The 57,671-nt window shown below is 64.9% G+C and carries 46 protein-coding genes, 1 tRNA gene and 1 riboswitch (1 of these 48 running past the window's edge); of the genes, 22 read left to right on the forward strand and 25 right to left on the reverse strand.

The window, feature by feature from the left end; translation table 11 throughout:
- Positions 1 to 113: 113 nt before the first annotated feature.
- A complete protein-coding gene (locus ACI1US_RS04660) occupies positions 114 to 2,708 on the forward strand; it encodes a bifunctional glycosyltransferase/CDP-glycerol:glycerophosphate glycerophosphotransferase (protein ID WP_461638543.1) in 2,595 nt (864 codons plus the stop codon).
- On the opposite strand, the gene ACI1US_RS04665 is transcribed toward ACI1US_RS04660, so the two are convergent.
- From ACI1US_RS04665 to ACI1US_RS04680, 4 genes are all read right to left on the reverse strand, one after another.
- Positions 2,705 to 3,703, reverse strand: coding sequence for a glycosyltransferase family 2 protein (locus ACI1US_RS04665; RefSeq protein ID WP_461638545.1), 999 nt, complete (start codon positions 3,701 to 3,703; stop codon positions 2,705 to 2,707). The genes ACI1US_RS04660 and ACI1US_RS04665 overlap by 4 nt on opposite strands.
- 119 nt (positions 3,704 to 3,822) lie before the next feature.
- Positions 3,823 to 4,563 (reverse strand): ABC transporter ATP-binding protein, encoded by a 741-nt coding sequence (locus ACI1US_RS04670; RefSeq protein ID WP_461638547.1) that lies wholly within the window; start codon positions 4,561 to 4,563, stop codon positions 3,823 to 3,825.
- Positions 4,547 to 5,422, reverse strand: coding sequence for an ABC transporter permease (locus ACI1US_RS04675; protein ID WP_461638549.1), 876 nt, complete (start codon positions 5,420 to 5,422; stop codon positions 4,547 to 4,549). Before ACI1US_RS04675 ends, ACI1US_RS04670 begins: the two co-directional genes overlap by 17 nt.
- A gap of 17 nt (positions 5,423 to 5,439) precedes the next feature.
- On the reverse strand, positions 5,440 to 7,227 hold the full coding sequence (locus ACI1US_RS04680; protein WP_461638551.1) for a methyltransferase domain-containing protein: 1,788 nt from the start codon (positions 7,225 to 7,227) through the stop codon (positions 5,440 to 5,442).
- Positions 7,228 to 7,398: 171 nt separating this feature from the next.
- Between ACI1US_RS04680 and ACI1US_RS04685 the strand changes: the two genes are divergently transcribed.
- On the forward strand, positions 7,399 to 9,306 hold the full coding sequence (locus ACI1US_RS04685) for a glycosyltransferase (protein WP_461638553.1): 1,908 nt from the start codon (positions 7,399 to 7,401) through the stop codon (positions 9,304 to 9,306).
- 114 nt (positions 9,307 to 9,420) lie between these two features.
- On the opposite strand, the gene ACI1US_RS04690 is transcribed toward ACI1US_RS04685, so the two are convergent.
- On the reverse strand, positions 9,421 to 10,311 hold the full coding sequence (locus ACI1US_RS04690; protein ID WP_461638555.1) for a glycosyltransferase: 891 nt from the start codon (positions 10,309 to 10,311) through the stop codon (positions 9,421 to 9,423).
- Between the two features lie 246 nt (positions 10,312 to 10,557).
- Between ACI1US_RS04690 and ACI1US_RS04695 the strand changes: the two genes are divergently transcribed.
- Positions 10,558 to 12,594 (forward strand): DUF6541 family protein, encoded by a 2,037-nt coding sequence (locus ACI1US_RS04695; RefSeq protein WP_461638557.1) that lies wholly within the window; start codon positions 10,558 to 10,560, stop codon positions 12,592 to 12,594.
- 14 nt (positions 12,595 to 12,608) lie between these two features.
- Here the strand turns inward: ACI1US_RS04695 and ACI1US_RS04700 are convergent, their stop codons facing one another.
- From ACI1US_RS04700 to ACI1US_RS04715, 4 genes are read right to left on the reverse strand one after another with little or no spacing between them, the layout of a single operon-like run.
- Positions 12,609 to 12,983, reverse strand: a complete 375-nt coding sequence (locus ACI1US_RS04700) for a DUF2304 domain-containing protein (protein WP_461638559.1) — start codon at positions 12,981 to 12,983, stop codon at positions 12,609 to 12,611.
- Positions 12,980 to 13,723, reverse strand: coding sequence for a glycosyltransferase family 2 protein (locus ACI1US_RS04705; protein WP_461638561.1), 744 nt, complete (start codon positions 13,721 to 13,723; stop codon positions 12,980 to 12,982). Before ACI1US_RS04705 ends, ACI1US_RS04700 begins: the two co-directional genes overlap by 4 nt.
- A gap of 56 nt (positions 13,724 to 13,779) precedes the next feature.
- Positions 13,780 to 15,924 (reverse strand): acyltransferase family protein, encoded by a 2,145-nt coding sequence (locus ACI1US_RS04710; RefSeq protein WP_461638563.1) that lies wholly within the window; start codon positions 15,922 to 15,924, stop codon positions 13,780 to 13,782.
- On the reverse strand, positions 15,921 to 16,946 hold the full coding sequence (locus ACI1US_RS04715; RefSeq protein ID WP_461638565.1) for an ABC transporter substrate-binding protein: 1,026 nt from the start codon (positions 16,944 to 16,946) through the stop codon (positions 15,921 to 15,923). The genes ACI1US_RS04710 and ACI1US_RS04715 overlap by 4 nt, the downstream gene beginning before the upstream one ends.
- A gap of 167 nt (positions 16,947 to 17,113) precedes the next feature.
- Between ACI1US_RS04715 and ACI1US_RS04720 the strand changes: the two genes are divergently transcribed.
- Positions 17,114 to 18,532, forward strand: a complete 1,419-nt coding sequence (locus tag ACI1US_RS04720; protein ID WP_461638566.1) for a lipopolysaccharide biosynthesis protein — start codon at positions 17,114 to 17,116, stop codon at positions 18,530 to 18,532.
- Between the two features lie 80 nt (positions 18,533 to 18,612).
- Positions 18,613 to 19,752, forward strand: a complete 1,140-nt coding sequence (glf, locus tag ACI1US_RS04725) for a UDP-galactopyranose mutase (protein ID WP_416549905.1) — start codon at positions 18,613 to 18,615, stop codon at positions 19,750 to 19,752.
- A gap of 910 nt (positions 19,753 to 20,662) precedes the next feature.
- Here the strand turns inward: glf and ACI1US_RS04730 are convergent.
- The 4 genes from ACI1US_RS04730 to ACI1US_RS04745 all read right to left on the reverse strand — a co-directional run bounded on the left by ACI1US_RS04730 (position 20,663) and on the right by ACI1US_RS04745 (position 27,051).
- Complete coding sequence (locus ACI1US_RS04730) at positions 20,663 to 22,195, reverse strand: alanine/glycine:cation symporter family protein (RefSeq protein ID WP_461638569.1); 1,533 nt, start codon at positions 22,193 to 22,195, stop codon at positions 20,663 to 20,665.
- A gap of 375 nt (positions 22,196 to 22,570) precedes the next feature.
- Complete coding sequence (locus ACI1US_RS04735) at positions 22,571 to 24,670, reverse strand: acyltransferase family protein (protein ID WP_461638571.1); 2,100 nt, start codon at positions 24,668 to 24,670, stop codon at positions 22,571 to 22,573.
- A gap of 577 nt (positions 24,671 to 25,247) precedes the next feature.
- A complete protein-coding gene (locus ACI1US_RS04740) occupies positions 25,248 to 25,604 on the reverse strand; it encodes a hypothetical protein (RefSeq protein ID WP_461638573.1) in 357 nt (118 codons plus the stop codon).
- A gap of 37 nt (positions 25,605 to 25,641) precedes the next feature.
- The gene (locus ACI1US_RS04745; RefSeq protein ID WP_461638575.1) at positions 25,642 to 27,051 is read right to left on the reverse strand and encodes an O-antigen ligase family protein; all 1,410 of its coding nucleotides are present in this window, start codon (positions 27,049 to 27,051) and stop codon (positions 25,642 to 25,644) included.
- A gap of 37 nt (positions 27,052 to 27,088) precedes the next feature.
- Here ACI1US_RS04745 and manA point away from each other — a divergent pair, with 37 nt between their 5' ends.
- The gene (manA, locus tag ACI1US_RS04750) at positions 27,089 to 28,372 is read left to right on the forward strand and encodes a mannose-6-phosphate isomerase, class I (RefSeq protein ID WP_461638577.1); all 1,284 of its coding nucleotides are present in this window, start codon (positions 27,089 to 27,091) and stop codon (positions 28,370 to 28,372) included.
- 280 nt (positions 28,373 to 28,652) lie between these two features.
- Here the strand turns inward: manA and ACI1US_RS04755 are convergent, their stop codons facing one another.
- A complete protein-coding gene (locus ACI1US_RS04755; protein ID WP_416549904.1) occupies positions 28,653 to 29,855 on the reverse strand; it encodes a pyridoxal phosphate-dependent aminotransferase in 1,203 nt (400 codons plus the stop codon).
- Positions 29,856 to 30,054: 199 nt separating this feature from the next.
- Between ACI1US_RS04755 and ACI1US_RS04760 the strand changes: the two genes are divergently transcribed.
- The 5 genes from ACI1US_RS04760 (at position 30,055) to ACI1US_RS04780 (ending at position 32,725) form a co-directional block, all read left to right on the forward strand.
- A tRNA-Trp gene (locus tag ACI1US_RS04760) sits at positions 30,055 to 30,130 on the forward strand.
- A gap of 38 nt (positions 30,131 to 30,168) precedes the next feature.
- Complete coding sequence (gene secE, locus ACI1US_RS04765) at positions 30,169 to 30,438, forward strand: preprotein translocase subunit SecE (protein WP_416549903.1); 270 nt, start codon at positions 30,169 to 30,171, stop codon at positions 30,436 to 30,438.
- A gap of 64 nt (positions 30,439 to 30,502) precedes the next feature.
- A complete protein-coding gene (gene nusG, locus ACI1US_RS04770) occupies positions 30,503 to 31,330 on the forward strand; it encodes a transcription termination/antitermination protein NusG (RefSeq protein ID WP_416549902.1) in 828 nt (275 codons plus the stop codon).
- A gap of 5 nt (positions 31,331 to 31,335) precedes the next feature.
- A complete protein-coding gene (locus ACI1US_RS04775) occupies positions 31,336 to 32,457 on the forward strand; it encodes an acyltransferase family protein (protein ID WP_461638632.1) in 1,122 nt (373 codons plus the stop codon).
- Between the two features lie 43 nt (positions 32,458 to 32,500).
- Entirely contained in the window at positions 32,501 to 32,725 is a 225-nt protein-coding gene (locus ACI1US_RS04780) for a hypothetical protein (protein ID WP_461638580.1), read from the forward strand.
- Between the two features lie 65 nt (positions 32,726 to 32,790).
- On the opposite strand, the gene ACI1US_RS04785 is transcribed toward ACI1US_RS04780, so the two are convergent.
- The 6 genes from ACI1US_RS04785 to ACI1US_RS04810 all read right to left on the reverse strand — a co-directional run bounded on the left by ACI1US_RS04785 (position 32,791) and on the right by ACI1US_RS04810 (position 38,470).
- On the reverse strand, positions 32,791 to 34,770 hold the full coding sequence (locus ACI1US_RS04785) for an ABC transporter ATP-binding protein (protein ID WP_461638582.1): 1,980 nt from the start codon (positions 34,768 to 34,770) through the stop codon (positions 32,791 to 32,793).
- 123 nt (positions 34,771 to 34,893) lie between these two features.
- Complete coding sequence (gene ribH, locus ACI1US_RS04790) at positions 34,894 to 35,388, reverse strand: 6,7-dimethyl-8-ribityllumazine synthase (protein ID WP_416549900.1); 495 nt, start codon at positions 35,386 to 35,388, stop codon at positions 34,894 to 34,896.
- A gap of 52 nt (positions 35,389 to 35,440) precedes the next feature.
- The gene (gene ribB / locus ACI1US_RS04795; protein ID WP_416549899.1) at positions 35,441 to 36,709 is read right to left on the reverse strand and encodes a 3,4-dihydroxy-2-butanone-4-phosphate synthase; all 1,269 of its coding nucleotides are present in this window, start codon (positions 36,707 to 36,709) and stop codon (positions 35,441 to 35,443) included.
- Positions 36,710 to 36,751: 42 nt separating this feature from the next.
- Entirely contained in the window at positions 36,752 to 37,381 is a 630-nt protein-coding gene (locus ACI1US_RS04800; protein WP_416549898.1) for a riboflavin synthase, read from the reverse strand.
- Complete coding sequence (locus ACI1US_RS04805) at positions 37,381 to 38,001, reverse strand: RibD family protein (protein ID WP_461638585.1); 621 nt, start codon at positions 37,999 to 38,001, stop codon at positions 37,381 to 37,383. Before ACI1US_RS04805 ends, ACI1US_RS04800 begins: the two co-directional genes overlap by 1 nt.
- Positions 37,994 to 38,470 (reverse strand): bifunctional diaminohydroxyphosphoribosylaminopyrimidine deaminase/5-amino-6-(5-phosphoribosylamino)uracil reductase RibD, encoded by a 477-nt coding sequence (locus ACI1US_RS04810; RefSeq protein WP_461638587.1) that lies wholly within the window; start codon positions 38,468 to 38,470, stop codon positions 37,994 to 37,996. Before ACI1US_RS04810 ends, ACI1US_RS04805 begins: the two co-directional genes overlap by 8 nt.
- A gap of 53 nt (positions 38,471 to 38,523) precedes the next feature.
- Positions 38,524 to 38,670: riboswitch (FMN riboswitch) on the reverse strand.
- Between the two features lie 197 nt (positions 38,671 to 38,867).
- Here ACI1US_RS04810 and ACI1US_RS04815 point away from each other — a divergent pair.
- Positions 38,868 to 39,434 carry a cysteine hydrolase family protein gene (locus tag ACI1US_RS04815; protein WP_461638589.1) on the forward strand — a complete coding sequence of 189 codons (567 nt, stop codon included), beginning with the start codon at positions 38,868 to 38,870 and terminating at the stop codon, positions 39,432 to 39,434.
- Positions 39,435 to 39,536: 102 nt separating this feature from the next.
- Here the strand turns inward: ACI1US_RS04815 and trpS are convergent, their stop codons facing one another.
- Complete coding sequence (trpS, locus tag ACI1US_RS04820; RefSeq protein WP_416549896.1) at positions 39,537 to 40,541, reverse strand: tryptophan--tRNA ligase; 1,005 nt, start codon at positions 40,539 to 40,541, stop codon at positions 39,537 to 39,539.
- Positions 40,542 to 40,593: 52 nt separating this feature from the next.
- On the reverse strand, positions 40,594 to 41,454 hold the full coding sequence (locus ACI1US_RS04825; protein ID WP_416549895.1) for an exodeoxyribonuclease III: 861 nt from the start codon (positions 41,452 to 41,454) through the stop codon (positions 40,594 to 40,596).
- 168 nt (positions 41,455 to 41,622) lie between these two features.
- Between ACI1US_RS04825 and ACI1US_RS04830 the strand changes: the two genes are divergently transcribed.
- The 9 genes from ACI1US_RS04830 (at position 41,623) to hpf (ending at position 53,312) form a co-directional block, all read left to right on the forward strand.
- Entirely contained in the window at positions 41,623 to 41,937 is a 315-nt protein-coding gene (locus ACI1US_RS04830; protein ID WP_416549894.1) for a WhiB family transcriptional regulator, read from the forward strand.
- Positions 41,938 to 42,000: 63 nt separating this feature from the next.
- A complete protein-coding gene (locus tag ACI1US_RS04835; protein WP_461638593.1) occupies positions 42,001 to 45,345 on the forward strand; it encodes a glycosyltransferase in 3,345 nt (1,114 codons plus the stop codon).
- The gene (locus tag ACI1US_RS04840) at positions 45,342 to 46,742 is read left to right on the forward strand and encodes a DUF5719 family protein (RefSeq protein WP_461638595.1); all 1,401 of its coding nucleotides are present in this window, start codon (positions 45,342 to 45,344) and stop codon (positions 46,740 to 46,742) included. The genes ACI1US_RS04835 and ACI1US_RS04840 overlap by 4 nt, the downstream gene beginning before the upstream one ends.
- Before the next feature lie 62 nt (positions 46,743 to 46,804).
- Positions 46,805 to 47,233: a metallopeptidase family protein gene (locus ACI1US_RS04845; protein WP_461638597.1), complete on the forward strand. Its 429-nt coding sequence runs from the start codon at positions 46,805 to 46,807 to the stop codon at positions 47,231 to 47,233.
- 65 nt (positions 47,234 to 47,298) lie between these two features.
- The gene (gene mtrA, locus ACI1US_RS04850) at positions 47,299 to 47,982 is read left to right on the forward strand and encodes an MtrAB system response regulator MtrA (protein WP_461638599.1); all 684 of its coding nucleotides are present in this window, start codon (positions 47,299 to 47,301) and stop codon (positions 47,980 to 47,982) included.
- A gap of 10 nt (positions 47,983 to 47,992) precedes the next feature.
- The gene (mtrB, locus tag ACI1US_RS04855; RefSeq protein ID WP_461638601.1) at positions 47,993 to 49,705 is read left to right on the forward strand and encodes an MtrAB system histidine kinase MtrB; all 1,713 of its coding nucleotides are present in this window, start codon (positions 47,993 to 47,995) and stop codon (positions 49,703 to 49,705) included.
- Positions 49,706 to 49,707: 2 nt separating this feature from the next.
- The gene (locus ACI1US_RS04860; RefSeq protein ID WP_461638603.1) at positions 49,708 to 51,384 is read left to right on the forward strand and encodes an LpqB family beta-propeller domain-containing protein; all 1,677 of its coding nucleotides are present in this window, start codon (positions 49,708 to 49,710) and stop codon (positions 51,382 to 51,384) included.
- 936 nt (positions 51,385 to 52,320) lie between these two features.
- Positions 52,321 to 52,620, forward strand: a complete 300-nt coding sequence (locus tag ACI1US_RS04865; protein WP_461638634.1) for a ComF family protein — start codon at positions 52,321 to 52,323, stop codon at positions 52,618 to 52,620.
- Between the two features lie 65 nt (positions 52,621 to 52,685).
- Entirely contained in the window at positions 52,686 to 53,312 is a 627-nt protein-coding gene (gene hpf / locus ACI1US_RS04870; protein WP_461638636.1) for a ribosome hibernation-promoting factor, HPF/YfiA family, read from the forward strand.
- A 391-nt stretch (positions 53,313 to 53,703) separates the two neighbouring features.
- Here hpf and ACI1US_RS04875 read toward each other — a convergent pair whose 3' ends face one another.
- From ACI1US_RS04875 to ACI1US_RS04885, 3 genes are all read right to left on the reverse strand, one after another.
- Positions 53,704 to 54,495 carry a polyprenol monophosphomannose synthase gene (locus tag ACI1US_RS04875; RefSeq protein ID WP_461638605.1) on the reverse strand — a complete coding sequence of 264 codons (792 nt, stop codon included), beginning with the start codon at positions 54,493 to 54,495 and terminating at the stop codon, positions 53,704 to 53,706.
- Between the two features lie 84 nt (positions 54,496 to 54,579).
- The gene (locus tag ACI1US_RS04880; protein ID WP_416549892.1) at positions 54,580 to 56,040 is read right to left on the reverse strand and encodes a catalase; all 1,461 of its coding nucleotides are present in this window, start codon (positions 56,038 to 56,040) and stop codon (positions 54,580 to 54,582) included.
- Positions 56,041 to 56,076: 36 nt separating this feature from the next.
- Positions 56,077 to 56,535 carry a Fur family transcriptional regulator gene (locus ACI1US_RS04885; protein WP_461638608.1) on the reverse strand — a complete coding sequence of 153 codons (459 nt, stop codon included), beginning with the start codon at positions 56,533 to 56,535 and terminating at the stop codon, positions 56,077 to 56,079.
- A gap of 158 nt (positions 56,536 to 56,693) precedes the next feature.
- Between ACI1US_RS04885 and secA the strand changes: the two genes are divergently transcribed.
- Positions 56,694 to 57,671, forward strand: partial view of a preprotein translocase subunit SecA gene (gene secA, locus ACI1US_RS04890; protein WP_416549890.1) — the beginning only. It continues 1,779 nt past the right edge of the window; the window shows 978 of its 2,757 coding nt (coding positions 1–978); the start codon lies at positions 56,694 to 56,696; its stop codon lies off the right edge, out of view.

The raw sequence follows: 57,671 nt of genomic DNA on the forward strand, positions 1-57,671 counted from the left end.
ACATGGGCAACTCTAGCCCTGCATTACTATGGATGTGAGAAGCACGAGTGGTTACCAATTTGGAAATGGTGCACACTTCGGACTGCTCAACGTAGCTAAAGGAGCGCATTAACTTGGCCGACCTGCCCCTGGTATCTCTCGTTGTGCCTTGTTTCAAAGTCGAGCGCTTTCTCAGAGGATTTCTTGAGTCGATCGACCTGCAGGGAGTTGACCCGGAGCTGTTCGAAGTCATTCTTGTGGTCGACGGCAGCCCGGACAACTCGGAAGCAGTGATCAGGGAGTGGGCGGCTGACACTCCTTACAGCGTCCAGATCAACGTGACCGAGAACCGTGGCGTCAGCTCAGCGCGTAACACCGGCTTGGATGCAGCGACTGGGCGGTGGATCACTTTCCCCGACCCCGACGACCTTCTCGGCGCGGGATACCTGCAGCACGTAGTCGATGCCATCAAAGCCGACCCAGTCGAGAGCCTGCTGGCGACGCGCCTCGTACGAATTGACGAAGGAACGAAGCAGGCCCTCGGGCACGCGCTGGACTATCGATACAGTCAAGGTACGCGAACTCTTGACCTTGCAGACGAACCCACGTTTCTGCAGCTCGCAGTGCACACTGCTCTCTTCCGTGCACATATCCTCGCCGAACAGCGTGTTCGCTTCGATCCCAGACTCCGAGTGTTCGAAGACGGAAAGTTTGTCGCGCAATATTTGCTCGCTGCGCAGAACACGCACATTCGGGTGTTGAGCGAGGCGCACTATCTGTATCAGGTCCGCGTTGATGGAACCGGGGCGCTGAGCGCGAGCGACGCAGACCCCGCGTCGCGTTACCTTGTGACAGCGCGCGCCGCACACCTCGAGCTCTTGCAGCAGGTGGACCAGGAAGACGCAGCGCCCCTGTGGCTTCAGTACATGGTGCTCTACGACCTCTACTGGCTCTTCGCTGCCAGTATGCGCATGAAGGACCCAATCCATGGCGCAGACGCAGAGCAGCTCCGCGAGCTGAACGCTCTCGTGCGGTCCGTGCTGCAGCGCTGTTCGACCGAAGCGCTATGGGGCTTCAACTTGGTCTCGGTCGTGCCCGAAATCAGGGGGGCGTGGATTGCTGCGAACGCTGGTGAGATCGCCGAACGTTGGGTACGCCGCTACCGCGAGGACCGAGGTTTGGGCGGGACCGAACTTCGGTACCTGAGCGTGGGCACGGAGCACGCAGAGCGCGTGATTTCGGGGGGGTCCTCCGTACAGCCACTTTATGCGAAGTGGCGTTCTGTGAGGTTCCTAGGAGAAGACTGGCTGTACGAGCGAATTCTATGGGTTCCCGCTAGTGGGCTGATTACGCTCACTTCCGAGCCTGGGGATCCTGAAGGTTTCGCGGATGCCGGCACGGTGCACACCGACGAGGACTTTCGAACCCGTTTCGGGTGGAATCGCCCGTCGACTTCGAAGCCTGTGGACGCGCGGCTCGCTGGGGGAAACCCCATATCTATGCCCGCACGCACTCCCCGCCGTAATCCGGCACGCAGGATCAGGGGCCTTGTACAGGGGCTTCTTAACCGCCTAGCCGTGGTTCCCCCGTTCTCGCTGCCGTATCGCAATGGTTGGGTCTTGCTCGACCGCGACACTCAAGCCAACGACAACGCTGAGGCGTTTGCCCAATACCTGGTGAAGCACCAACCGCGGACAAACACCCGATTCGTGGTTCGGAGGCGTAGCCCTGATTACCGACGGCTTCGGAAGGACGGAATCCGCGTTATTCCTTTTGGCGGTGCGCGACATTTTCTCGCTGTGCGGAACGCCTCGCACCTGGTGTCTTCCCATATCGACGAGTATGTAGTGCGACCGTTCGAACAGCTCGGGGTGGCGAAGACCTGGAACTTCGTCTTCCTGCAGCACGGCGTTACACAGAACGACTTATCCCGGTGGTTTAACGCGAAAGATGTTCAGTTGATCATGACGGCGACTGAGCCAGAACGTCGCGCATTCGTGTCAGACCTGACTCCCTACATTCTCAGCAACAAAGAAGTGCGACTTACGGGCTTCCCACGCCACGACCGACTGGTAGCCGCAATGGCGACAACTCAGTCGGCGCGGACGCGACGTTCAGTACTCATCATGCCGACCTGGCGGAGCTACCTACTCACCGAAGTCACCGGTGACGGAAACTCCCGAAGCGCAGGCGAAGCCTTCGCGGATTCTGAGTATGTCGCTCAGTGGTCTGCGCTGTTAAACAGTCCCAAGCTCGCTGCTCTCGCCGAAGCACACAACCTTGAGTTGGTGCTCCTGCCACACCCGAACCTGGAGCCGCACCTTGAATACCTCAGTATCCCCAAGTCGGTGCGAGTGGAGAGTTACCAGCAGGGCAGCATTGCGGGTCTCCTCGCTCGTGCCGAGGTGACCGTGACGGATTATTCCTCCCAATCCTTTGAAGGAGCATTCTGTGGAGCCCCGTGCGTGTACTTCCAGTTCGACCGTGAGGAGTTTTACGGTGGAGGCCATATTGGATCACCGGGATACTTCGACGTAGCCCGTGATGGCTTTGGCCCAGTCGTGCAGCACGTAGACAGCGTTTTCACTGGGATCGCCGAGGTCCTCGACGGGGCATCAGAACAGGCTCGCGCCTATCGCCAACGTATCGAGGAAATCTACCCGGCGCGTGATGGGAACGCAAGCAAACGCGTCTTCGACGCGATCTCTGCGCTCCGAGACCGCCGTTAGTCAGTGAGGAGGCGAAAGGCCTCTTCGTAGTTCCTCGCCTTTGCGGCGAGCACGACAGGCGCGTTGTGATGTGCGCGCGCCCTTTGTTGCTCGGCAGCGGTTAAACGCTGCCACAGCGTGGTGATGAGCAGTGAGAGTTGCTCCCGGTAATCGTCAGAACCTTGATCCGCGACCTCAATGAAAGGCATGAGGTCTTCGTTCAGAGTCTTGAAAAGCCAGTCGCGGTGGACCGTCTTCGGGAACGCGCCGGCGTAGATCGCGTCGACCTCAGTGAGTACGTTGATGCGCTGATGAAGGTGCTCTACGGTTGAGCGGTTCTGCGTGATGGAGTCTCCCGACTCCCGCTGCCGCCAAAGGTAGACCGTTTCTTGGAGCACGTCGAAGGCGCTCGCGGCGACAAACGCGCGCGCCGTGGGAACCTGATCTTCATACAGCGTGCCCTCGGGGAAGCTGCCGACCTCGCGCAGAAAGAACGCTCGGTCAAAAAGCTTGTTCCACGGGAAAACGTTGCGGGTGATTCCAGGAACATCTTCCAGCGTTCGCCGCTGCAGTGAGCGCCCGTGCTCTTGCTGCACCCAAGGTGAGCGCCAGCGCTCGGTACCGCGCAGATGCTCGAAAGCCCCCACCGCAAACTCGGACTGTGAGGTGCGGAGGCTCGCGACGAGACGTGCGATCGCGCCGGTCGGAATAATGTCGTCGCCGTCTACGAAAGCAAGATACGTGCCACTTGCGAGAGCGATGCCAGCGTTGCGGGCGCCGCCCGGCCCGCGGCGGTTGGTGCGGATCAGCCTGAAACGGTCATCCATCGCGCACATGTGCTCAGCGATGCGCGTGGAGCCGTCGGAAGAACCGTCGTCGACGAGAATGACCTCGAGGTCCCAGTAACGCTGCAGTCGGATGCTGTCGAGAGCCGCCCGCAGGTAGCGCTCGGTGTTGTACACGGGAACTACGATCGTTACCGTGCCTGAATCGAGCATCGTCTCGCGCGTCAGCATCGTACGCAACCTGATAAACCAAGGTTGTCGTTTGAGTAGTGCCCATCGAACACACCGATCCACTAGGGATATCCGGTGCAGCCTGAAAACGGCTGCCGTGGCGTTAGCGTTCACGAACTCTAACTCTTCAACGCGGCGACGGCTTCATCGATTGGGCCATCGAAATGCATCTTGCCCTTGCGAATGACGATTCCGCGGGTGCAGAGCTCCTTTACGGTTCCGACATCGTGGCTGACCACGACCATGGTCTTGCCTTCGGCCACGAGCTCGCGGATCTTATCGCGGCACTTGGCCCGGAACGGCGCGTCTCCTACTGAGAGGATCTCATCGACCAGCAGCACATCGAGTTCAGTGTGGATCGCAACCGAAAACGCGAGACGCAGAAACATTCCTGAGGAGTAGTGCTTCACTTCGTTATCGATGAACTCACCGATCTCTGAGAACGCAACGATGTCGTCGAAGCGGGCATCGATCTCAGCCTTTTGCATCCCTAAAATTGCAGCGTTGAGATAGACGTTCTCGCGACCAGTGAGGTCCGGGTGGAAGCCAGCGCCAACCTCGATGAGACCCGCAACCCTGCCGCGTGTGCGTACCCAGCCGGCATCGGGACGCAGCACGCCCGAGATGAGCTTCAGCGTGGTCGACTTGCCCGAGCCGTTGTAGCCGAGGATGGCGACGGACTCGCCCTCGTCGACGCTAAATGAAATCCCGTCGAGCGCGTTGAAATCTGAGCTCAGCTTTTTGCGCTTCAAGAGGCCAATAAAGGTCTCTTTAAAGGAATGTGTGTGCTTAATCTTGAACGTCTTGCGAACGTCATTGACAATGATCGCAGGCTTTGTTGAATCAGAGATTCTGGGCAAAAGACCCCTCCAACTTACGGAATACGAGCTGCCCGATAATCAGCGTACCGAGAGCGATGAGGAAGCCCCAGAGAATATTCATGAGCAGGCCTTCTGGGCGGTCGGATCCGGGGAGGCCTTCGGCAATCGGCCCCCAGAAAGCGCCGTGAAGAAGCTCAACGCCGACCGTCATAGGGTTCAGCATGTAAATGTCGTAGAACCAACCCGGGGCCCTGTCCTTGACCATCTGCCAGGAGTACAGCACGGGGGACGCCCAAGTGGCGAACATGAGAATGAGGTCGACGATATTTCGCGAGTCGCGGTACGCAACGTTGATGGCCCCGAAGAAGAGACCGAGGCCCAGAGAGAACATTACGATGATGAGCATGCCGAGCAAGAAAGCTCCGATGCTGAGGAACGAGATGTTCCAGCCGAGGATGATGGCGACGATGAGGAGCACCGCTGCCTGCGGCAGGAAGTGCACGATCGAGACACCGATTGCCGACAGCGGGAAGAGCTCGCGGGGAAGATAAATCTTTTTGACGAGAGCCTTGTTATCAACGATCGACGCGGTCGCGTTACGCAAGGCCTCGCTGAACAGGTTGACGGCCACGATTCCCGAGAAGAGGTACACGGGGAAGTATGGAATGCCGCGATTAGCCTTAAAAATCACGCCGATGACGAGGAAATACATGAGGAACTGGGCGGCTGGCCTGATGTAGGACCACACCCAGCCGAGCACGGAACCGTGGTACCGCGTCGAGATGCCCTTCTTCAGGAGCAGCGAGAGGAGGTAGCGATGCCGCAAGACATCGACCAAACCCTTGCTCTTTCCCGGAGTATCGAACTCCGGGTCGGTAAGCGCTTCTTTATATGCCACGACGATTGATTCTACTTCTATTCGCTGAGGGGTGTGCGGAGGTGGCCCTGTGAGTGTGCCGCCCCGGTGAGTAACTGATCCTCCAACAGATCGAGCACCTCCGCAACCCGGAGGTTATCGTGCCGCAACTCGTCGACCTCTTCGCGTAGCTCGAGGATTTCTGCCTGGAGCTTCGCGGCTTGAGGGCGGGCCGCGCGGCTGAACCGTGCCTTGAGTCGTGAGGCCAGGGACATGTTGATGCCTGCTTTCTGGGCGAGGGCTGCGGGAGAGAGGGGTTCTGCCGGGAGTGAGAAACTCACGCCGTACGGGCCGCGGGAGGCTTCGCCGCGTGCGGGCAGGATGTCTGTGAAAGTGACGAGCAGGCCGAGGGCAACCGCCTCGGCAGCGAGCGCCGACTGGTCGAGGTGCCAGGTTGCCGGGTCATCGGGCGACACGTCCGACGCGTAGCTGGCGTAGGCCGTGGCATAGGCGTTGCCACCCGAGCGAAGGGACAGCCGGATGAGTCGCAGCATATTCGCGCGTGCCCGGTGGCTGATCTGCTCGAGTATGTGGTTCGCCACCACGTCAAACGGCCCGGTGTGCCCTGCCCGTTGCGGGGCGAGCAGCACGGAGAGCCGGCTGAGATTCTCCTCGCCGAACGAAAGGTTAGTCTGCGCGGCAGCAGCCTCCCGTGCGTGGCTGAGCGCCTCGGCCGAGAAATCCACTCCGTGCACCGCACGCTCAGGGTGTCGCTCGGCGAGGGATCGGCTGAGGCCGCCCGCGCCGCAGCCGAGGTCGATGACGAGCGGGCTGGTGAGCGGTTGGCGCTCGATCCAGCTCTGTCCGGTCTTCCAGGGAGCTGCGGCGGCATTCGCCGGCTCCATGAACCAGTCGTCCCAGAACTCGCGCTTGAAGTTGAAGCCGCCGAACCAGTTCTCGAACCTGCGAACGGTCGCCTCGGGCGTTTCGAGTTTGAACCCGGGGATCGGGGTGCGCCAGTTCTCGTCGTAGTTCAGCACGAGCCAGCTCTCGACGTCAGCGGGCGCGGGGAAGTCGACGCCGTGCAGTGTGGCAGTGCTAAACGGCAGCATTTGCTCGCGTGCGAACGGGCCGCGAACGTGGAACGGCTGGTTGATGTTCCCGTCGTCGGTGAAGAACGCGGCAAACACATCGATGTGGAAGCTGGGCGCCGCACACTCGTCACGGAACACGAGCTGCAGGTGGGCCGCGCTGTGCTCCACCACCTCGTAGCCGGCAGCGCGCAAGGCCCGGGCGAGTGACAGCGTCTCGGCACCAACGAGCGCGGGGTTCGTGTGCTCCGAGAGGAACGCGATGTCGACGTCGTCATCGTGGGGAAGCAACTTCCCGCTGCGTACCGCACCGAGCAGGGTGCCGCCAACGATGAACGGACGCTTCGACTGTGCGAGCAGGAGGTCGATGAGCGCTCCGGTCTCGTCGAGCAGGCTCGCGATAACCGCGTCTGACAGGTTTGCGAGATCGGGGGCGAGTAGCCCCCACTTGTTCACGCTGAGCGCCAACCCGTCTGCGCGCTCGACGGTGGTCTGGGTGCCGTCGGCAGAGAATTGGATCTCGCCCTGCCAGAGCGCCGCGCCGGTTGCGGAGTCCGCCACGGTGGCCGCCGTGCGCCCGAGCAAGTGCGGGGCGAGGGGCTCCGGCCAGGGAATCAGATTCTCGGAGCCCAGTTCGAGTTCAGCGGACTCGACCGTCCAGATGCGCCGGCCCGAGAACAGCACATCGACGGCGAGGCAGCCCTCTGGAAGGTCCCAGATGGTGAGGCCGGCTGGGCTCAGCTGCGGGTGTCTCATCTGTGGTGTCGCTCTCTGGGTGTTACCCCCATAAGTGGGGTCGTGCCCTCCACTCTACTTGTTCACCCTCTCGACACCTGGTGAAGAATGGCCGTCCCCGCCCTGACGTTCACGCAGGCCGGATAGAGTTGTGACCTGTCCTATGTTGTTACGCGAGAGGCCCCTCCGCCGATGTCAGTTACGTTGCAGAACGTTGTGTTCCCAGATGTGGGCGGCGACCCAGATGTCTTGCCGCTGTACTTGGATCCGGAGATTTGGACCACGATCGATGGCCGCCCGGTCAGGCTGAGTAACCTCGCCACACTCGAAAGCGTGCTCTCGCGCTCGAGCACCCGGGTGCGCGCGGGCGAGCGCGTCTCGTTCGGTACCTACTTCAACGCGTTCCCGGCTTCGTACTGGCAGCGCTGGACCGTCGTGAAGACGGTGACGCTGACGATCGGAACCGAGGGTCAGGGCACGGTGCTCGTGTACCGCACGAACTCGAACGGACAGCAGCAGCGCGTTGCATCGCGTGCGGTGTCGGGCCCGCAGGAGTCGCGGTTTGAGCTGCCGCTCACCGCGTTCGGCGATGGTGGCTGGTACTGGTTTGATCTTGTTGCGGGCGATGAGGATCTCGTGCTCACGGCGGGCAATTGGGCGACCGACGCGGAGCCGGTGGCCGCGGGCCAGCTGAGCCTCGGCATGACGACCTACAACAAGCCCGACTACTGTGTCGCGACGCTCGAGAACCTCGCCAAGAACCCAGCGCTGCTCGACAATATCGACCAGGTGTTCTTGGTCGATCAGGGCACGCAGAAGGTCCGTGATGAGCGCGGCTTCGCTGAGGTCGCAGGAGTACTCGGAGAGAAGCTCAACGTCATCGAGCAGCCCAACCTTGGCGGCTCTGGCGGGTTCTCGCGGTCGATGGCCGAGACGCTTGAGCGCGAAGACACTGACTTCCTGCTGCTGCTTGATGATGACGTCGAGTTTGAGACGGAGAGCGCGATGCGCGCACTCCAGTTCGCCCGGTTCAACCGCGAGCCCACCATCGTTGGCGGACACATGTTTGACCTGCTCGACAAACCCGTGATTCACGCCTGGGCTGAGGCGATCCGCCCCGAGCCGTTCCTCTGGGGCCCCACCTTCGAAGAACAGCACCGCCACGACTTCCGCGAGTCGAACCTGCGGCAGACGCCGTGGATGCACGCGCGGCTCGACGCAGACTACAACGGCTGGTGGATGTGCCTGATCCCGAAGAAAGTCATCGAGACGATCGGCCTCTCGATTCCCGTGTTCATCAAGTGGGATGACGGTGAGTACGGGCTGCGGGCCCGCGAGCACGGCTTCCGCACCGTTTCGATGCCCGGTGTCGCCCTCTGGCACGTCTCCTGGCTCGACAAAGACGACACGCAAGACTGGCAGGCGTTCTTCCACACCCGCAACCGCATCATCGCTGGACTGCTCCACTCGCGAGCCCCCAAGGGCGGCAAGCTCATGCAGAACAGCGGCAGGCAAGATCTCAAGAAGCTGCTGAACATGCAGTACTACGCCGTCGAGCTCGCGGTGAAGGCGCTGCGCTCGGTGCTCGCAGGCCCCAACGCGCTCCACGCCTCAATGGCCACTGACATGCCAGAGGCCCGCGCGGTCGCGAAGGGCTTCCCAGAGACTCAGGTGTACCGTCCCGGTGACGCCTCGCTGCCGCCGGCCGCGTTCGGACGGGCGCTGCCCCGAATCGGAGGCAAACCCGTGGGCCCATCGGGGGCAAGGCTTGCGCTCTTCACGCTCAAGATGGTGCCGAAGCACTGGATGCGGAAGTCGTCTGAGCGGGACGCGCCGCAGCCCGATCTCGAGTACGCGAAGCGCGACGCCGACTGGTGGAAGATTCCGCATCACACGAGCGTCATCGTCGGCACCGCCGACGGCAGCGGCAAGGCGTGGTATCGGCACGACCGGGCGAAGTTCCGTAGGCTCATGCGGCAGAGCCGCAAGCTCACCAGGCAGATCGAGCGCGATTGGGATCGGCTGGCAGCGGAGTACCGTGCCGCCCTGCCGAAGCTGGTCTCGCCGGAGGAGTGGAAGCGCACCTTCGACGGGCGCTGACCGCGCGCCGCGGCGTGCGCAATAGGCGAAGGCCCCGTGTCTCAGGAGATGATCCTGAAACACGGGGCCTTCGCTATCGCTGCGCGCTAACTGCGCGCCGCAGTGCGCGGCGCGTTAGCTGACGACGTGCTTGCCGAGCGTGCCGAGCGAGTTGAACTTGCCCTTGGCAATCGACTGGCCCATGAGTGACAGCGCGTTCAGGCGCGAGGTGAAGCGGTTGCGCGCGGCACGTGCCGACGACTTCCACCCGAGCTCCGAGAAGCGCTTGGCCTGCCACTGGAAGAAGCGACGCTCCTCGTTGAAGCGGTAGCCGTTGAGCGCCTTCACCATCGAGTCCGAGCCCATGTGGCGGCGGTAGAGGAAGGCGAGCTCGGGGTCGATGACCATCGTGCCGTTCTCGGCGGCGATGTCGAGCAGCAGCGCCAGATCCTGCACCACGTCGTAGCCCTCACGGAAGCCGAGGCGCTTGACGGTCTCGGTACGCCACGCGAGCGACGGGAAGTATGCCCAGTCGGCGCGAATCAGCGAAGTCGCCATGCGCTCGCCCGACAGTGTCGAGATCCCGGTGGCCTTCGGCGCGTACGCCTTCTTCACGCGGTCAGGGAGGGTGTTGCAGGCAACGCTGTTCTCGTTGATCGTCTGCACGCCGGGCTGCACGACGTCTGCGTGCGGGTAGGCGGCGAAATCGCGGAGGATCACGTCGAGGTAGTTGGGCTGCATGATGTCGTCAGCGCCCATCATTACGAAGAACTCGGTCTCGACGAGGCCGAGCGCCTTCCGGTAGTTGCCGTTCGCGCCGAGGTTCTTCTCGTTGCGCTGGTACGTCACGCGGGAATCGCGCGAGGCGATCTCGGTGAGCCAACGCTCGGGCTCGGGATCGGGGAAGCCGTCATCGATGATGACCAGGCGCCAGTTCGGGTTCCGCTGGGTGAGCACGCTGTTCACCGCGGCCTTCATGAGATCTACGTCGCCGTAGTACGGGAACATGATGTCCACTGTGGTCACAGGTAATCCTTTCGAAAAATGCACGCGTCCATACCTGCGAGCACATACGGGGTCAACAATATCAGGTTCTCTGCTACACGAAGCAGCTGCCCCCTGGTTCTCCCAGGCTGCGGGGCACGGCGAAAACCTGGTGTTTACCTGGCCAGAAGCTCTTCGTGCGGAAAGGGAGGCCAATGGGCGTGGGCGGGTAGAGTAAAATTCGAGGGTTGGTGCCACTCCAACGTGCCCGAAAGGTGACTGTATTACATGACTTGGATCGAAACCTGGCCGGTGTTTCTGGCTGGCTTGGCTATTTTGATCCTGCCCGGCGCAGTTATTCTGCGACTCGGTGGGGTGCGCGGCCTGAGCATGCTCGCGCTTTCTGGCCCCGTGAGCATGAGCGTTGCGGCCTGTCTCGCAGTCGTGCTGCCGTTCGTCGGGCTGCCATTTTCGCCGCTGACGTTCTGGGCGACCGCTGCGGTCGTCGCGGTGATCGCGCTGCTGTTCAACCTGTGGCAGCGGCGGCGCTTCCAGAGCGAAATCAAGACATCGCTCGCGATGAACGGCTTCCCGAACAGTGGGGGGCTGTGGCGGCCGCTCGCTTGGGTCGCCGTGGCGATCGGTGCCGTCGGAGGTGCGGTGCTCATCGGGCGGACGCTGATTCGCACCATCGGCAACCCGATGAACTTTTCGCAAACGTTTGACAACGTCTTCCACCTGAACGCGGTCAAGCACATCTCGGAGACCGCCAACGGCTCTTCCCTCACGCTTGGCAACCTCACTGAGGCCTCGCAGGGCTTCTACCCCGCGGGCCTGCACGATGTGATGGCGCTCGTCGTCGTTGCCTCGGATGCGCCGGTTGCCGTGGGCGTGAACGTCGTCGCGATTCTCATCAGCGCGCTCGTGTGGCCGCTTGGCTGCATGTACCTGGTCACCCGCATCGTCGGCAAGCGGCCGCTGCCGGTCATCGCCGCAGGCCTCTTCTCGGCGGGCTTCAGTGCGTTCCCTTACCTGTTGATCGGCTTCGGTGTGCTGTACTCGCTGTTTGCCGCCATCGCGCTGCTTCCGGTGGCGCTCGGGCTCATCATCGAAGTGCTCGGCCTGTCGAAGCTCAAGCCGGTGTCGCCCGTCGTTCCCGTGGTGTGGCTGATCGTCGTGCTGCCCGGCGTTGCGATCACTCACCCGAGCGCCCTCGTCGCGCTGATCGCGTTCGCGTATCTGCCGCTGGCCGCACGCGTGCTCTCAGAGGTGATCGCTGCGGCGAAGCGCCAGCAGCCGCGTAAGCGAGCCGCGGTGTGGGTCGTGCTGCTCGCTCTCTACTCGGTTGCGGCACTCGTCGTTTGGCTGAAGGTCCGGCCCGACCTCACCGCAGCGCCGTGGGAGGCGCGTCAGAGCACCTCGCAGGCAATCGGCGAAGTCATTGCGAGCGCCCCGATGGGTGCGATCGCGGCCTGGGTGATGATGATCCTCACCATCATCGGTGCGTACGTCATTCTCCGCTGGCGGCGAGACCTCTGGTGGGTGCTGGGCATTTATGCGGTGGCCGGAATTCTGTACATGTTCGCCTCTGGCTGGGGCATCGGCACGCTCCGCACCTTCATGGTGGGCGTCTGGTACAACGATCCATTCCGCCTGGCCGCGCTGCTCCCGCTGGCAACACTGCCGCTCGTCGTGCTCGGCTTTGACGAGCTCATGCGATGGTTCGTGCCCGTTGTCAGGTCGGCAGTCGCCTACGTCTCCTCACGAGGATGGATCGGTTCGGCTTCGCCGCGCCGGGTGAGCGTCGCTGCTCTCACCGCGGGAACACTCGTCGCCGTCTTCGCCGCAGCGATGCTCTCGCAGTCGGGCACGCTCTCGAACGTAAAAGAACGTATTTCACAGGTCTTCTCCGAGAGCGGTGACATGCGCCTGGTGAGTGACGACGAGGCTGCCGTGATTGCGCGAGTACCCGAGCTCGTGCCCGAAGACGCCGTGATCGTCGGGAACCCGTTCACGGGTGCGTCGCTCGCGTACGCCCTTGCCGGCCGCGAGATGCTCGCGCCGCACATGTTTGGCACGCGCAGCGACGACGAGCAGTTCCTCCTCGACCACTGGAGTGAGGCTGCGTACAACCCGGCAGTCTGCCCGATTGTTCGAGACCTCAACGCCTACTGGGCGCTCGACTTTGGCGACGAGACGGTCATCGAGACGAGGGATCGCTACCTCGGCGTCGACGGCCTAGACGACAATCTCGCGCCCGGCATCGACGTGGTCTTCGCCAAGGGCGGGGCGCGCCTGATGAAGGCGACGGTCTGCGAGCAGTAGCTGCCCGCAGCTGACTAGTTCTGCGACTGGTCGGCTGCGAGCCGCTGCTCGAGCTGCTCAACCCGCTGCTGCAGCATCGCGTGCTCTTCGGTCAGCACGCGAAGCTTGTTCTCGTGCAGGGTGAGCTCTGAGCTGTGCTGCAGGCTTACCAGGCTGAGGGCGACCACCGCGATGAAGAACAGCAGGTTCGTTGAGACCTCGACCCCCAGCAGCGATGCGAGCCATGCCACCGAGGCGGGGAAAACCGCGACGATGAGCATCAGGACACCCGCGAGCAGCCACCACATGGCGTGACGCTCCTTGAGCTTGCGCCTGCGCAGCATCTCGAACGCGGTGATAATCAGCAGGGTCGCCGTGACTATTCCGACGATGTAGATTGCGATGCTCATGAGACGGTCTCTTCCGGCGTGGGGGCAAGTTTGGGTGAGGGGCGCAGAAACGCGAGCGCGAGGGCAAGCATGGCGCGGACGAGGTAGACCGTCAGCTTCCAGCCGCCCTGCGAGGGAACGCCGCCGGCGCGCGGGCGCATGGTGACGGGGACCTGGCAGATCCGCAGGCCCGCCCGCTGCGCGATCACGAGCGCCTCAATGGTATCGCCGAGGTACTCGGCGGGAAACTCCTCTGCGAAGAGCTCGAGCCCGCGGGGGCCAATCGCTTTGAAACCGGAGGTGGTGTCGGTAAGTCGCACGCCGCCGGTCTTCGAGAGGATGCCGCTGAGCAGCTTCATCGCCCACTTGCGCGGGCCAGAGACGCTGTAGTCGCCGACGCCCGCAAAGCGCGCCCCGATGACGAGGTCGTGGTTGTCGAGCTGCTCGACCAGGCGCGGCACGTCGAGCGGGTTGTGCTGCCCGTCGGCGTCGACCTGCACTGCGACGTCGTAGCCGCCGCGAACTGCGAACTTGAAGCCGGCTCGCATCGCGCCGCCAACCCCGAGATTCACCGGCAGTTCGAGCACGAGTGCCCCGGCCGTCCGAGCTTCGGCAGCGGTGCCATCACGCGAACCGTCGCTCACCACGAGCACGTTAATGCCGGGCAGGGCCCGCAGGGTCTCTTCGACAACCTGTCCGACCACGCCCTGTTCGTTGTAGGCCGGCATGATGATGAGTACTTTTGAGCGTGGTGCAGTCACGTGTTAAGCATAGTCGTGCGGTGGCGGAAGTCCCCGTGTTGGCGGTGAACGACTGCCTAACGCTGCGGGAGTAGTGGCAGTAGCTGGTCGCGCAACGGCGTCGCAAGCGACAGCGAGTAGCTTCGCGATAGGTGGTTGCCGTCGAAATAGACCGGAACGGATCCCGCGAGCGCGAAGCAGACGGAGTCCGTGCAGAAGCGGTCAGTGAGATCGATGACGCTCACGTTGCCATCGCTGCGCGCCGCCGCCGCAAACGGGTCGTTCGCGAGTGCCTCCGCGCGCGGGGCAGCGCAGGCCATCGGGTCGTCCATGTGCTTTGCCAGGCAGTCTGGCGTCGCGGTTTCGCGGGCGATCGGGGCATCGCGGATCACGGCGATCTTCGTGCCGCTCTCGCTCCACTGCGAAAAGAGGCGAGTGGCCGCGTCGAAGTACTGCTCGTCCTGGGGCCTGCCGCTGCCGTCGTCGATTTTCTCGGCGGCGGCGAAGCTCGAGGCGATTACCAGGTCGGGAGCGGGGGAGCGCTTCGCGATGACCTCGGACAGTTTGCTGCTCCAGTCGAGGCAGCGCTGCTGCGTCTCCTGGGTGTCTGGCGCGCCATCCATGAACGAGACGCGGGGCACGTCAACGAGCGGGCAGCCGCCCAGCAAGCTGAGGTTCACCTGCCAGCCCTCGGCCCGGGCGATCTCAAACATCGCTGCCTGCCAGTGCTCGGCGTGCGAGTCGCCGACGAGCCATACCTCGGGTGCCTGGGGGTCGCCGTCGCTAAAGTCACAGCGCTGGTAGAGCTGTTCATCGCCGACAGCGATCACGCCCGGAACTGCGGTGCATGCATCCTCGACGAACCAGGGCGTCTGGTTTTCTGCCACGGGGAGCTCGGCAATCGCGGCGAACGGATCGCCGCAGTCGGCACCTGGCGCGAGGCTCTGCGCCCCAAAACACTCTGAGGATTCGAGCTCTTCGGTGCGTTCCGCGTCAGCGGCGGCGCGCGCGTCGACGACGCCGACGATTGCGGCAGAGCAGGCGAAGAGCACAGCGATGGAGGCCGCGAGCAGGCTGAAGAACTTCGGTAGCGATGCGCCCGCGAGCAGCTTCTGCCGCGTGGTGTCTTCGACGAGATACTTGGTCGCCGCGGCCAGCGCAAACGAGAGCACGATGAGCACGATGCGGTCGGCGAAACGAAGGTCCCGCGCGAGCGCAAAGGGGGCGAGTACGATCAGCGGCCAGTGCCAGAGGTACAACGAGTACGAGATGTCGCCAGTGAACTGCACCGGCCGAATCCGAAGCAGCGCAAACGGCGAGTACTTCGGAATTCCGGGACCGACCGCGATGATGAGCGCGGTCGCGAGTGCCGGCAGGGCCGCGAAGGGGCCGGGGAAGAGGGTCTTGTCGTCGAACACGAACGGCACGATGGCGAGGGTGAGGATCCCGATCCACTGCCCAACGGCTTGGAGGATCGGGCGGTGCTGCGTGTGCGCAAGCAACCGGCTCGCGGCGATCGCGACGAGCGCGCCGATCGCGAATTCCCACACGCGGTTCTGCGTGACGAAATAGGCTTCGTTGCGGCTCGTGACAGTGGAGTAAACGGCGATTGCGAAGCTCAGCACCGCGGCGCTCACGACGACGGTGGTGAGCACCGTGCGCGCGTTCTTGCGCAGGCGTGTGGCGAGCCAGAACGCGCCAATGAGCACGACCGGCCACACGATGTAGAACTGCTCTTCGACGGACAGCGACCAGTAGTGCTGAACAACGGTTGCCGCGCCGGTGCTTGCGGAGTAGTCGACTGACTTCGCAGCGAGCAGCCAGTTGAGGAAGTACGCGGAGGCGGCGAATGCCTCGGTGGCGGCCTCGCGCCAGCGCGAGACGGGCATGAGGGCGAGTACACCGATGATCGAGATGATGGTGACGAGGTAAGCGGCCGGCAACAGCCTGCGGGCCCGGCGAGCGTAGAACGTGCCGAGGCGTACCCGCCCAGTGCGCTCAAGTTCGCGCAGCAGGTGGGCGGAGATGAGGAAGCCGGAGACCACGAAGAACACATCGACGCCGATGTAGCCGCCGGGCATGCGAGTCGGCCAGAGGTGATTGAGGATGACCAGGATCACCGCGATGGCGCGGAGCGCCTGAATGTCTGGTCGGAGCGCCCGGGCCAGCTTCGCTGCTGGGGGCGAAGCTTTGGCACGAACGGGAGCCGCGGCGTGACTCATTGCTGTTGGGTCGACGCGTAGTGCACCCGCGCAACGTCGGGAATCACGCTCTTGGCAGCCCAGCTGAGGCTCAAGGGTGAGCTTTCCTGCATCGCATAGCCCTCTGCTCGGGCCCGAAGCAAGATCGTGTCGTCGTTCGTGCGGCCGAGCGTTGCGCTGAACTGGCCGCCACGCAGCTCGTTCTTGCGCTGTGAGTCCGGAACGGCGGCGAGGACGAGGTCAGCGGTTAGGCCGCGCACGGTATCAAGCGGCACGAGCTTACGCTTGGTCGGGTCGATCTGCTCAGCGATTGACAGCTCGGCAAGCGCGGGCGCTGAGTGCAGGCCAAACTCGCGCAGCGCGCGCACCTCGTTGGTTTGCTCGCCAAACACCTCGAGGTCAGCGCCCTGTGCGCCGCTCGAACCGATGTAGAGCGTCCCGAGCTCAGAGTAGTCCGCGTAGAGTCCCCGAGTGTCAGCGATCTCGCCCTCGGTCGTGGCGATGAGCTTCTCGCCCGCTGCGGGAGCGCCGAGCGCCGTCGCCACCATCGCGACAGCTTCTCGCCACGGGGTGTTGGCGGGGGCACCCGGATGTGCGACAACGGGTGCGATCTTGCTGAGCTCTTCGTAGTGCTGCTTCGAGAGCTGGCCGTTGACCGCGAGGATGAGGTCTGGCGCGAGCCGTTCGAGAGACTTCTGCACCCTTGTCCAGGAGTCTCGGGCGAGCATCTCTGGCGGACGCCCACCGACCTCGGTCATGCGGTCATGGAACCAAGGGCTGAGCTTGGTGTCGAGTGCCTCGGACGCCTGGACGGCGATCGGCATGACCCCCAACGCAAGGCTGATGTCGTGTGAGGCGAGTCCGACGCAGGCAACCCGAGAAACAGACGCGGGGATGTGCGTCGTGCCATACACGTGCTTGACGGAGCGCGGCTTGCTGCCCGCTGCTTCGCCGCCCAGTTCTGCGGGAGAAGTGCTGGTGCAGCCCGCCAGTCCGAGCAGCGCTGCGAAGCCGAGAAAGCCCCTCCGGGTAACGCCGGTCATATCAGGCTCTTCGGTGACGGCTGGTGCCGGCGAGCTGTGTGATCGCAGGAACGGGCAATAGGCATAAGGGTTAGTATAAACCGTGATCGCCTGGCGGGAGCGTGCGGCCGCTGCCTGCTAGCTGTGAACCTCCTATAGCCGTAGACCTGGAATGGGTGTTAGCTCCAATGACAACGCAAGACCCGGTTTCAGCGCAAACGAACAGCGACAAGCTCAACGCTCCGCGCCAGCGCTACCTCTACCTTGTGGCGGCCATCGCCCAGGGGGGCGGTGCGATCGCCGTGCAGCCGTTCGCGATTCGCATGATGTCGGCCGAAGAGTGGGGCAAGGCGAGCTTCATGCTCTCGCTCATCGCCATCGCGCTCGTGGCCATTACCGCCGGTCTGCCGCTCGCGCTTGGAGCCACCTACTTCGACCCTGAGCGGGGCGTGCAAAAGGCGCGCGCGCTCAACGGCTTCGGTTCGGCGGGGTCGCTGCTCCTCGGAGCCATCGCCGCCCTCGTGGTTGTCGTTGTGAGCGGTGCCTCTGGCGGAACCATCGGCTGGCTGTATCTCTTCGCGATCCTCTCGATCACGATGCACGGCGTCAGTCAAATGAACCTCGCCTTCTTGCGCTCCGAGGGCCGGGCAGGGTCCTTCGTCGTCGTGATCGTGCTTGCCACGGTCGTGGGACACGTATTCGGCCTTGCGAGCATGGTGGTATTCGCCCCGACCGCAGAGATCTACCTGGGCAGCTTCTCGATCGCGGTGCTCGCCGCCGCGGTGCTCGGTGTCGCGCTGACGAAACCGGCAGCCCCGTTCTCTGAACCGACCGCGCTGAAGCTTGCCGCGACCATGGCGCTTCCCGTGCTCCCGCACAGCCTCGCCCTGATCGTCATGCAGCAGGGCGAGTCAGTGCTGCTCGCGATCTTCCAGGGTGAGGCCGTAGTCGGGCGCTACAACGCGGTGATGCCGTTCGCGCTCGGAGCCATCGCGGTGATTCTCGCGCTCGGCAACGTCTGGCAGGCCGTACTGCTGTCGCTTCGCGGCGAAAGCGGCGAGGGTAAAAGCCGTGTGATTCAGCGAGAGGCGTTCTTCGTTGCCTTCCTCCTTACGGTGCTCGTCTCGGGGGCGGCGACGTTCGCCACCTACGTCTTGGTCGACAAACCCCAGCCCGAGCTGTTCCAGCTCGCGAAACTGTTTCCGCTCGTGGGCGTCGGATACGCCGGCTTCCTCGTCGCTTCGAGCCAGATGTTCGCGATTGGTCGCACCGTCTGGATGAGCGTGATCACCCCCGTCACGGCGGTCGCGATGCTCGCGGTTGCCGCGATACCCGCGCGTTCGGGTGATCTCTTCGCTGTGGGGATCGTGAAGGTCGTCGCGTACCTCCTGCTCGGGCTTGTATTTGTGCTCATCGCCCGGCGCTACGGGCGCGAGCTGGTTGACCTCAAGGCATACCTGCTCAGTGCACTTGCCTCGGCGGCCGTGGTGATCCTACTGCTGCTCACCCCGGTCTCGTTCGGATGGGGCCTGGCCCTGCTGGCGGCCGGAATCGTCGTCGCCGGGCTGCTCGGCGTGCTCTATCTCAAGCGGTCACGCCGGGCCTAAGCGTGCGGGAGCGACGTTGTCGCCACCAGACCCTGAAAGTGAGTGCTGCCGGGCCCGGGGCATCGCATAGACTAGATTCCATGGATCTTCTCGTAGTTGGCTCTGGGTTCTTTGGCCTCACCATCGCTGAACGTGCTGCAAACGCAGGCAAGAAGGTGGTCGTGATCGACCGCCGCGACCACATTGGCGGAAACGCCTACTCTGAGGCGGAGCCCGAGACGGGCATCGAGGTGCACCGCTACGGCGCACACCTCTTCCACACCTCGAACGAGACCGTGTGGGAATACGTCAACCGCTTCACCGAGTTCACGAGCTACGTGCACAAGGTGTACTCGAACTTCAAGGGCGAGGTCTACCCGCTGCCGATCAACCTCGGCACGATCAACCAGTTCTTCCGCTCCGCATACAGCCCCGACGAGGCGCGCGCCCTCATTGCCGAGCAGGCCGGCGAGTTCGACACGAAGAACGCACAGAACCTCGAGGAGAAGGGCATCTCCCTCATCGGCCGCCCGCTCTACGAAGCCTTCATCCGTGACTACACCTCGAAGCAGTGGCAGACCCCGACCACGGAGCTGCCCGCAGAGGTCATCAGCCGCCTCCCGGTGCGCTACAACTACGACAACCGCTACTTCAGCGACACCTACGAGGGCCTTCCCGTGAACGGCTACACCGCGTGGCTCGAGAACATGGCAGACCACCCGAACATCGAGGTCCGCCTGAACACCGATTTCTTCGACGAGTCGCAGCCGCTGAACAAGGCAGCTGTCGTCGGCACGGTTCCCGTCGTCTACACGGGCCCGGTCGACCGCTACTTCGACTACGCAGAGGGCGAGCTCGGCTGGCGCACGCTCGACTTCGAGCAGCAGGTGCTCCCCGTCGGCGACTTCCAGGGCACGAGCGTCATGAACTACGCCGGAGCAGACGTGCCGTACACGCGCATCCACGAGTTCCGTCACTTCCACCCCGAGCGTGACTACCCGACCGACAAGACCGTCATCATGCACGAGTACTCGCGCTTCGCCACCCGTGAAGATGAGCCGTACTACCCCGTGAACACTCCGGAGGACCGCGAGCGCCTGCTCAAGTACCGCGAGCTCACCGAGAACGAGTCGAAGGTGCTCTTCGGAGGACGCCTCGGCACCTACCAGTACCTCGACATGCACATGGCCATTGGCTCTGCACTGTCGATGTGGAACAACAAGCTCGAAGGCACGCTCTAAGGAGCGTTACCGAGAACGGAAGGCCCGGCTGCCGCGATTGCGCGGTGGCCGGGCCTTCTGCTTTGCAAACCGATAGGGGTGCTTCGCTCTTCAGGGTGAGCACCCGGTGTCGCGGGGCCGTCACCCCTGCCGTCCTCTCCGACCCCATTGATTCAAACCGACTCCTGCGCGGCCCGAAAACGGGTCGGAATGTATTACTCGGGGGCTTCGAGCTTGAAAGTGGACGGTGTTTCGGTGTTCAGGGTGGGGTTCGCGATGCGGGGCTGCCGCGGGCGCTTCGCGTCCTTGCCGTTCAGGCAGGTGGGCCCGGGCTGAGGGCGTTCCGAAGCTCCAGCGGCCGGGCACATGCCGCGGCTGCAGGGGCCTTACTGAAAGGCTCACTGTGCGCGCACACATCACGGGCCCTGCTGGCCGCTCAGCTCAACGCCCCTCCCGGAGCGTCGAAAGCATATCGTGTCGGCGAGATCGGGTGACTTCTGCGGGTGAAGGCATGCCCTTTCGCGGAGGGGATATCTGCTGAGGGGGAGTCAGGGCGAGTCCGGTCCGCACGCGGTGTGTGGAGACTAGAGAGCCTTCGGAATTGATGTTGGGTGTTCCCGGCCTAGCGGGAAGCGCCAGCTGGCATCCTTAGCGACCCTATTTATTCAGACTGATGTTGGTGAGGGCCATAAACGGGTGGGGATAGATGACATGGGGCCTGAGCGTTCTGGGTAACGCTGTACTGGCTTTCCGTGCCGGCGCGGGAGACAGCTGGGAGCAGCTCACTGCGCACGCTGCGTACCGGCCGCAGGGGCGCCCGGGGTGCTCCTGCACGGGCCACTCACTGCCTGGGGCGCGGGTGTGAAGCTCGCGCAGCCCTGGGCGGGACATCCACGGATGCCCCGCCCAGGGTTGCGCACGCTGCGGTCGCCTACTCCTCCGACGGAACGACCGGCGTGACCCGCGTCGCAGGGCGTTGCGGTGCGCGACCGCTCGCCCTGTCGAGTTCGGCCTCGCGGGTTCGCCAGGCTTGATAGCCGGGCTCGTCGGCGAGCGCGACTTCGATCTCCTCGGCGGTCGCCCTGAGCTTCGGGTCGAACTTCAGGTAGGCGCGGGTCTCGCGGGCGACAAGGCCCGAGAGGATGAGCAGGCCGATGAGGTTCGGAATCGCCATGAGCCCGTTCATCATGTCGGAGAACGACCAGGCGATCTCGAGCTGCGTCGTTGCGCCCACGAACACGACGAGCGCGAAGACGATCCGGAACGGAATCGCGACCGTGCGGCCGAAGATGCGCACGATGTTGCGCTCACCGTAGTACGACCAGCCGAGGATCGTCGAGAACGCAAACAGCACGAGCCCGATCGTGACGACCCAGTGACCCCACTGGCCGGGCAAACCCTGCGAGAAGGCCTCACCCGTCATGAGTGCGGCAGAGAGTTGCTCGCCGGTCGACTCGTCAATGAGTTTGTAGGCGCCGGTCGTGACAATCACGAGCCCGGTCATAGTGACGACGATGATCGTGTCGATGAAGGTCTGCGTCATTGACACGAGGCCCTGGCGAACCGGGTGGCTCGTCTGCGCGGCGGCTGCCGCGATCGCCGCCGACCCCATGCCTGACTCGTTCGAGAAGATGCCGCGGGCGAAGCCGTACTGCACGGCGATAATGAACACGGAGCCGGTGAAGCCGCCGGCCGCTGCCGTTCCGGTGAAGGCGTCTGCGAACACCACGCCGATTGCCGCGGGCACGTCGCCGATGTTGACGAACAGAATGTACAGGGCTGCGATCACGTAGAAGAGGATCATGACGGGCACGAGCCCAGAGGTCACCCGGCCAATCGACTTGATGCCGCCGACGAGCACGACCAGCGCGAGGATGGTGAGGATCACTCCGGTGACCCACACTGGCACGTTGAAACTGTTCTCAACGTTTGCGGCGATCGCGTTCGACTGGGTGAGGTTGCCAATACCGAAGCACGCAAACACCGCGAATACCGTAAACGACCACGCGAGGATTTTTCCGATGGGCCCCTTGATGCCCTTCTCGAGGTAGTACTGCGGGCCGCCGTTGCGGTCGCCCTTCGCGTCCGCCTGGCGGTAGCGCACCCCGAGGAAGGCCTCAGAGTACTTTGAGGCCATGCCGAGCAGGCCAGTGATCCACATCCAGAACAACGCCCCCGGGCCACCAATGCCGATCGCGGTCGCGACGCCGACGATGTTGCCGGTGCCGACGGTCGCCGCGAGCGCGGTCGTCAGTGCTTGGAACTGTGAGATATCTCCGCTGGAGCCGGGGTCTTTGCGGCGGAGCAGGCCGAGATTCAGCGCAGCACCCAGCCGCAGAAACTGAATCCCGCCGAGCCGGACAGTGAGGTACAGTCCGGTCAGGAACAGGAGGGGGATGAGTACAAAGGGGCCCCAGATGACCCCGCCGATCCTGTCTAACACTTCTTGCAATTGCTCGATCATCGTCGTCCGGGCCTTTCGCGTCGTTGCGGAGCCAGTGCGCCTACCAGGTTGGCACGCGGACCGACCGGTGGTTGATTCAGGAGATTAGCACGGGCCCAAAGCGGTGGCCAGAGCGGTGCGGGATTCGCGCGAGTCGCTAGGGCAGGGTGGGGCTGCGGAAGATCCCAGATCTCTCCAGCTCGACGGATGCGCGCAGCGCTCCCATCGAGGCACTCAAGACAGAATGATTCGGTTTACCGAGTCGCTGGAAGAGTACCCGCGATCGTCTTGGTCCGTTCGAAGGAAGACTCATCAGGCAACGCGGTGGCAGATGCGTTGATCACTTGAAGCAAAGCTGAGCTATTGCTCCGCAGTTCAGACGATTCTGTGGCTCCCTCAGCCGTTTTCCCATTGCAACGCGTTGAGCTGCTCATTCAGGAACGGGGAAATGGTCCGTGCGTATGTTGCAGTGATGTGGGAGGCATCGAAGTAGGTGATTACGCTGCCCACGATCGGTAGACACTGGCCGGTCGGGTCACAGAAGTAGTCGTCAAAGTTGACTGTTTTGACTAGGGGCGATTGCATCTCAACTGCAGCGTCCATGAGCGGGTCCATCCAGTGCCACTCCTCCTTGGTGGCTGAGCACATGTTGAGTTCGTCAGGGTGCGTCGCTATGCAGTCAGGGATACTGTCGACGGTGCCACCTGGGGTGGGGGGATCCTTGATTACGACGACTTTGACCCCGGCGTCAGCCCATTGCTGTAGGTAAGACTTATACGCCTCGGTTGCCAGGTCCTCAGTCTCCTCCCAAGTGGCGCCGGCCACGGGCAGGGACTGCCGCTCCGAAGTAATGACCATGTCGTACTCGCCTGACGCGGTCGTCTTTTCGAGCACCCATTCACCGTAGGCGAGACAGTTATCCGCCTTGACCTTTGCGTCGAACTCGAGTTTTACGGTTGTCGGGTTGCAGCGATCGATCAAATAAGTGTCGATCGTCCAACCTTGTGCATCCGCAACGCCTTGCAATGCCGGAAGCCAGTGGCCAGCGTGGGAGTTCCCCACAAGGGCGACTCTTTTCTCCCCCGAACCGTAGTTGCAGACTGGTTTTTCGGTGTATGGCTGGCTGGACCAGCAATTATCCGCGTAGGCGTCGGACTTATCGGTCGCCGCGGCAGTTGGTGGGAGCTGCAGTGAGTCGACGTCTGGTGGGCCGCATTTCTCGAGCCCCGTTGCCATGGCTGCAGCCCCAAAGCAAGGATCGCCGGAAGCCAACGCGTTGGAGGCCTGCTCCTGAGCGATGCGGGTTTTCGTATGAGATTCGAACACCAAAGCGGATCCTGCGAGGACCACGATGGCCATGCCGAAAGCCGCAAAACGGTAAGCCGCTCGAGTGTCGGAGCTTGCCCCGCCGAACCTGAAACGATCCTCGACAAAAGTCTTCGTCAAGCTCGCCAATAGGATGGTGGCCACGACGATAAACACGTTGTCGACCCATCCCAGTTCGCCACTGACGTACGGCAGCAAGACCAACAGCGGCCAATGCCAGAGGTACACGGAAAAGGAGATACCTCCAAGGAACTGCATGGGCCGCAGACTGAGGAAAATGTTGGGGGAGTATCGGTGGGTAGAGGCCGCCAAGATGATCAGCGCTGTCGAGACGACCGGAAGCAGAGCGGAATAGCCAGGGAATGGGGTTGAACCATCAAACGTGACCGCCGTGATGAGGATCCCGACGACGCCTGCCCACGCCATGACGATCCCGGGAACCGCGCCAATGCGAAACCACGGGCGGCTAACGAGAAGCGCCGTCAACCCACCTATGGCGAGCTCCCAAATGCGGGCCGTGGTAGCAAAATATGCCCATCCTGGGTTGGTGTATGTCGAATACACCGAGTAGGTCAAGGAAGCAACAATAATTGCCACCATGCCAACCAAAAGTGCTGTATCTGAACTCTTTCGAATGCGTGTAGCAAGCCAGATGAGAAACGCTATCGCGAGGGGCCAGAACAGGTAAAACTGCTCCTCGACGGACAACGACCAGTAATGCTGTACGGGAGTCGGAGCGTTCTCCGCGGCGAGATAATCGACGTTTGCGATCGCAAGCGCCCAGTTCTGCACGTAGAGGGCGGAGGCAACAACCTGTTTGCCTAGGTTTGCCCACGCGGTTTCAGCCGCGAGTAGCCGAGTGGCAATGACTGTGACGAGGAGCACGAGTAGAGACGCTGGGAGGAGACGTCGGATGCGACGGGCCCAGAAATCGGTGAAGTCTTTAAAACTGCGCGGGGGCTTTTTGAGCAAGTGAGAAGTGATGAGAAAACCCGAGATAACCAAGAACACGTCGACACCGACGAAGCCGCCCGTGATGCTGTTGGGCCATACATGATAGATAACGACCAGCCCGACCGCGATGGTACGCAAACCCTGAATATCCGCACGAAATCTCTGTCGAGCCTTTGGGGGTGCGGTAGAAGGGCGCAACTGATGTGAAAGGTTCACGCGGTTCTCTTATCTGAGGTGAGTACATTAATTCGCCCACCGAAATAAGCCATCAAATTAGGGTCGGCGTTCAACGGCGGGCACAAGCTTAGTCAACGATACCGGGTCCGTCCCCAAGAGCGGGGCGGAGGAGCTCTTGGGCAGGTTTGTGCGACTCAGTTCACGCCGCCTGCATTCTTGCGATGCGGTGCGTGTCGACAAGAGGCTGTGACACCGGGCCTGCTACGCATAGCGATCCCTGGTGTCTTCGGGCGCCCGCGTAACCTCCTACGTTGAGACCCAGTTGTTCAGCGACCCGACCGACGGCGTCGCGAGGGGTCTCGGCCCTCGAGAAGTATCGACGGGAATCGACGGGGATCGGTTGCGGAGCCCTGTAATGCTATGCCGTTTTGTGCCTGAGGACTACACTCCGTGCTTGGGCATTTTGCCTTCAGTAAACACGACAACCTTCTTGGGTTGCTGCGCGGGATTCACGGATTCCCCCTGTTTGTAGAACTTCAGCGAAGGCTCCAAAAATGCCGTGAACGAAGAACCGAAGCGCGTCTCCTGCGAAGGAAGGCTGCTGAACCTGGAGACCTTACGCGATATCGAGCTTACCGGCGGCGCGCCACACGGCGACCGCGAGCGAGGGAACCGCGTCGGCGATCTCGCGCAGTAGCTCGAACTCGACGCGGTCGGCGTTGCCCTGGTGGATCGCCGCATCATCGCTCGACGAACGCGCCGCGAGCCTCGCGAGGCCATACTCGGCGAGCTGGCCGCGATCCTCAAGCATCTCGTCCCGGATCGCCGCGACCACGAAATCGTCGAGTTCAGGGACCTCTTCGAAAGCGATCGCCGGATCTTGGCCGCCGCGCACCCGGTACTCGAGAATCGTCTCGCGTTCGAGGCGCGCATCGGCCCGCAGCTTGATCAGGCGTTCGGTGGTGAGGTTCACGACACCAATCTACCAAGCCGCGCTGGGCGAGCCCGCGCTATCTCCCAGCGGTTGCGGTGGTTACTGCGGTTGTTGCTGCGGTTGCCGAATCGTGGTCGCGTGGGATCGGCACCTTCCGCCACGGCACCCGCTGCGGTTCCGCGTCGAGCGATGGCAGCTCAAAGTCGAAGCGCGACTTCACAGCGAGGATGATGAGGAGCAACCAACCGCTCTCGATGAGCATACGGCTCTCGGTGAGTGACTGCACCACGAGCGCGACCATGAGTAGGAACGGCCAGAGCGCGCTCGTTGCATACGGCAGCGGTGGGCCGAAGCCGCGGCGAGGCTGATCCACCGCGCGGAACCATACCCGCCAGAGCGTGAGAGCGACGAGCATGATGAACAGGACCAGTCCCACGATGCCGAGCTGCAGCCAGACATCGAGCCAGGCGTTGTGCGCGCTCATCACCTGTATCCGGCCCTGGACGTCGAGCGATTTGAACGGCTCGACCCAGGGGGCCCAGTAGCTGATCCAGCCCCAGCCGAACCACGGGCGCTGCTGCGCGAGCGCTGTGACCGCCTCCCAGGTGTCCATGCGTCCGGTGAGATCGCTGCTCTTGCCGAGCAGACCGAACAGGGCCCCGCGCGCGAACGTGAGCACCGCCGCGATAGCGGCGAGCATGGCCGCTCCCGTGATGTAGACGGGCAGCCGGCCCTCAGGTCCCGCGCGGCGCGCCCAGAGTGCGAACGCGAGCGCGACAACGACGGCCGCGAGCGCGACCGTCACGGTCGCTGAGCGAGTGAGCGCGAGTGCCGCAACCGCCATCGCGACCCAGAACCAGCCGGCGAAGCGGGTCACGAGCTTCGCGCGCAGCTGGATCGCAAACACGATGAGGCCGATGAGGCCGATGAACCCGAAAAGGGTCGAGCTGCCGACGAGGCCCTGGATGGGGCCGCCCTCGAAGAGAAGGTCGCGGCTCCAAAACAGCAGTTTGGGCGTGTTCCCCGACTCGTACGGTTCTTGCCACCAGGGGAGCAGTGGCTCGCGCACGAACACCGAAACCCAAAGCTCGAAGGCGAACGAGAGCCCAATCACGTAGCGCAGCGCGGTGCCGAGGGTGCGCAGCACCTCGTGCCACGTGAGCACGAACGCGAGCGTCACCGCGACAAAAGTGGTGAGCAGCTGCGCCGCCGTGCCGAGGACACTCTCGAACGTGTACTGCGACCAGAGGATCGACAGCGCCGCCAGAGCGAGGAACAGGTAGATCGGGGCCGGCAGACGGTACCAGCGGAAACGCTCGGGGCGGAGCCGCAGAAACAGCACCGCGCCGATCGCCGCGAGTGCGACCGCGCCGATGATGAACCCGGGCCACCACAGGAGATTTCGTACACCGTTACTGCCGAGTGCGAAGACGAACACGACGATTGCGTACGCGCTCACCCCAAGTCTCGTCTTGCTGTTGGCCATACCCGGTATGGTAGAGCATGCAAATACTGTAGGGGGCATGGTGCTGATCTTCATTGAGAATACGCCCCGCGCATACGCGTGGGGATCGACGGAAGCACTCCCTGAATTGCTCGGTCACGCTCCGACTGGGCAGCCCCAGGCAGAACTCTGGCTCGGCGATCATCCAGGAAGTCCCGCAAGCATCGCAAAGGCAACACCCGTACCGCATACGCTCATTGAACTCATCGAGCAGGATCCCGAACGCTACGGTGTCGACGGTGGACCATTGCCGTTTCTGCTGAAGGTGCTCGCCATCGGGGAGCCGCTTTCATTGCAAGCGCACCCCGACCTCGTGCAGGCCCGCGCGGGTTTCGCTGCCGAGAACGCGGCGGGCGTGCCGCTCGGTGCTGCGAACCGTAACTACCGTGACGACAACCACAAGCCCGAGCTGCTCGTCGCGCTCAGTGAAGTCACCGCTTTGAGTGGCTTCCGCCCGATTGCAGCGGCTGTCCATGATCTGCGGGCACTCGCCGCAGCCGCGCCGCAGGGCGCTGCGACGCTTGCGGCCATCGCAGACCGTCTCGTGGAAGCAGCGCCAGAAGTCGCGCGGCTCCGGTTTGTCGAGTGGGCGTTTGGTGAGTCAGCAGAGGTGAGCGAAGCACTACTCGGCATTGTCGACGCGATCGGAGAAGGGTCGCACCCCGGTATCGGCACGGACAGACTCGAATGCCTTCGCGATCTGCTGACACACTATCCCGGGGATCCCGGAGTCTTGGTGTCCCTGTTGCTTCATCTGGTGAGACTGGCGCCGGGGGAATCCGTCTACCTTGGAGCCAGACAGCTGCACGCGTATCAGAGCGGGATCGCCGTTGAGGTTATGGCTGCCTCAGATAACGTCTTGCGAGCGGGCCTCACTCAAAAGCACATCGACATCCCAGAGATGCTTCGAGTTCTCGACTTCGGCGAGCTTCCCGAACCCCGTATGTTTGCAGAAGAAGTCGCGCCCGGACTGTGTGCTTGGCGGCCGGGGGTTCCTGATTTTCAACTGTTCCGGGCGCGGGTAGCGAGCGGCAGCGAGGTTGCTCACGGAGCCGGCGTCGCCCGTGATGCTCTTTCGCTCGACGGGTCCCAGCTTGCAGACGCAGCCGAAGAAGTAACGCTGGAAGTCGACTCGCCGCTCGTGCTCATTGCGACCGCGGGCAGGGTGCTCGTGTCGCGCCCCGATGCCGAGCTCGCGGAGATGGCAAACGTAGCGCGAGGGCAGTCCCTCTACGTCTCCGCCGGGGAGCCCATCCGCCTCACCGGCAGCGGCGAGGTCTTCCTCGCAACCGTCGGGGCCTAGCCGGAGCTCACTCGCGCGTGGCCCCGGAGCCGCGCTCCCCGCATGACCACCCCCACTACCCCGATTAATCTGTTCCGACTCGAATTTGCCCTGCGCGGGGCTCGGACTAGAAAAATAGGGTCGGAGAGGGTGGGAACCGGGAGTGGCGTGCACGGAGCCGCGTGCCAGGAGCCGCGCGTTGGACGCAGCGTGCTGCGCGCCGGGGAGCGTTGCGGTGGGGACGCAGGAGGGCCCCGGCGCATGCGCCGGGGCCCTCCTGCTGAAGCGAAATCCGCCCGCGCTACTCCGAGAGCAGCGCCTGGATACGGCGGATGCCCTCAACGGTTGCGTCATCGCCGAGTGCGTAGCTGAAGCGGAGGTAACCTGACGGGCCGAACGCCTCGCCAGGAACCGCGGCAACCTCGGCCTCGGAGAGGATGAGGTCTGCGAGCTCGAGCGAGGTCCTCGGGGTGACTCCGCGAATCTCGCGGCCGAGTGCCTCGGTCACGTCGACGTACGCATAGAACGCGCCCTCGGGCATCGGGCAGTGGAAACCCGGAACCTTGTTGAGCGCCTCGACGATGAGCCCGCGGCGGCGCTCAAACGCCTGGCGCATCTCTTCGATGGGCTCCTGCGGGCCGTCGAGGGCAGCGGCTGCGGCGATCTGCGCGATGTTGTTGATGTTCGACGTCATGTGCGACTGCAGGTTCGCTGCACCCTTCACGAGGTCGGCGGGGCCGATGAGCCAGCCAATGCGCCAGCCGGTCATCGCGTACGTCTTCGCGACACCGTTCACGAGGATCGTGTTGTTTGCGAGCTCGGGAACGGCCTCAACGATCGAGATCGCGCGCACGCCGTCGTAGGTGAGGTTCTGGTAGATCTCGTCGGTCACGACGAGGAGATTGTTGGCCAGCGCCCACTCGCCGATCGCCTTCGTCTCCTCTGGCGTGTAGACCGCGCCGGTCGGGTTCGACGGCGAGCAGAACAGCAGGGCCTTGGTGCGGTCAGTGCGGGCCGCTTCGAGCTGGTCGACGGTCACCTTGTAGCCCTGGTCGGCTCCTGCGAAGACCTCCACCGGGGTGCCGTCGGCGAGCTGGATCTCTTCGGAGTAGCTCGTCCAGAACGGTGCCGGAAGAATGACCTCGTCGCCCGGGTCAAGGATCGTCTGGAAGGCCGAGTAGACGGCGTGCTTGCCGCCATTGGTGACGATGACCTGCGCTGGCGTAATGTCGAGGCCAGAGTCGCGCTTGGTCTTGCGCACGATGGCCTCGCGCAGCACGGGGAGGCCGACGGCCGGCGTGTAGCGGAAGTTCTTGGGGTCGTCGAGCGCCTTGCGGGCCGCGTCAACAATGTGTTCCGGGGTAGCGAAGTCAGGCTCGCCAGCGGCGAAGCTAATGACGGGGCGGCCTTCGGCTTGGAGCGCTTTGGCCTTCGAATCAACCTTGAGCGTGGCTGACTCTGCGATGGCGGAGATCTTCTTTGACAGGCGAGTGTTTTCGGTCACACGAATAGCCTACTCCTGCCCCGGCGGTGCAGGGTATTCGTTTCGCCGGCCTCCGCCCTTCGATGGCGGTAGCGGCGCGCGGCCTGCAACTTCAGTTCGACAACGCCGCGCGAATCGCGTACAGTTATTCCTAGGCATTGACTTCTGCCATTATCGATTGTGCCCAAAACGCTTTCGATACGGCAGGGGTTATCCCTTTAGGGTGGTGGCGCAATTGGTAGCGCAACGGTCTCCAAAACCGTAGGTTGCAGGTTCGAGTCCTGTCCGCCCTGCCACTCCCGGATGCGAATCCGGGGCACTGAAAGGACATCCGATGAGCAGCACTGAACTCGCTGAGAACGGCGGAAACGTCGAGCCAGCGAAGAATGATGACCGCAAGCGCGGCTTCTTCGGTCGAATCATCCTGTTCATTCAGCAGGTTCTGTCAGAGCTGAAGAAGGTTGTTACCCCGACCCGCAAGGAGCTCGTCAGGTACACGCTCGTCGTGCTCGCCTTCGTGATCATCATGATGGCGCTGGTCTGGGTTCTGGATAAGGCCTTTGGCTGGGTCACCCTCTTCGTCTTCGGCACGCCGCTGCGCTAGGCGCAAACAGCTGCACTCAGCCCAGACGATCCACACCCGCAACGAACGAGAAGGCACCACTGAGATGACGCCCGAGAACAGCACTACACCCGAGGCAGACCTCGACGCAGCGCTTGACGCGCTGGCGAACGTGGCCGACCCCGAGGTCGACGCGGCAGTCGAAGACGCGCTCGATATTGATTCCGTCGACGAGGCAGAAGCAGCAGCGAACGCCATCGTTGATGAGGGAACTGAGGATTCAGAAGCCGCCGAGGGCGGCGAAGAGGCCGAGTCGGCTGAGGATCCCTACAAGGCATTCAAGAAGGACCTGCGCCGTCGCCCGGGTAAGTGGTTTGTGATCCACACCTACGCCGGCTACGAGCGCAAGGTGAAGTCCAACCTCTGGAACCGTCGCGAGGTCATGGGTGCCGTAGATGATATCTACGAGATCCAGGTCCCGATGGAAGAGGTCATGGAGGTCAAGAACGGCCAGCGCAAGATGGTGACCCGCGTGCGGATCCCCGGCTACGTGCTCGTCCGCATGAATCTCACCGAGAGCACCTGGTCCGTCGTTCGCCACACCCCCGGTGTCACCGGCTTCGTGGGCAACGCGCACAACCCGGTTCCGCTCCGCCTGAACGAGGCCTTCGAGATGCTCAAGAGCACCGTCGAGCTCGAGCCCTCGGCCACCGCCAAGGGCAAGGCTCCCGCAAACGCGGTTGCCATGGGCCAGGTCGAGATCGACTTCGAGATCGGCGAGACCATCACCATCAAGTCGGGCTCCTTCGAAGGCCTGCCCGGCACGATCAGCGAGATCAACCCGGCAGCTGGCAAGCTCACCGTGCTCGTCTCGCTCTTCGAACGTGAGACCCCGGTCGAGCTCGGCTTCGACCAGGTCACGAAGATGGTCTAACGCTGATAACTGCAGTATCCGCTAAAACGCGCGTCGCCCTTTGGGACAACGCGCGTTTTGCGCTTATTGTGCTGGTCGTCGTCGGGCACCTCATTTCGACCGTGCGCACGGACACCGAGTTCGGGTTTGCGCTCTACGCCTACATCTACCTGTTCCACATGCCAGCGATGATCGCGCTCTCCGGGCTGTTCTTGAAGCCGAAGGTGACGCCGAAGGCGATCAACTCGACGGTGCAGCTGCTCGTCGCCTGGCTCGCGTGGGAGGGTATTTGGGCGGTAATGCGCGGCCTGGTGGAGGGCAAGCAGCTCAGCCAGAGCTTCCTCGTGACCCCGTCGTGGACGCTGTGGTTTCTGGTGACGCTTGCGACAATGCGGATCCTGCTGCCGTACATTGCTCGGTTGAAGCACCCCCTGTTGGTCTCGACGGCGCTCGCGCTCATCGCACCGCTCTCGCCCGCGATCGGCGTGGAGTTTTCCGCTGCGCGCACGCTCGCATTCCTGCCGTTCTTCGTCGGAGCCTGGCTTGCCCGCGAGCGCGGCTGGTTCTCGCGAGAGTGGTTTGCGACCCCGAACGGGGCCGTGCGCGCTGCTGCGTGGGGTCTGCTCGTATCCGTCGCGCTCGGGCTCACGGCGCTCGCGCTCACCCCGGCGGGCCTGAAAGGCTCGTGGCGCATCGACCGCTGGTTGACGCACCGCGACAGCTACGCCTGGATGTTTGACAATGCCCCCCTCGGTGCATGGAACGCGAACGGCCCAGGAGTCGTCGGGTGGTTCGGCCTCGCGGCAGGCGGGATGCTGGTTGGCGCAATTCTCGTGGCTGTCGCCGCAGCTATGACCCTCGCGCTGCTCCTTGTGGTGCCGCGGAAGCGCTCGGTGTTCACTGTGTGGGGCGCTCGCACCCTCTCCGTCTACTTGCTGCACGGTGTCGTCGTGTGGGCGCTGCGTGGGTCTGGCTTCGTCGATGCGGTCGGTTCGCTGGGATGGATCGGGATCGTGCTGCTCTCACTCGTTGCCGTCGCGATCGCGGCTGTGCTCTCGACACGGATCGTCTCGCGGGTCTTCGGACCCATCATTGAACCGCGCATCGACTGGCTGTTCAGGCCCGCTCCGGCCGCTCACAAGAAGTAGGCCCAGCCCGTCAGCCTCAATTCGGCTGTGTTACGGTCGAAGCATGCGTGAAGCCTCACCACGCCCGCAGCAACCAGCGGTCTGGCCGATCATCCTCTGCATCGCGGTGACGGCGATCGCGGGGGCCGTGTTGGTGCTCTTGCCCCCGTGGCTCCTCGGCGGCGCTGACCCGAAGCTGTGGGGTGCAGCCGCGGGGCTCGCAATCCTTGTGATCGGGTTCGGAGCGCTGGGGATCCGCCTCCGCGCAGCGCTCGGGACAGGGCGCTAACAGCCCTTCGCGCTTGAAGGCGCAGCGGCTGCCGGCCCGGCGAGGGAGGGTTCGCGCGCCGCGGCCTACTCGGCTACTACGGCGTCCTGCGGCACGAGCAGCTGGTGCTGCGCCAGCTCGCGATACAGCGGCACCGAGTCGACGAGTTCCGCGTGCGTGCCCTCGCCGATGACCCGCCCATCGTCGACGACGATGATCTTGTCGGAGTCGACCACGGTCGAGAGCCGGTGCGCGATGACCACGAGGGTGCGGCCGGTCGCGACCGAGTCGAGGGCCTCGCGCATGAGCCGCTCGTTCACGCCGTCGAGCGATGCGGTCGACTCGTCGAGGAGCAGGATCGGGGGAGCGGTGAGGAGCGCCCGCGCGATCGCGAGGCGCTGCTTCTCACCGCCGGAGAGCATGAGGCCGTTCTCGCCGACCTGCGCGTCGAGGCCGCTCTCGAGCCCGCCCGTCGCGGCAGAGCGGTCGAGCACGCCGCCGAGGTTGACGGCTCGCAGCACGCGCTCGCACGCGGCATCGGTCGCGTTCGGCGAGGCGAGCAGCAGGTTGTCGCGGAGGGTTCCGGCGAGCACGGGAGCATCCTGCTCGACGTAGCCGAGCTGTGCCCGAAGCTCGCTGCGGTCGAGGGTGCGCAGGTCTGCCCCGAAGAGCGAGACGGCACCCGAATCGGGGTCGTAGAAGCGCTCGATGAGGCCGAGCACGGTCGACTTGCCTGCTCCTGAGGGCCCCACGAGGGCGACCCGTGTGCCACGTGGAACATCGAAGGAGATGCCGTGCAGCACGGGGGTCTCGACGATCTCGGCGGGGATGGCCGCGGCGTCACGGCCGGCGCGGCCACGCACGAGCTCGCGCGCATCGACGCGGTCGGGGGCTGCAGAGCGGTAGGTGAAGCGCACGTCGTCGAAGCGGATCGCGGGGGCAGTCTCGTCGCGTGCTGCGTCGAGCGCCACGATGCTTCCCGAAGGCGAGAGCGTAGGATCGTGATCGGTCTCAGCGCTCAGGCCGTCGATCTCCTGGATGCGGCCGAGCGCGCCCAGCGCCTGGTTCACGGCGGCGAATGCGCCGAATGCCTGGCCGAGCGGCGTGATCATCATGAACAGGAAGATCACGAAGGTGACGAGCTGGCTCACACCGATCGCGCCGGAAGCGACGCGGTAGCCGCCAAAGCCGAGCACCGACAGCAGCGAGACCTGCAGCGCGATGAACGAGATCGGCACGATGAGCGCGGAGATCCTGGCGATCTTCAGCCCGAAGCCGTAGGCCTCTTCGGCCTGCTGCTCGATCGCTGCCTGCTCGCGATCGGCGGCACCGGCGGCGCGGATGGTGCGCATCGAGCCGATAGCCCGATCCACCGCGGCGGCGAGATCGCCAACCTTCTCCTGCGCCTGTGAGACCGCGGGGCGGATGCGGCCAGCGAGCAGCACGACAACGACGAGTGACACACCGATGATGCCAAAGGTGATGAGGAATAGCACGGGATCGATGATGAGCATCCCGATGAGTGCGCCGACAAACAAGAGCGAGCCGCCGACTGCTTCGACGAGGCCCTGCGTGAGCACCGCGCGGAGCAGTGTCGTGTCGGAGCCGACGCGCGAGACGAGGTCGCCGGTGCGGCGGCGGTCGAACTCAGAGATCGGCAGGTGCAGGATCTTCGCGATGAGCCGACGTCGCGAGCGCAGCACGACGCCCTCGCCCATGCGCTGGAGCAGATAGTGCTGATAGCCGTCGAGGATCGCGCCAAGCACGACGATCACGACGAGGATCGCGACGAGCGCACCCAGCGGGCGGGCGTCTTGCACGCGCTCGATGACCTGGCCGACGAGCAGAGGTTGTGAGAGCGACACGACCGCGCTCACGAGGCTCAGCACGATGATGAACGTGAGGAGGCCCCGCTGTTCGAACAGGTAGGGGAGAAGCTGCTTGAAGGAGGCCCTGGGGCCCGTCTGTTTCGCGCCGCGCTGCCGTGCTCCGCGGGGCTTCGAACGGGAGGTCTTCGGGGCATCGGCCGCGACACGCGGAGGATGCTGCGATGCGGCTTCTGACACGCACTCACTCTACCCAGAGCCGATGCGCGATCGCTGAGAAAAAACGCTGCTCACTCCGGCAAAGAAGGATCCCCCGCCGGGTGGGAGAACCACCCAGCGAGGGATCCGTACTGAAGCGGCGTGTCAGGCGCCTGAGCGGATGGCGCGCAGCTGCACCGCGAGGTGCAGGGCGGCCTCCCCGGCCTCCTGCCCCTTCGACTCGATCGAGCCTGTGAGGCCCGAACGGTCGAAGGCTTGCTGCTCGTTGTCGGTGGTGAGCACACCGAAGCCCACGGGGCGGCCCGCATCGAGCTGGACGCGGGTGAGGCCGTCGGTGACCGCGTTCGCGACGTAGTCGAAGTGCGGGGTGCCGCCGCGGATGATCACGCCAAGGCAGACCGCCGCGTCGAAGCCGCCTCCGCCCTGCGCCGCGGGGGTCAGCGCAGCCTGGGCGGCTGCGGGCAACTCGAAGGCTCCGGCGACGCGGAAGAGCGCGTGCTCAGCGCCCGACGCCCGCACGGTCTCTTCCGCGCCGGCGATGAGGCCGTCCATGACTTCCGTGTGCCAACTGCCAGCGATGATGGCGACGCGCAGGCCGCTCGCGTCAACGGCGAGGCTCGGAACTCCTGCTCCACTCATGCGTTTCTACTACTTTCTATCGTTCGTGCGGGGACGTGCCGGGGCGTGCGGCTTAGAGGTCGCCCGCGGGGAGCTGGTGCCCCATGCGGTCGCGCTTTGCCTGCAGGTAGCCCCGGTTCTGCTCGGTGACGCCGACGAACAGCGGCACGCGGTCGGCGATTGTGAGCCCGTGGCCCTCGAGCTGCGCGACCTTGTCGGGGTTATTGGTGAGCAGGAGCACGTCGCTCACACCGAGGTCGGCAAGGATCTCTGCGGCCGCGGTGTAGTCGCGGGCGTCGGCGGGTAGGCCGAGCTGCAGGTTCGCGTCGAGCGTGTCGATGCCCTGCTCCTGCAGCTGGTAGGCGCGAAGCTTGTTCGCGAGGCCGATGCCGCGCCCCTCCTGGCCGCGCAGGTAGACGACGACGCCGCCGCGTTCGTTGACGAGGTCGAGCGAGGCATCGAGCTGCGGGCCGCACTCGCACTTGAGCGAGCCGAAGGCCTCGCCCGTGATGCACTCGGAGTGCACGCGCACGAGCGCGCCCTTGCCGGGGACCGAGCCGTCGGGGTTCGCGGCGACGAGCGCGATGTGGTCGACGCCTGCCCGGCGGTCGCGGTACGCGAGCGCGCGGAAGTCGCCGTGCTCGGTCGGGAGCAGCGTGTCTGCGCGGAGGCTGACGCGGCGCGAGTGGCCCTGGGTCGCGGGGGATCCCTCGGGGTCGTGCTCGCCGAGGTACGCGATGAGCTGCTCGATCGTGACGACCGGAACGCCCTCGGCGCCACCGAGCTCGATGAGGCCGGGCAGGCGCATCATTTCGCCGTCGTCGGCGACGATCTCGGCGATGATGGCAACCTCGCGGAGGCCTGCGAGACGCATGAGCTCGACTGCCGCCTCGGTGTGGCCGTCGCGGGCGCGGACGCCGCCGTCGACCGCACGGAGCGGGAGGATGTGGCCGGGGCGGTTGACATCGGTCGGCACAGCGTCGGGGTTGGCGAGCACACGCGCGGTGGTGGCGCGGTCGCTTGCGCTGATGCCGGTGGTGACGCCCTCGGCCGCGTCGACGGTGACGGTGTAGGCGGTGCCGCGCGCGTCTTCGTTGCGCTCGACCATCATCGGGAGGTCGAGCTGGTCGGCGATCTCGTTCGTCATGGGGGCGCAGAGCAGCCCGGAGGAGTGGTGCACGGTCCAGGCGATCCACTCGGCGGAGGCGAGCTCGGCGGAGATGATCACGTCGCCCTCGTTCTCGCGATCCTCATTGTCGGCAACAATAACCGGGCGGCCTGCCTTGATTGCTTCGATGGCCTCTTCGATCGAGGCGATGCCCTCGGTGCGTGCGGTAGTCATTCGGTGTCCTTAAGGTTTTCTTGTGTGTCTTGGGTGCCGCGGCTACGCGTTGTCTTGGAAACTGAGCATACGCTCGACGTGGCGGGCAATGAGATCTGTTTCGACATTGACGTTGTCGCCGGGGGTGAGCGCGCCGAGCGTGGTTGCCTCGAGCGTCTCCGGGATCAGCGATACCTCGAACCACTGCTCCGGCTCGCTCGCGGGCGAGATTGCCGAGACGGTGAGTGAGGTGCCCGAGAGCGTCACGGATCCCTTGTCGACGAGCAGCGGCGCGAGCTCACGCGAGATGGCGAAGCGGAGCGTGCGCCAGGCGTCGCCGTCCTCGGAGGTGAGCAGCGTCGCGGTGCCGTCCACGTGCCCCTGCACGATGTGGCCGCCGAGCCGGGTGTCGAGGCGGGCTGCGCGCTCGAGGTTCACGCGGCTGCCGGGAGCGAGCTCGCCGAGCGTCGACATCCGGATCGACTGCGCCATCACATCGGCGCTGAACGTGCCGCGCCCCTGCGCATCCGTGCCCTGCTCGATGACGGTGAGGCAGACGCCCGACACCGCGATCGATGCCCCATGGGTCGCGTCGCTCGTGACGAGCGGGCCCGCGACCGTGAGGCGCAGCGAGTCGCCGATCGGCGTGACGGCGACGATCTCGCCGATTTCTTCAATGAGTCCGGTGAACACTAGCGAATCTCCTTCTGGGCGGATGAGGCGATGATGAGTAGGTCTGGGCCGAGTTGTTCGGTGTGCGTGAATTCGAGGCGGTGGATCCCGGTCATCGACGCGATCCCCAGGTCGCCGACGGCGAGCCGCGGGCCGCCGAGCAGCGCGGGAGCGATGTAGACGAGCAGCTCGTCGACGAGGCCCGCGCGCAAGAGCGAACTCACGATGTGGGGGCCGCCTTCGACAAAGACGCTCTCGATCCCGAGCGTGCCGAGGGAAGCAAGATCGGCCGCGAGATCATTGCCCGACAGCCGGATCGGCTCGGGGAAACGCTCACCGAGCGCGGGGTGCGCGAGCACGCGGGCGCCGGAGGGGATCGCGCGGGATCCAACGACGACCGGCACCGGCTGCTCGGCCGCGGGCACGAGCAGCTCGCCTTCGGGCGTTCGCGCGGTGAGCGAAGGATCGTCGGCGAGCAGCGTGCCGGTGCCGACGAGGATCGCGGCCGCGTCCGCGCGCCTACGATGCACGTCGGCGCGTGCGGCGGGGCCGGTGATCCACTGGCTCGACCCGTCGGCGGCTGCGGCGCGGCCGTCGAGGGTCTGCGCCCACTTCACGATGACGCGGGGAAGCTTAGCCACGAGCATCGCCTCCCTGGCGTGCGAGCCACGGCGCAAGGAACGCGCGAACTTCGTCCTCGAGGATGCTGCCCGTGACCGTGACGCCCGCCGCCCGTAGCGTCTCGCCGCCGCCGCTGGACTTCTCTCCGGTGTCGGAGAGACCGAATGCGACCGCGCCGATCCTTGCGGTGCGAAGCGCCACGGCGCAGGGCCCCGTGCGGCCGGTGTGATTGCACGGCTCAAGCGTGACGACGGCGGTGAGGGTTGCCGGATCCAGCCCCGCGGGGAGTAGCGCGAGCGCCATCGCCTCTGCGTGCGCGGTGCCCGCTCCCTGATGCCAACCCTCGGCGACAGTGTCGCCCGCGGCGTCAAGGATCACGCAGCCAACCTGCGGGTTCTCGTTCCCGGCGGGGCCGCGCTCCGCGAGCGCGAGTGCGCGACGCATAGCTGACTCAATCACCTCGGGTGAGAGTACGTGCGCGGCAGGCATGCGATCCCTTTCGGCAGCCCGGGCACGGGGTACACGAAGCGTCGCTTCGAACCCCCGCGTTCCTCCTATCCGGACTTGTGCGCGAGCTTTCGCCCCACACATCACCGTCGGTGCCGGAATTACACCGGCTCAGCCTCGCGGATGCGAGGGTCGCGGACTTTCACCGCCGGTTCGGAATCCCACCGACCCCGGAACACTCCTCACAGCATAGCGCGGAGCGCGCTGGGAGGGTACAGCGAACGCTACGGGCGAAACCGGGGAATACGGCTGCGAGAATGGAAAGCACCGCACACTGGTGTCGCGTTTCGGCACTGGCCACAGGTACCGCAGGCCGGGGCTGCATGGCGGTGCCGGACACAGGCGCCGCACGGCGGTGCCGCACAACGGGAGGTATGCAATGTCAGCAGACCCAGCGGCTCAGCCCTGGCTCGTCGTCATCGACCCGCAGGTGATCTTCGCCGACCCGCGATCAGAGTGGGGCTCACCGTTTTTCGCTGAGGCGTTCGTGAACATGCGCCGCCTCGCGGCCGCGGCCGGCGACCGGGTGCTCGTGACCCGCTGGCTACCCACCGGCGACCGCGACACCGCCTGGGGCGAGTACTTCGCCGCGTGGCCGTTCGCCGACAAACCCGCGGACGATCCGCTGTTCCAGCTCGTGCCCGAGGCGCACGAGATCTCGCCGCACCCCACGCTCGACCTACCGACGTTTGGCAAGTGGGGAGCCGAGCTCGAAGCGATCACGGCTGGCGCTCCGGTCGTGCTTGCCGGGGTGTCCACCGACTGCTGCGTGATCTCGACCGCGCTCGCCGGAGCCGATGCTGGCGCGCGGATCGCGATCGCTGAAGATGCCTGCGCCGGATCCACCGGCGAAAACCACGCGGCAGCGCTCCACGTGATGCGGCTCTACCCGCCTCAGCTCACCATCGCGGACACCGCTGCCTGCGTGGAGCTGTTGCGGGCGTAGCGGTGCGGCAGCGTCTTCTGGTCACTGTGCGCCATATCGGGGTGCGAAACTCGCCGGTTTTGGCGCTCAGTGACCAGAAGACGCGGGGGTTGGAGCGGCGCGTTACCGCCGGGCGAGGCCCATGCGGTCGTAGACGAGGTTCAGCGTCGTGTTCGCGATCTCGTTTGCGCGGTCTGCGCCGCGGGCAAGCAGGCGGTCGAGCTCGGCCGGATCGGCCATGAGCTCCTCTGTGCGCTCGCGCACCGGTGCGAGCGACGACTCGACGACCTCCGCGACTGCCTTCTTCAGGTGGCCGTAGCCCTGGCCGGCGAACTCCTGCTCGAGCGCGTCGATCGAGCGCTCGCCGAGCACCGAGAGGATCGTGAGCAGGTTTGACACCCCCGGCTTCGCTTCGCGGTCGAAGCGAATCTCGTCGCCGTCGTCGGTCACCGCGCGCATGATCTTCTTCGTCGTCACCTTTGCGGGGTCGAGCACCTTGATGAGGCCAGCCTCGGTCTCGGCAGACTTCGACATCTTCGCGTTCGGGTTCTGCAGGTCGTAGATCTTCGCGACGGTCTTCGGGATCTGCGCCTCGGGCAGCACAAACGTGTCGCCGAAGCGTGAGTTGAAGCGGTTCGCGAGGTCACGGGTGAGCTCGACGTGCTGGCGCTGGTCCTCGCCGACGGGCACCTGTTCTGCCTGGTACAGCAGAATATCGGCGGCCATGAGCACGGGGTACGTGAACAGGCCCACCGAGGCGGCGTCGGAGCCGTGCCGCTTCGACTTGTCCTTGAACTGGGTCATGCGGCCCGCCTCGCCGAAGCCGGTGAGGGTATTGAGCACCCACGCGAGCTCGGCGTGTGCCGGCACGTGCGATTGGATAAAGAGCGTCGACTTCTCGGGGTCGATGCCAGCCGCAATGTACTGGGCAGCGGTGCGGCGGGTGCGCTCGATGAGCTCATTCGGATCTTGCGGCACGGTGATCGCGTGGAGGTTTACCACGCAGAAGATCGCGTCGAAGTCTTCCTGCATCTTCGTCCACTGGCTCAGCGCGCCAATGTAGTTGCCGAGCTGGAGGGAGTCGCTCGAGGGCTGCATCCCGGAAAAAATGACTGGCTTGCTATTCATGTGTGTAACTGCGTTCCTATGACAAGTGTGGGGGCCGCGCTGTAGCCGAGGCTCAGACGCGGTAATCGACGATGACGGGTGCGTGATCCGACCATCGCTCGTCGTAGGAAGCCGCGCGGTCGATCGTGTAGTCGAGCACACGCTCGCCAAGCTGCGGGGTGACGACGTGGTAGTCGATGCGCCAGCCGGTGTCGTTGTCGAAGGCCTGGCCGCGGTTCGACCACCACGAGTACGGGCCCTCGACCTCGCCGGCGAAGGTGCGCCCGACGTCGACCCAGCCGTGGCCGGGGCCTTCTGAGCCGTCAACGCCCTCGACGGTCTCGCCGCGCGGGCCGAAGAAGCGGTCGAAGTAGGCGCGTTCGCGGGGGAGGAAGCCGCTCTTCTTGCGGTTACCCTTCCAGTTTTTAATGTCGAGCTCGCGGTGCCCGACATTGAAGTCGCCGACGACGGCGGCGAACTCGCGCTCGCTCGCGAGCTCGTCGAGTCGCACGCCCATCGCGTCGAGGAAGGCCCACTTGGCCTCCTGGCGCGGGGTGTCTACCTCGCCCGAGTGGGTGTAGTTGCTCACGACGGTGAGCTGCGAGTCGCCAAAGGCGAAGTCTGCTTCGATCCAGCGGCCGGACGACTGGATCTGATCCTGCGCGTCAGCCGCACCGAGACCGACTCGGTGGGCGAGCGACGGCACGCGGCTCGCGATTGCGACGCCGGCGCGCCCCTTGATCTCGCACGGGTCGTGCAGCCAGTGCCAGCCCGCCGAGCCAAGGAACTCCTCGAGATGCTCGTCTTGCGCGCGCACCTCCTGGAGTGCGAGGACATCGACGTCGCGTTCAGCGAGCCATTCACCCATGCCCTTGCGGTAAGCGGCCCTGATGCCGTTGACGTTGACCGACGCGACGCGGAGAGAATCTGCCATGACATCCAGTGTAGAGGTGCGACACGCATGGCTCCACTGACCCTCAATAGCTACTTGAGGGTTTACACTCTTCAGCTTGACATCTAGCGAATGACAAGGGTGTAATTATTCGAGATAGCGGCGTGTCAACGTCGCAAAATGAGAAACCTTGAGAAAGGGGGCGCACTCATGGAACACACTTCAGGGCCAAGCGTTCCCGGCGACTGGTTCGTCGACCCGGTATTTCTCGGCACCCCCGGCATTCGTCGTCAGGACGAAGACGAAGCGCTCGCCTGGCAGACTGACGCGCTCTGCGCGCAGACAGATCCAGAATCATTCTTCCCCGAAAAGGGCGGCTCAACTCGCGAGGCAAAACGTATTTGCGAAAGCTGCGAGGTGCGCTCAGACTGCCTGCAGTACGCACTTGAGAATGACGAACGGTTTGGAATCTGGGGCGGGCTGTCAGAGCGAGAACGACGCAAGCTTCGCCGAGAAGCAGGCTGAGCTTTGCGCTGCACGGCATGGCTTCAGCTTCAACCCGTGCGCGGAATCTAGACTGACGGCGTTATGCGCAGCACAGTCACCGCCGTTATAGTCGCTTCCCAGGGTGGGGAGTGGCTCGATGAGACGATCTCTGGGATAGCTGCTCAGACCAGACGCCCAAACGCGATCATCGCCGTGAACAACGGTGGCTCCGAACGCGTCGGCACCCAGCTCGTGAACGCGAACCTCGGCGGGGCCGAGGCTTCCCGGGTGATAGGGATCCCCTCCAAGCTGCCGTTCGGCCGCGCGGTTGCCGCGGCGCTCACCGCCGTACTGCCCGGTGAGAATCCGGCGGAAGAGTGGATCTGGCTGCTCACCGAAGACTCCTGCCCGGAGCCGGAGGCGCTCGAGCGCATTCTGTCGAGCGTGCAGCGCGCCCAGTCGGTTGCGGTCGCAGGACCGAAGCTTGTGGACTGGGATCATCCGGACCGCATCATCGAGCTCGGGCAGAGCCTCACCTCGACCGGGTCGCGCTGGCTGCTCCGGCGGCAAGAGCTCGACCAGCAGCAGTACGACCACCTCGAAGACGTGCTTGGGGTTGGCCCCGTCGGCATGCTCGTCAGGCGTGACGTGTGGGACGAGCTCGGCGGCTTCGACCCGGCATTCACCAGCTACGACGACGGCCTCGACTTCTGTGTGCGCACGAGGCTCGCCGGCTATCGCGTTGAGGTGTCGCCCGAATCGCGCGTGCGTTTCGCCCGCTCAGGCGTCGCAGGCCCACACATCGACCGCTCGCGTGGCGTGCTGCGAACCGCTCACCGCCAGGCGCGCACCGCTCACCTGCACCGGCGCATCGCGTACGCCCCCGCATTTGCCGCATTCTTCATGTGGCTCGGGCTGCCGCTGCTCGCCGTCGCGCGAGTGTTCTGGGCGCTCATCCGCGAGCAGCCCGGCTACATGTTCGGTGAGTTCATCGCCGCGCTCACTGTGTTCTTCCGGCCCAAGGCGCTGCTCGCGTCTCGCAAGCGGGTGAAGCGGGCCTCGCGGGCCGGCTGGGCCGCGGTGCGACCGCTGCGCACCGACCGCAAGACCGTGCGCACCGCCCAGATGATCGACCGTGAGGCGATTCTCGCGTCACAGGGCAGGGTGCCGCGCGAGCTCCACTTTGTCTCCACGGGCGGCCTCGGAGTGCTTGCGGCGATGGCGGCGGTCGCGATCGGCCTCACCTGGTGGGCGATTGCGCAGACGAGCCTCTTCGGCGGCGGTATGGCGCCGCTCAGCCCGCTGGGCGAGCTCTGGCACCACACCCGCACCATCGACGGTGTTCCCGCTGACCCCTTCGCATGGGTGCTCGCGGTACTCGGCTCGGTCACGTTCTGGAACCCATCGCACGCGCTCGTACTCGTGCTCATCATCGCGATCCCGCTCGCCGCGCTCGGGGCGTGGATCTGGGCTGCCCAGATCACCGAGTCCGCTGCCGCCCGCGTCGTCGTGTCCGTCGGCTTCGCGCTCAGCCCGGTGCTGCTTGGGTCGATCGCATCGGGCCGGATCACCACGCTGATCCTCGCGGTCGTGATGCCCTGGTTGCTGCTCGCGGCGACCCGCTGCAGAGAGTCCTGGAGCTGGGCTGGAACGGCGTCGCTGCTTGCGGCGGTCGCGCTGGCGTGCGCACCGATCCTCATTCCCGCAGCGCTCGTGTTCTTGGTCGTCGGCGTCTTCTCGAGCGTCCGCGGCGCGCTGCGCGTGCTCTCGATTGGGATCGCCCCGCTTGTACTGTTTGCCCCGAAGATCATCGCGACGGTCTTCGACGGTCGCCCGCTCGACCTGCTCGCTGACCCCGGCATCGCGCTGCCGTACACGCCGGGCAACACCTGGCACCTCCTGCTCGGCTTCCCCGAGTTCGGGCTCGACGGCTGGGCGCGCATCTTCGAGTCGATCGGCCTGGGCGGTGCCCCCGCGACGCTGTTGGTCGGCGTGCTCATGCTCCCGCTGGCGCTCCTCGCCGTGCTCGGAATCTACACCGGCCGGATCGCGATTACCGTGCTGCACGCGCTCTTCGGCGCGCTCGGCGTCGTCACGGCTGTCGGATCGACCCAGCTCATGCTCACCACGAGCGGTGACACCTCGGTAGCGGTGTGGACAGGCTCCGGCCTCGTGCTCTACTGGCTGGCGCTGCTCGGGCTCGCTGCCCTCGGCGCGGAGACCGCGAGGCGAGCCGCCCCGGCAGTCGTCGCGGTCGCGCTCGTTGCCGCAGTGGTGGCTGTCGGACCGATCGGCGTTCGGCTGGCGACCGGAAACGTGCCGATGGCGGCATCCGACACCCGTATGCCCGCGCTCGTACAGGTGGCCGGCGAACAGAACCCGAACACGCGCACGCTCGTCGTCGAGGCTGTCGCTGAGCGCGCGGTCCACGCGGAGATCGTGACCGGCGAGGGCACGGAACTCGACGAACTCCGCACCTCGGCGCTGCTTGCTGACCCCGGCGAGAGCGAGCAGCGACTCGCAGACCTCATCGCATCTCTCGCGAGCATCGGCGGTGCAAGCGTCGGCGAGGCGCTCAGCGCCGAGAGCGTGAACTATGTGCTGCTGCGCTCCGGAAACGACCCGACCGCCGAGACCGAGCTGCAGCGCACCCTCGATCAGCACCCTGAGCTCGCAAGCGTCGGCACGACCACGCAGGGACTGCTCTGGCGCGTGTCCGACACGGCGGCCGGAGACGCAGGGACAAGCACAGGCGCGGACGAGGGCGACGACTCCGCAAAGCTCGTCGGTACCTCCTTCGGGGGACAGACGGTGTGGACCGTTCAGCTCATTCTGATCTTTGCGATGCTGCTGCTCGCGCTTCCGACCGGCGAGGTCGTCGAGCGTCCGGAGCGCCGTCAGCGCCCGCGCCGCGCGCGCCGCTGGGGAAAGAAGCGAAGTGAGCGTCGCGCCGCCGCGTCGCTCACCGCCGGGCAGCAGCCGGGCGCTGTTGCTGCGGAGTCCGCGGGAGCCGGGCCAGCCGACGCTGCGCCGGCCGAGTCTGCCGCTGTGGAAGCAGCTGTAGAGCCGGATTCCGCGGCGCTGGATCCCGCCGCGCAGACTGCCGCTGAGGCATTCGCTGCTGAGCCCGTGGAGGCTCAGCCGGTGACTGTAAACGAGGTCACTGCTGACGAAGCGGCCGCTGACGAGGCAGCTGCTGGCGAGGCAGGAGCGGCGGTACCCGCCGAGGTAGATGTCGCTGACCCAGGCTCTGCTGATTCAGACCCTGCTGATTCAGGCTCTGCTGATCCAACGCCGGCAGACCCAGCGCCGGCAGACCCAGAGCCGGCAGACCCAGCACCGGCAGACCCAGCACCGGCAGAATCGGGCGATGCCGAGGCCGTTTCGGCCGATCCAGAATCCGATGACGCGAAGACCGAAGATCCGCAGGGCGGGAGCCAGCGATGAGCAGCAAGAGCGAACGATTCATGCGAGGCGGCGCGCGAGCGCTGACCGGCCTCGTCATCACCGGAGCGGCCGCCGTCGGAGCGCTCCTGCTCGGCACGGTGCAACTGCCCTCGGTCGAGCGCCCACCGCACGCGCTGCAGGTGAACACCACGCAGTCTGGCGAGCGCAGCATCGTATGTGCGGGCGCGTTCCCCGAGCTTGGATCCGACCCCTCGCGCCCCGATGTAGCGGTGCCCGTCGGTGAGGCATCGGTGCTCGTGAGCGGCGACGGTGATCTTGGAACTCTCGAGGGAAGCGGCGACGGCGGATCCCGCGCGAGCGGGGCGCGTGTGCTGACCGCCGCAACCGACGCCGCGATTGCTGCCGCGCAGACCCAGACGCTTTCTTCGCCGACGCTGTCTGGCCTCACCGCCGCATCGTGTGTGGAGCCAGTCAACGAGCAGTGGCTCGTGGGCGGGGGAACCACGCTCGGCTTGTCGACAACACTCAGCCTCGGGAACGCGAGCGCCGTGCCCGCAACGGTGCAGATCTCGGTCTTCGACGAAAACGGCGAAATCGATGCGGTGCAGACCGCGGGGGTGATCGTGGCGCCCCGCTCCGAGCAGCTGGTGTCGCTCAACGGCTACGCCCCCAATCGCGAACTGCTCGCCGTGCGGATTACGACGACAGGAGCGCCCGTCGCCGCCGCGCTCGGAGTTGCCCGCGCAGACGGCATCGTCCCCGTAGGGGCCTCGACGGTCACGCGCCAACTGCGCGCGGAGAAGGTGCTCGTGATCCCGGGAGTCTCGAACGAAGACTCCCATGACCACGAGGAGGTTCCGAGCGACACGGGGCCCGCCGACCGCTTCCCGGTGCGAGTGAACGCGATCGCTCCTGGCTCAGCCGACGGCACGGCGCAGGTCTCGGCGATCAACGCCGCGGGCGAGCGCACCGAGCTCGGCGCGATCGAGCTCAAGCCGCGCACCGTCGCAACCCTGACGGTTGAGATCTGGCCGCATGACGCTACCGCAATCGTGATCGACTCAGACGTGCCCGTATTTGCCGGTGCCGAGGGCGCTGCCAACTCAGGCGAGACCCACGACTTCCAGTGGTTCGCGCCGGCACCTGCGATCCCCGCAGAGATTGCGACGCCGGCGCCGGTCGTCGACGGCGGAACGCTCGTGCTGGCGAACTCTGGCGACGCCGAGGCGACGGTGACGGTCACTGGCGGCGGCGACAAGACGGTCACCGTCGCTCCGGGCGCCGCGGTGCTCGTTGAAGGCAAGGGAAAGCGCACGATTACGAGCTCCGAGCCGATCCACGCGGGCGTGCGGGTGCCGGGCAGCGGCAAGATCGCCGGTTACCCACTGATGCCCCGCGCAGAGCACACGGGCGAACTCACCGTCTACACCCGCTGATTGCGCCGCGCGGGCTGGCCCGACGAGCGGGCACACCCAGCGCTCGGTCGTAGACTAGAGCAATGACTTCACGCAGTGCTCGCCAGCAGGGCAGGCCGACTCGGCACGGGCGTCGCCCGATCCGTTCGTCGCTCACGGGCCCTGCGCTCGCAAACCCAGCGAGCCGAGTCGCGCGCTTCGAAACCGACGCGCGCGCGGTCGTCGAGTTCCTGCAGCACACCTTTGCGGACGAGTTGCGCGGGGTGCAGATCGGCTTCCAGACCGTTCCGAGCGGAGAGAGCAACAGCGACCTCCCGATGCTGTACTCCGTCGACCGCGAGGCGAAGAGCATCATGCTGTTTCGCATGCCGATTCAGCGAGCCCGCGGACTGCATGTCAATGATGACGAACACCGCAGATACTTCATCGAGCACTGCGTCTATCGGGCGGTCTGCGAGTACCTCGGCCGCGAGCCGTGGGAGCTGCTGCCCGGCCGCTTTGACCACTTCTAACACTCCCACCCGTTCGAGGGGATGGCGGCCTCGCGATTACCAGGCTGACCAGTCATAATAGGCACATGAGCGCACGGATTCTCGTAGTAGATGACGACAGGGCACTCGCCGAGATGCTGAGTATGGTGTTGCAGGGCGAGGGGTTTCTCGTCGAGCACGCCTATGACGGTCTTGAGGCCGTCGAACAGTTTCGGGCGACGCGGCCAGATCTTGTCCTTCTCGACGTCATGCTGCCGGGTCTCGATGGCATCGGGGTGTGCGAGCAGATCCGGGCCGAGAGCGGTGTTCCCATCATCATGCTCACGGCACGGACCGACACGCGCGACGTCGTGCGCGGGCTCGAGGTCGGTGCCGATGACTACGTGGTCAAGCCCTTCAACCCGGCCGAGCTGATTGCGCGCATCAGGGCGCGCCTGCGCGAGCCGCAGGAAGAGACCAACGAGACGCTCATGATCGGCGACCTGCAGATCGATGTTGCCGGACACGAGGTCAAGCGAGGAGACGAGGTGATCGCGCTCACCCCGCTCGAGTTCGATCTGCTCGCGATCCTCGCCAGGAAGCCGCAGCAGGTGTTCACACGTGAGGTGCTGCTTGAGAAGGTCTGGGGCTACCAGTACAAGGCAGACACCCGGCTGGTGAACGTGCACGTGCAGCGGCTGCGCGCGAAAATCGAGGTCGATCCTGATCACCCCACGATCGTGACGACCGTGCGCGGGGTCGGGTACCGCGCTGGTGCCCGCGCAGAATAGACCGGAGCAGATGAGCGAGCCGAAGACGCGGGGGCGCTTCCAGCGCGCCTGGCGGAAGATGCGGCTGCGCTGGATCAAACTCTCCCAGCCCGTGCTCGGCCCGTTCAGGGCGCGCTGGAGCAGCTCGCTCATGGTTCGCACGATGACGATCACGGGGCTCGTGACGGGTGCGATGGTTGCCGTTGCGGGCATGTTCTTGCTCACTAGCGTGAGCAACGACCTGTATTCGTCGAGGCGGGATCAGGCGCTCCAAGACTCCGCGCGTGTGACGGTGCAGGCGCAGCGCATCATTGACTCGTACGACCCCGCAGATCGCGGCGGGCTGCAGTCGCTGCAGACGAGCGTGCTGCGTACCGTGCAGGACACATCGGCGAGTCAGATGATCTATATTCGACGCCAGCAGAACCAGGCCCCGTTCCTCGAACTCTCGCCCGTGTTTAGTACGCCCTCTGCGCTCGGGCAGGCCGTGAGCGAGGAGCTCTCGAACGCCGTGCTCGCGGCCGAGGCACCGCAGTACTGGCAGGCGGTGACGTTCCAGGAAGAGGGGGCGAAGGTCTCGCCGGGCATCGTGGTTGGCTCGTCGCTGAAGTTCCCTGCGGGCGCGGGCGTCTTCGACCTGTTCATTGGCTACGACCTCACGGACACGTCGGACACGCTCTCGTTTGTGCAGCGCACCCTGCTCATTACGGCGGCGGGAATGATGCTGTTTATTGGCTTACTCGTCTGGGTGATTTCGCGGATCGTGTTCAGGCCGATCCGGGTGGCGGCAGACACGAGCCGCAGGCTCGCGGCGGGCGAGACGAACGCGCGCATGCCGAAGCAGCACGACGAACACTTCGACGTGCTGTCCGAGGGCTTCAACGACATGGCGGACACGCTGCAGGCGCGCATTCAAGAACTCGATGATCTCTCCGAGATGCAGCAGCGATTCGTGTCGGACGTGTCGCACGAGCTGCGTACCCCGCTCACAACGATTCGGCTTGCGAGCGAGGTGCTGGGCGGGCAGCAGGAGTCGATGCAGCCGGGCCAGCAGCGCGCGGTCGAGGTGCTGAGCACGCAGGTAGAGCGCTTCGAGGCGCTGCTCACTGACCTGCTCGAGATCTCGCGCTACGACGCGGGCCGGGTGACGCTCGAGACGGAACCCACGAACCTCGTGCACCTCGTCGACGATGCCGTGAGCGCGCTCAGGCCGCTCTCGCGAAGCCTCATCGAGGTGCGTGCGCTTGGCGGCTACACCCCGGTTGACGTGGACGCGCGACGCATCAGGCGCATCATTTCGAACCTGGTGGGTAACGCGATCGAGCACGGCGAGGAGCGGCCCATTGTCGTCTCAATCGACTCGAATGCTGCCGCGATTGCGGTCTCGGTGCGCGACTGGGGCATCGGCATGGATGATGCCGAGGTCGAGAACGTGTTTCACAGGTTTTGGCGCGCTGATCCCTCGCGTAAGCGCACGCTCGGCGGAACCGGGCTCGGGCTCGCGATCGCCCGTGAAGACGCGGCGGTGCACGGCGGCTTCCTCGAGGTGTGGTCGGAGAAGGGCGAGGGCACGAACTTCCGCCTCACGCTGCCGCGCGGCGAGGACGTCACAAGCTTCATTTCACCGCTGCCCCTCGTCCCCGAAGATGTGACGGCGGCGTCGCGTTTGCGCGACACCACGGGCGGGTGGCTCAGGCGACCCTTCAAGCGCAGCATCCGAACCGCGAAAGAGGGCAAGGCGTGACAATGAGCGTTCGAAAGCGACGGGTCTTCGCGGCGGCGGGGCTGTCACTCGTTGCCGCGCTCACGCTTGCAGGCTGCGCGGGGATCCCGGGCTCCGGATCCGTCCAACCCGGCCTCTCCGACATTAATCAGGCCGAGCAGCTCGTGCAGTTCAGCGCGTTCGGGCCGACCGTAGGGGCCAGCCAAGAAGAGCTCGTGAGGGGCTTCCTCATCGCCGCGAATTCGCCGAACGACGACTACTCTGTCGCCCGCGAATACCTCACGACGGAGTATGCAAGCCAGTGGGATCCGTACTTCGGGGTGCTCATCGGCGAGGGATCACGGCCGTACCGCGCCGACGGTGACGACGCGGGAATGCTGTCGCTCTCGGTCGTCGCCGAGGTCGAGCCGAACGGACGCCTCCTCCCGACCGCTGCGGGCGAGAGCACCGAGCTGCGCTTCGAGTTCGTGCGTCACGGCAGCGAGTGGCGAATCTCGTCTGCGCCGGCAGGCGTGATCCTCGACCGCTCGACGTTTGAGGCGATCTGGTCGCAGCACCAGGTGAACTTCCTTGGCCCCGAGGGCAGACTGGTGCCTGACACTCGCTGGTTCCTGTCGCGTGCGGCGCTCTCCACGGAGATCGTCGGTGCGCTGCTCGAGGGACCGAGCAAACGCTTTGAACAGGTCGTGCACTCCGGTTTTCCGCAGGGCGTGAAGCTCACGAAGACCGCGGTGCCAGTCGAAGACGGTCTCGCCCGCGTGGACCTTACGGGCGAAGGGCTGAACAACCCGCAGGCGCAGCAGGAGATGCTCGCGCAGCTGCAGGCGAGCCTGCACACGGTGAACGGCGTGAACCGGGTCGAACTGCTCGTCGATGGCACGCCGGTGCGTGACGCGACAAGGCCGGCGACACAGGGCGCGGGCGTGCCCGTCGGGGCGAAGCTGTCAGGCATCATGGACGGCCGCTTCGGCGTGATCACCGCTACGGGCGTGGAACCGATCACTGGGGTGAGCGCTGCGGTCGAAGAGATCGACGGCGACGCGGTCGCGCTGTCGCGGTCGAAGACTGTCGCGGCGGTGCGCGGAGTTGATGGGATCAGCATCGTCGAGGAGGGCTTCACCGCCACGATCGATACTCGCGGCAAGCTGCTTGCACCGAGCGTCGACGACGACCTGTGGGCGTGGACGATCTCAGCGAGCACTCCGACCGCGATCAGGGTGGCGGCCCCGTCAGGTGAGCAGCAAGAACTTGCCGCTCCCTGGCTTGAGGGACTCGACGTGCGTGCGCTCCGAGTATCGCCCGGTGGCAGCCTGGTCGCGGTTCTCGTGAACGGCGGGGCGAAGAGCCGGGTGCTCGTCGCGGGGGTCATCCGCGACGCAACGGGTGCGCCGACCGCACTCACTGCCGAGGCTGATGTCGAGATGTGGGCGAACGGTGAGGCAGTTGATTTCGACTGGATTGATCAGCAACGCTTCGTCGCCCTGACGAAACAGGCGAGCGCTGGCAAGATCACGCTGGGCGGGCCCGGGGTATTCGCGACTGAGCAGGGTTCGGTCGTCGACGCGACGCAGGTGTTTGGTGGGGGCAACCGCACGCAGATGCGGGTGCTCACTGCGGGCGGCGAGCTCTTCGCGCCGCAGGGCGCGAGCGGGTGGCAGCGCGTCGCGAGCGGTGTCGAGCTGATGGCGAAACGCGGCTAGCGCCGCGAGGCGCGTCACCCCTCCCGCCACACTGAGGTGTACGCCGGGTGCCGCGAGTGGTGCCCCCTCGCGTGCTTGGCGTCCTTGGCTTCCTCTCAACCCTTGGCGTCCTCTCCGGCTTCGGCGTCCTCTCCGACCCGATTAATCTGGACCGACTCTTGCGCGGGCCGTAAACGGGCCGGAATGGATTAAACGGGGGCTACAAGGTTCGCGTGGGGGTTCGCGGGTCTCACGATTCAGGTGCGCCGCCATGCCGGAGCGTGGCGGGTGAGAAGCATTGTGCACAGTGAGACGCGGATGCAGATCCTCCCTCTTCTGTCCACCGAATAGCACCAGTACCGTCACCGAAGCCGAACGGGCGCGCACACTGGAAAGATGCTCCAGCACCGGCACCCTCACCCCGTCGAAGCCCCTCCGAACGGTCGAACCCTGGCAAGAAGAGCCAGCGAGCTCATGTACGACGCAGCGGCGCTTCTCTGGCCGACCGCGTGCGTTGGCTGCGGGGCATTCGATCGTGACCTGTGCGTGGATTGCCGCCGTGAGGTCGCGGGGCAAGGCCCACACAACGGCCCGGTGTGGAGAAGCTCGCAACCGGTTCGTGTTGCGGGCCTCGGGGTGCCGGGGTTTGCTGCGGCCGCGTATGCGGGGCCGCTCAGGGGCGCCCTTGTCGCTTACAAACACGAGGGCATCCACTCGCTAGTGCGCCCGCTCGGACAGCGTTTGGCGAGTACCCTCGCGAGCGCGTTGGACGATCCAGCGAGCTGCGCTCGCCGCCGGGCAAGCGCGCGGGCGGTCGACCCTCGCAATCACGGCGCACAGTCGCCCCTCACGCTAATCGTGCCGCTCCCGTCGCGGCCGTCGCGGGTGCGCGAGCGCGGGTGGAAGCACGTTGATGAGCTCGTCCGGGTCGCGCTGCGGCGAGGGAACTTCCCGCTGATGCTGTGCCCGGCCTTACAGAGCCTTCCCGGGCGCACCGGACAGGTTGGCTTGGACCCGATCGCACGTGAGCGAAACGCCCGGCGTGTTCGGGTACGTCGCGTTTCTGAGCGACGGCTGCGAGGCCGAAGCGTGATTCTCGTCGACGACATCGTGACGACCGGGGCCAGCATGCGGGCCGCGATCGCAGTGCTGGAGCGAGCTGGGGCCCGGGTAGAAGCCGTCGTGGCACTAGCTACCGCTGTACGTAGAGACTCGCCACAAAAAACAGAGTGGAACCTCACAGGGGAAAGAGGGTAATGTTCGAGAAAGGCGTAGTGGTGCGCCACACTGGCCCACCCGCCCGAGTCACCTGGGAGGTCGTCATGGACGTCAGCATCCACGGTCGGAATGTCGAGATTACGGATCGATTCGAGCAGTATGTCGAGTCGAAAACGGAGAAGGTCGCGGGATTGCTCCCGAAAGCACAGGCCTTCGAAGTGCGAGTCTCGCGACTGAGTGACAAGAGCCCGAAGCACGGCGATCGAGTGGAGATTACGCTCATCGGCCCCGGTCCAGTGATCAGGGCTGAATCAACGGGTCCCGACAAGTACTCCGCCTACGACATCGCGTACGGCCGAGTGCTTGAACGAATCAGGCGCTCGAAAGACCGCGCCCACGATCGTCGTGGTCGCGGCCGCATCTCCCTCGGAGACGCTGCGGCGAACGACTTCGCCGAAGTTGGAGTGCAGCCCGCGTCGGGCGAGATTCTCGATGCGGTGTCGAACGGGTCGGTGCCCGTCACGGGTGAAGCCGAGAAGGCCTACAGCCCCGTAGTCATTCGGTCGAAGGAATTCCCCGCGGAGCGCCTTGCCGTCGAAGAAGCCGTCGACCAGATGGAGCTCGTCGGTCACGACTTCTTCCTCTTCATCGACGTCGAGACAGCCAAGCCAAGCGTCGTCTACCGCCGCAAGGGCTGGAACTACGGCGTGATCTCACTCACCGAGGACTAACTCTCTGAGCGAGAAGCGCGGCCGGCTCGGTTCTCGAGCCGGCCGCGTTTCGTTTGTGCTGCACAATCGACGGTTTGCGGCCGAGGGATCAGTACGTGCCCGCGACGATGGCACACGCCGGGAGGATTCCCCGAAATTCCCCTGTGGCCGCGGCCCGTACTCGACCGCGGGAGCTCCGAAAAACACTTAGCACTTGCCCTCCCGGAAGCACCCGGGCCGCCGCACATGCATCCCAAATCCCCCGAGTAATCCATTCCGCCCCGTTTACGGGCCTCGAAAGACTCGCTCCAGATTAATCGGGTCAGAAGGGATGGGAGGGGTGGCACCCTCCGAGCCACAGGACGCACATTCGGATGTGTGAGGAGCCGCTGTGCCTGGGGCGTCTGCGCGACTAGTTCCGACCGGTGGGCGCGGAGCCGCCGGCGACGCGGAGCGCGCCTGAAGCCCGCCGCACCTCGCGGCCCCAGCGGAGCACATTGACGAACGCCTCCCAGACGATCCGGGTCGACATTTTCGAGCGGCCCGCGGTTCGCTCAACAAAGGTGATCGGTACCTCTGCAACGGGGCAGCCGAGTTGCTCGAGGCGCCACGCCGTTTCCACCTGAAAGGCGTAGCCTTCGGAATCGATGCGGTCGAGGCCAAGCTGCTCGATCCATTCGCGCGAGAGCACGCGAAACCCGCTCGTGAGATCGCGCAGTTCGGAGCGGAGCGCGCGCCTGGCGAAGGCCGTGCCGCCCTGTGAGATGAGCCTGCGATGAGTCGGCCAGTTGACTATCGCACCGCCCGGCATCCAGCGAGTGCCGATCACCAGTCCAGCCCCAGCACGGGCAGCGACGAGGAGCTCGGGGAAATCACGGGGCCGGTGCGATCCATCCGCATCCATCTCAGCTGCGAAGCCGAACCCGCGAGCGAGTGCCTGCTGAAACCCCGTGACATATGCCGTGCCAAGCCCGAGCTTCGCTGGCCGGTGGAGCACGGTGACGCGCGGATCAGCGAGCGCGAGCGCATCTGCGACGGCTCCCGTGCCGTCGGGACTGGCGTCGTCCACGATGAGTACGTGCGCGTCAGTGAGGTCAAGCACCTCCGCGACCACCCGGCTGAGCGACTCGCGCTCGTTAAAGGTGGGCAGCACAACCAGCACGCTGTCGGGTGCCGGGGAGGCCGGCGTTACAGGTGGCTGCACGGCCCTATCCTTTCAGATTGATTGTGCTGAGATACGAAAGCGGGGCCACCCTGATGGATGGCCCCGCTCTCGTATGGTTACAGGTTATGCAGCGTAGTTCGCGCGCAGGATCGCGCCGAGCTCTGCGTCAACGTTCGTCCAGTAGCCGAAGAACTGCTCGCGGATGCGGTCGACCGTGATCGACTTCGCCTGGCCGCCGAGGACCTCCTGGAAGCGGGCCTTCTCCTCTGCCGAGAATACGTCGCGGTAGAGGGTGCCTGCCTGACCGAAGTCATCGTCGTCAGCGCGCAGGGTGTGGGCCGAACGCACGAGTGCGCCGTCCGACTCCCAGCTGCCCTCGACGCCCGCAAGCGGGTCTGCGACGGGACCGCCGGGGGTGCCGTACGAGTTCGGCGAGTAGGTGCGGTGCTCCGGTCCGTTGAACTGGTACCGCATGCTGCCCTCGTGCATGTAGTTGTTCACCTCGCCAGCGTGCGGCTGGTTGACCGGCAGCTGGTTGAAGTTCGTGCCGATGCGGTGACGGTGCGCGTCAGCGTACGAGAACACGCGAGCCATGAGCATCTTGTCGGGCGAGATACCGGTGCCGGGCACCTGGTTGCCGGGCGAGAACGCCGCCTGCTCGATCTGCGCGAAGAAGTTCTCCGGGTTGCGGTTCAGCGTGAAGGTGCCGACCTTGATACGCGGGTAGTCCGCCTTCGGCCAGGTCTTCGTGAGGTCGAAGGGGTTGAAGCGGTAGGTCTTCGCCTCCTCGTACGGCATGATCTGCACGTACATATCCCACGACGGGAAGTCGCCCTTGTCGATCGAGTCGAAGAGGTCGCGGCGGTAGTAGTCAGCGTCGCTGCCCGCAAGCTGCTCGGCTTCCTCGGGGGAGAGGCGCTCGACGCCCTGCTGCGAGATGAAGTGGTACTTCACCCAGAAGCGCTCGCCCTCAGCGTTGACCCACTGGTAGGTGTGCGAGCCGTAGCCGTTGAGGTGGCGCCAGCTCTTCGAGAGACCGCGGTCGCCCATGAGGTAGGTCACCTGGTGAGCCGACTCGGGCGAGAGGGTCCAGAAGTCCCACTGCATGTCTGCGTCGCGCAGGCCCGATGCGCCGAGGCGCTTCTGCGAGTGGATGAAGTCGGGGAACTTGATGCCGTCGCGGATGAAGAAGGTCGGGGTGTTGTTGCCGACGATGTCGAGGTTGCCCTCTTCGGTGTAGAAACGCAGCGAGAAGCCGCGCACGTCGCGCCAGGTGTCGGGCGAACCCTGCTCACCGGCAACCGACGAGAAACGGATCAGTGTCTCGGCCTTGGCCCCCGGCTGGAAGACCGCTGCGCGGGTGTACTGCGAGACATCCTCGGTGACAACGAACTCGCCGAATGCGCCGCCGCCCTTGGCGTGCGGGTTGCGCTCGGGGACGCGCTCACGGTTGAACGACGCAAGCTTCTCAAGGAGGTAGCGGTCGTGCAGAACCGTGGGGCCGTCCGGGCCGACGGTGAGTGAGTGCTCATCGCTCGGGACCGGGGTGCCGGTCTGGGTAGTCAGGATCTTTTTCTCAGTCATCATGTCTCATTTCGTGGGGGTTGAGTCGGACGGAAATCAATTGGAAGAAAACTCTACGCTCTTCTTGGCATCTGCACAGTTGGCGCATAGGCCATGGAATGTGACCTCGGCGGTCGTGATCTCGAAGCCGTGCGTGTCTGACGGGGTGAGGCACGGGGCCGCCCCGACCGCGCACGGAACATCTTCGATTCGACCGCACGAGGTGCAGAGGAGGTGGTGGTGATTGTCACCGACGCGAGCCTCGTACCGCGCTGAACCCCCCGCTGGGGTAACGCGCCGAACGAGGTTTGCCTCCGTAAGCGCTGTGAGTACGCCGTAGATCGCCTGGAGTGAGGTGCCGGGAAGATCGCCGCGGAGGCGCTCGTATACCTCGCTCGCATCAAGATGCCCACCCGGCTGCAACGCGTCAAGAACGGCCCGTCTGGGGGCCGTTGAGCGCAGGCCGGCGGCGTTCAGCCGGGCCGCGGACTCTGTGACGTGATGGGTGGTGGGCATACGTCCATTGTACCCCTTATTTTGAATGATTCAAATTAAGGGAGGAATTCCCAGCGCGCCGTGCACAGCCGTTGCTAAGCTGAGGCGTTGTCACAATTAGGCAACGGCGATGGCCCTGCTCCGCAGCTCATCGTGCACTACCGTACAGGAGACACAACGTGGCGACAGTCCTCGAGAAGATCCTTCGCGTCGGCGAAGGACGCACGCTCAAGAAGCTCGAGCGGTTGGCAAAGACAGTCAACGATCTCGAGCCCTCCTTTGAGGCCCTCAGTGACGAGGAGCTGCGCGAGGAGACCGTAGATTTCCGCAAGCGGTTGGAAGCCGGCGAAACCCTCGACGACCTCCTTCCCGAGGCGTTTGCCGCCGTGCGCGAGGCCGCGAAGCGCACAATCGGGCTTCGCCCGTTCGACGTGCAGGTCATGGGCGGCGCGAACCTCCACCTGGGCAACATCTCCGAGATGAAGACCGGTGAGGGTAAGACGCTCGTGGCGACGATGCCGGCGTACCTCAACGCGCTCACCGGCAAGGGCGTCCACATCGTCACGGTGAACGACTACCTCGCGAGCTACCAGTCGGAGCTCATGGGTCGCGTGTTCCGCGCCCTCGGCCTCACGACGGGGTGCATCGTCGCCGGGCAGGATCCGCAGGAGCGCCGGAAGCAGTACGACGCCGACATCACCTACGGCACGAACAACGAGTTCGGCTTCGACTACCTCCGCGACAACATGGCGAGCACCTCGGCAGAGCGCGTGCAGCGCGGCCACTTCTTCGCCATCATCGATGAGGTCGACTCGATCCTCATCGACGAGGCGCGTACCCCGCTCATCATCTCCGGCCCGTCGTCCGGCGAGGGCAACCGCTGGTTCGGCGAGTTCGCGCGCATCGCGAAGACCCTCGAAGCAGGCGTTGACTACGAGGTCGACGAGAAGAAGCGCACCGTCGGCGTGCTCGAGCCAGGTATCGAAAAGGTTGAGGATCACCTCGGCATCACGAACCTCTACGAGTCCGTGAACACCCCGCTGATCTCGTTCTTGAACAACTCGATCAAGGCGAAGGCGCTGTTCACCCGCGACAAGGACTACGTCGTGCTCAACGGCGAGGTGCTCATCGTCGACGAGCACACCGGCCGTATCCTC

Origin of the sequence: Leucobacter sp. BZR 635 (assembly GCF_048061935.2) — a bacterium.
Classification (GTDB): Bacteria; Actinomycetota; Actinomycetes; order Actinomycetales; family Microbacteriaceae; genus Leucobacter.

Coding starts and splice junctions, on each gene's coding strand:
- ACI1US_RS04665 (WP_461638545.1), bottom strand. CDS start 3,703: ATGCTGACGCGCGAGACGATGCTCGATTCAGGCACGGTAACGATCGTA.
- ACI1US_RS04680 (WP_461638551.1), bottom strand. CDS start 7,227: ATGAGACACCCGCAGCTGAGCCCAGCCGGCCTCACCATCTGGGACCTT.
- ACI1US_RS04685 (WP_461638553.1), top strand. CDS start 7,399: ATGTCAGTTACGTTGCAGAACGTTGTGTTCCCAGATGTGGGCGGCGAC.
- ACI1US_RS04695 (WP_461638557.1), top strand. CDS start 10,558: ATGACTTGGATCGAAACCTGGCCGGTGTTTCTGGCTGGCTTGGCTATT.
- ACI1US_RS04700 (WP_461638559.1), bottom strand. CDS start 12,983: ATGAGCATCGCAATCTACATCGTCGGAATAGTCACGGCGACCCTGCTG.
- ACI1US_RS04710 (WP_461638563.1), bottom strand. CDS start 15,924: ATGAGTCACGCCGCGGCTCCCGTTCGTGCCAAAGCTTCGCCCCCAGCA.
- ACI1US_RS04715 (WP_461638565.1), bottom strand. CDS start 16,946: ATGACCGGCGTTACCCGGAGGGGCTTTCTCGGCTTCGCAGCGCTGCTC.
- ACI1US_RS04720 (WP_461638566.1), top strand. CDS start 17,114: ATGACAACGCAAGACCCGGTTTCAGCGCAAACGAACAGCGACAAGCTC.
- glf (WP_416549905.1), top strand. CDS start 18,613: ATGGATCTTCTCGTAGTTGGCTCTGGGTTCTTTGGCCTCACCATCGCT.
- ACI1US_RS04730 (WP_461638569.1), bottom strand. CDS start 22,195: ATGATCGAGCAATTGCAAGAAGTGTTAGACAGGATCGGCGGGGTCATC.
- ACI1US_RS04745 (WP_461638575.1), bottom strand. CDS start 27,051: ATGGCCAACAGCAAGACGAGACTTGGGGTGAGCGCGTACGCAATCGTC.
- manA (WP_461638577.1), top strand. CDS start 27,089: ATGGTGCTGATCTTCATTGAGAATACGCCCCGCGCATACGCGTGGGGA.
- secE (WP_416549903.1), top strand. CDS start 30,169: ATGAGCAGCACTGAACTCGCTGAGAACGGCGGAAACGTCGAGCCAGCG.
- nusG (WP_416549902.1), top strand. CDS start 30,503: ATGACGCCCGAGAACAGCACTACACCCGAGGCAGACCTCGACGCAGCG.
- ACI1US_RS04780 (WP_461638580.1), top strand. CDS start 32,501: ATGCGTGAAGCCTCACCACGCCCGCAGCAACCAGCGGTCTGGCCGATC.
- ribH (WP_416549900.1), bottom strand. CDS start 35,388: ATGAGTGGAGCAGGAGTTCCGAGCCTCGCCGTTGACGCGAGCGGCCTG.
- ribB (WP_416549899.1), bottom strand. CDS start 36,709: ATGACTACCGCACGCACCGAGGGCATCGCCTCGATCGAAGAGGCCATC.
- ACI1US_RS04810 (WP_461638587.1), bottom strand. CDS start 38,470: ATGCCTGCCGCGCACGTACTCTCACCCGAGGTGATTGAGTCAGCTATG.
- ACI1US_RS04815 (WP_461638589.1), top strand. CDS start 38,868: ATGTCAGCAGACCCAGCGGCTCAGCCCTGGCTCGTCGTCATCGACCCG.
- trpS (WP_416549896.1), bottom strand. CDS start 40,541: ATGAATAGCAAGCCAGTCATTTTTTCCGGGATGCAGCCCTCGAGCGAC.
- ACI1US_RS04825 (WP_416549895.1), bottom strand. CDS start 41,454: ATGGCAGATTCTCTCCGCGTCGCGTCGGTCAACGTCAACGGCATCAGG.
- ACI1US_RS04830 (WP_416549894.1), top strand. CDS start 41,623: ATGGAACACACTTCAGGGCCAAGCGTTCCCGGCGACTGGTTCGTCGAC.
- ACI1US_RS04835 (WP_461638593.1), top strand. CDS start 42,001: ATGCGCAGCACAGTCACCGCCGTTATAGTCGCTTCCCAGGGTGGGGAG.
- ACI1US_RS04840 (WP_461638595.1), top strand. CDS start 45,342: ATGAGCAGCAAGAGCGAACGATTCATGCGAGGCGGCGCGCGAGCGCTG.
- ACI1US_RS04845 (WP_461638597.1), top strand. CDS start 46,805: ATGACTTCACGCAGTGCTCGCCAGCAGGGCAGGCCGACTCGGCACGGG.
- mtrA (WP_461638599.1), top strand. CDS start 47,299: ATGAGCGCACGGATTCTCGTAGTAGATGACGACAGGGCACTCGCCGAG.
- mtrB (WP_461638601.1), top strand. CDS start 47,993: ATGAGCGAGCCGAAGACGCGGGGGCGCTTCCAGCGCGCCTGGCGGAAG.
- ACI1US_RS04860 (WP_461638603.1), top strand. CDS start 49,708: ATGAGCGTTCGAAAGCGACGGGTCTTCGCGGCGGCGGGGCTGTCACTC.
- ACI1US_RS04865 (WP_461638634.1), top strand. CDS start 52,321: ATGCTGTGCCCGGCCTTACAGAGCCTTCCCGGGCGCACCGGACAGGTT.
- hpf (WP_461638636.1), top strand. CDS start 52,686: ATGGACGTCAGCATCCACGGTCGGAATGTCGAGATTACGGATCGATTC.
- ACI1US_RS04880 (WP_416549892.1), bottom strand. CDS start 56,040: ATGACTGAGAAAAAGATCCTGACTACCCAGACCGGCACCCCGGTCCCG.
- ACI1US_RS04885 (WP_461638608.1), bottom strand. CDS start 56,535: ATGCCCACCACCCATCACGTCACAGAGTCCGCGGCCCGGCTGAACGCC.